The organism is Sorangium sp. So ce204 (assembly GCF_051526795.1).
Taxonomy (GTDB): Bacteria; Myxococcota_A; Polyangia; order Polyangiales; family Polyangiaceae; genus Sorangium; species Sorangium cellulosum_B.
Genome location: NZ_CP150317.1, coordinates 5,621,576 through 5,679,246, shown reverse-complemented (window position 1 = coordinate 5,679,246; position 57,671 = coordinate 5,621,576). Strand labels below are relative to the sequence as shown.

General features: G+C 71.8%; 42 protein-coding genes and 2 tRNA genes (2 of these 44 running past the window's edge). 23 read left to right on the top strand and 21 right to left on the bottom strand.

Features of this window, described 5'->3' with window-relative positions:
- The 3 genes from WMF22_RS21095 to fxsT all read left to right on the top strand — a co-directional run.
- Nucleotides 1-881, top strand: the 3' portion of a protein-coding gene (locus WMF22_RS21095; RefSeq protein WP_437300839.1) for an SIR2 family protein. The gene continues 619 nt to the left of window position 1, outside the view; 881 of the gene's 1,500 nt are visible here — the last part of the coding sequence; the start codon falls outside the window, past its left edge; its stop codon occupies nt 879-881.
- A 26-nt stretch (nt 882-907) separates the two neighbouring features.
- The gene (locus tag WMF22_RS21090; protein WP_437300838.1) at nt 908-1,984 is read left to right on the top strand and encodes an ATP/GTP-binding protein; all 1,077 of its coding nucleotides are present in this window, start codon (nt 908-910) and stop codon (nt 1,982-1,984) included.
- Nucleotides 1,985-2,131: 147 nt separating this feature from the next.
- Nucleotides 2,132-5,002: an FxSxx-COOH system tetratricopeptide repeat protein gene (gene fxsT / locus WMF22_RS21085; RefSeq protein WP_437300837.1), complete on the top strand. Its 2,871-nt coding sequence runs from the start codon at nt 2,132-2,134 to the stop codon at nt 5,000-5,002.
- A 1-nt stretch (nt 5,003) separates the two neighbouring features.
- On the opposite strand, the gene WMF22_RS21080 is transcribed toward fxsT, so the two are convergent.
- From WMF22_RS21080 to WMF22_RS21065, 4 genes are all read right to left on the bottom strand, one after another.
- Complete coding sequence (locus tag WMF22_RS21080) at nt 5,004-6,302, bottom strand: pyruvate dehydrogenase complex dihydrolipoamide acetyltransferase (RefSeq protein WP_437300836.1); 1,299 nt, start codon at nt 6,300-6,302, stop codon at nt 5,004-5,006.
- 39 nt (nt 6,303-6,341) lie between these two features.
- The gene (locus WMF22_RS21075) at nt 6,342-7,325 is read right to left on the bottom strand and encodes a pyruvate dehydrogenase complex E1 component subunit beta (protein WP_438036822.1); all 984 of its coding nucleotides are present in this window, start codon (nt 7,323-7,325) and stop codon (nt 6,342-6,344) included.
- Nucleotides 7,322-8,299: a pyruvate dehydrogenase (acetyl-transferring) E1 component subunit alpha gene (pdhA, locus tag WMF22_RS21070; RefSeq protein ID WP_437300834.1), complete on the bottom strand. Its 978-nt coding sequence runs from the start codon at nt 8,297-8,299 to the stop codon at nt 7,322-7,324. The genes WMF22_RS21075 and pdhA overlap by 4 nt, the downstream gene beginning before the upstream one ends.
- Before the next feature lie 200 nt (nt 8,300-8,499).
- Nucleotides 8,500-9,936 (bottom strand): serine/threonine-protein kinase, encoded by a 1,437-nt coding sequence (locus tag WMF22_RS21065; RefSeq protein WP_438036821.1) that lies wholly within the window; start codon nt 9,934-9,936, stop codon nt 8,500-8,502.
- A gap of 179 nt (nt 9,937-10,115) precedes the next feature.
- Here WMF22_RS21065 and WMF22_RS21060 point away from each other — a divergent pair, with 179 nt between their 5' ends.
- The gene (locus WMF22_RS21060; protein WP_438036820.1) at nt 10,116-11,171 is read left to right on the top strand and encodes a hypothetical protein; all 1,056 of its coding nucleotides are present in this window, start codon (nt 10,116-10,118) and stop codon (nt 11,169-11,171) included.
- 117 nt (nt 11,172-11,288) lie between these two features.
- Here WMF22_RS21060 and WMF22_RS21055 read toward each other — a convergent pair whose 3' ends face one another.
- Nucleotides 11,289-11,858, bottom strand: a complete 570-nt coding sequence (locus tag WMF22_RS21055; protein ID WP_438036819.1) for a hypothetical protein — start codon at nt 11,856-11,858, stop codon at nt 11,289-11,291.
- 354 nt (nt 11,859-12,212) lie between these two features.
- Between WMF22_RS21055 and WMF22_RS21050 the strand changes: the two genes are divergently transcribed.
- Nucleotides 12,213-13,088: a M48 family metalloprotease gene (locus WMF22_RS21050; protein ID WP_438036818.1), complete on the top strand. Its 876-nt coding sequence runs from the start codon at nt 12,213-12,215 to the stop codon at nt 13,086-13,088.
- A 116-nt stretch (nt 13,089-13,204) separates the two neighbouring features.
- Nucleotides 13,205-13,534 (top strand): FKBP-type peptidyl-prolyl cis-trans isomerase, encoded by a 330-nt coding sequence (locus WMF22_RS21045; RefSeq protein ID WP_437300829.1) that lies wholly within the window; start codon nt 13,205-13,207, stop codon nt 13,532-13,534.
- A 115-nt stretch (nt 13,535-13,649) separates the two neighbouring features.
- Here the strand turns inward: WMF22_RS21045 and WMF22_RS21040 are convergent, their stop codons facing one another.
- Together WMF22_RS21040 and WMF22_RS21035 are read right to left on the bottom strand one after the other, a co-directional pair.
- On the bottom strand, nt 13,650-14,837 hold the full coding sequence (locus WMF22_RS21040; RefSeq protein WP_438036817.1) for a Stp1/IreP family PP2C-type Ser/Thr phosphatase: 1,188 nt from the start codon (nt 14,835-14,837) through the stop codon (nt 13,650-13,652).
- A 101-nt stretch (nt 14,838-14,938) separates the two neighbouring features.
- Nucleotides 14,939-15,757: a hypothetical protein gene (locus WMF22_RS21035; RefSeq protein WP_438036816.1), complete on the bottom strand. Its 819-nt coding sequence runs from the start codon at nt 15,755-15,757 to the stop codon at nt 14,939-14,941.
- Nucleotides 15,758-16,032: 275 nt separating this feature from the next.
- On the opposite strand from WMF22_RS21035, the gene WMF22_RS21030 reads away from it, so the two are divergent.
- Nucleotides 16,033-17,373, top strand: a complete 1,341-nt coding sequence (locus WMF22_RS21030) for a sigma 54-interacting transcriptional regulator (protein ID WP_438036815.1) — start codon at nt 16,033-16,035, stop codon at nt 17,371-17,373.
- A gap of 336 nt (nt 17,374-17,709) precedes the next feature.
- Here WMF22_RS21030 and WMF22_RS21025 read toward each other — a convergent pair whose 3' ends face one another.
- On the bottom strand, nt 17,710-21,936 hold the full coding sequence (locus WMF22_RS21025; RefSeq protein WP_438036814.1) for a Kelch repeat-containing protein: 4,227 nt from the start codon (nt 21,934-21,936) through the stop codon (nt 17,710-17,712).
- Between the two features lie 25 nt (nt 21,937-21,961).
- Nucleotides 21,962-23,743, bottom strand: a complete 1,782-nt coding sequence (locus WMF22_RS21020) for a PEGA domain-containing protein (RefSeq protein WP_438036813.1) — start codon at nt 23,741-23,743, stop codon at nt 21,962-21,964.
- Between the two features lie 473 nt (nt 23,744-24,216).
- Between WMF22_RS21020 and WMF22_RS21015 the strand changes: the two genes are divergently transcribed.
- Nucleotides 24,217-24,750, top strand: a complete 534-nt coding sequence (locus tag WMF22_RS21015; protein WP_438036812.1) for a hypothetical protein — start codon at nt 24,217-24,219, stop codon at nt 24,748-24,750.
- A gap of 132 nt (nt 24,751-24,882) precedes the next feature.
- On the opposite strand, the gene WMF22_RS21010 is transcribed toward WMF22_RS21015, so the two are convergent.
- From WMF22_RS21010 to WMF22_RS20995, 4 genes are all read right to left on the bottom strand, one after another.
- The gene (locus WMF22_RS21010; RefSeq protein WP_438036811.1) at nt 24,883-25,536 is read right to left on the bottom strand and encodes a hypothetical protein; all 654 of its coding nucleotides are present in this window, start codon (nt 25,534-25,536) and stop codon (nt 24,883-24,885) included.
- A gap of 31 nt (nt 25,537-25,567) precedes the next feature.
- On the bottom strand, nt 25,568-26,935 hold the full coding sequence (locus WMF22_RS21005) for a tetratricopeptide repeat protein (protein WP_438036810.1): 1,368 nt from the start codon (nt 26,933-26,935) through the stop codon (nt 25,568-25,570).
- A gap of 91 nt (nt 26,936-27,026) precedes the next feature.
- Nucleotides 27,027-28,334, bottom strand: a complete 1,308-nt coding sequence (locus tag WMF22_RS21000) for a hypothetical protein (RefSeq protein WP_438036809.1) — start codon at nt 28,332-28,334, stop codon at nt 27,027-27,029.
- 127 nt (nt 28,335-28,461) lie between these two features.
- Entirely contained in the window at nt 28,462-28,878 is a 417-nt protein-coding gene (locus tag WMF22_RS20995) for a YbjN domain-containing protein (protein ID WP_437300820.1), read from the bottom strand.
- A gap of 165 nt (nt 28,879-29,043) precedes the next feature.
- Here WMF22_RS20995 and WMF22_RS20990 point away from each other — a divergent pair, with 165 nt between their 5' ends.
- Nucleotides 29,044-30,903, top strand: coding sequence for an N-acetylmuramoyl-L-alanine amidase (locus WMF22_RS20990; protein ID WP_438036808.1), 1,860 nt, complete (start codon nt 29,044-29,046; stop codon nt 30,901-30,903).
- Nucleotides 30,904-30,943: 40 nt separating this feature from the next.
- Here WMF22_RS20990 and WMF22_RS20985 read toward each other — a convergent pair whose 3' ends face one another.
- Together WMF22_RS20985 and WMF22_RS20980 are read right to left on the bottom strand one after the other, a co-directional pair.
- Complete coding sequence (locus WMF22_RS20985; protein ID WP_437300818.1) at nt 30,944-31,531, bottom strand: response regulator; 588 nt, start codon at nt 31,529-31,531, stop codon at nt 30,944-30,946.
- Between the two features lie 3 nt (nt 31,532-31,534).
- Nucleotides 31,535-32,452: an NUDIX hydrolase gene (locus WMF22_RS20980; RefSeq protein WP_438036807.1), complete on the bottom strand. Its 918-nt coding sequence runs from the start codon at nt 32,450-32,452 to the stop codon at nt 31,535-31,537.
- A gap of 547 nt (nt 32,453-32,999) precedes the next feature.
- On the opposite strand from WMF22_RS20980, the gene WMF22_RS20975 reads away from it, so the two are divergent.
- Nucleotides 33,000-33,362, top strand: a complete 363-nt coding sequence (locus WMF22_RS20975; RefSeq protein ID WP_012236416.1) for a TraR/DksA family transcriptional regulator — start codon at nt 33,000-33,002, stop codon at nt 33,360-33,362.
- 126 nt (nt 33,363-33,488) lie between these two features.
- Here the strand turns inward: WMF22_RS20975 and uvrA are convergent, their stop codons facing one another.
- Entirely contained in the window at nt 33,489-36,506 is a 3,018-nt protein-coding gene (gene uvrA / locus WMF22_RS20970) for an excinuclease ABC subunit UvrA (protein ID WP_438036806.1), read from the bottom strand.
- 269 nt (nt 36,507-36,775) lie between these two features.
- Between uvrA and WMF22_RS20965 the strand changes: the two genes are divergently transcribed.
- The 10 genes from WMF22_RS20965 to WMF22_RS20920 all read left to right on the top strand — a co-directional run bounded on the left by WMF22_RS20965 (nt 36,776) and on the right by WMF22_RS20920 (nt 46,926).
- Complete coding sequence (locus tag WMF22_RS20965; RefSeq protein WP_437300815.1) at nt 36,776-37,834, top strand: formylglycine-generating enzyme family protein; 1,059 nt, start codon at nt 36,776-36,778, stop codon at nt 37,832-37,834.
- 1 nt (nt 37,835) lies between these two features.
- Nucleotides 37,836-38,825 carry a formylglycine-generating enzyme family protein gene (locus tag WMF22_RS20960; RefSeq protein ID WP_437300814.1) on the top strand — a complete coding sequence of 330 codons (990 nt, stop codon included), beginning with the start codon at nt 37,836-37,838 and terminating at the stop codon, nt 38,823-38,825.
- Between the two features lie 337 nt (nt 38,826-39,162).
- A tRNA-Ile gene (locus WMF22_RS20955) sits at nt 39,163-39,236 on the top strand.
- A 35-nt stretch (nt 39,237-39,271) separates the two neighbouring features.
- Nucleotides 39,272-40,027: a zinc ribbon domain-containing protein gene (locus WMF22_RS20950; protein WP_437300813.1), complete on the top strand. Its 756-nt coding sequence runs from the start codon at nt 39,272-39,274 to the stop codon at nt 40,025-40,027.
- 13 nt (nt 40,028-40,040) lie between these two features.
- Entirely contained in the window at nt 40,041-41,312 is a 1,272-nt protein-coding gene (locus tag WMF22_RS20945) for a serine/threonine-protein kinase (RefSeq protein ID WP_438036805.1), read from the top strand.
- A 162-nt stretch (nt 41,313-41,474) separates the two neighbouring features.
- Nucleotides 41,475-41,996: a hypothetical protein gene (locus WMF22_RS20940; protein WP_437300811.1), complete on the top strand. Its 522-nt coding sequence runs from the start codon at nt 41,475-41,477 to the stop codon at nt 41,994-41,996.
- 24 nt (nt 41,997-42,020) lie between these two features.
- Nucleotides 42,021-44,423 carry a PrkA family serine protein kinase gene (locus WMF22_RS20935; RefSeq protein ID WP_438036804.1) on the top strand — a complete coding sequence of 801 codons (2,403 nt, stop codon included), beginning with the start codon at nt 42,021-42,023 and terminating at the stop codon, nt 44,421-44,423.
- A gap of 8 nt (nt 44,424-44,431) precedes the next feature.
- Nucleotides 44,432-45,226: a TatD family hydrolase gene (locus WMF22_RS20930; protein WP_437300809.1), complete on the top strand. Its 795-nt coding sequence runs from the start codon at nt 44,432-44,434 to the stop codon at nt 45,224-45,226.
- A 67-nt stretch (nt 45,227-45,293) separates the two neighbouring features.
- Nucleotides 45,294-46,682: a TonB family protein gene (locus WMF22_RS20925; protein WP_438036803.1), complete on the top strand. Its 1,389-nt coding sequence runs from the start codon at nt 45,294-45,296 to the stop codon at nt 46,680-46,682.
- A 167-nt stretch (nt 46,683-46,849) separates the two neighbouring features.
- A tRNA-Met gene (locus WMF22_RS20920) sits at nt 46,850-46,926 on the top strand.
- Nucleotides 46,927-46,985: 59 nt separating this feature from the next.
- Here WMF22_RS20920 and WMF22_RS20915 read toward each other — a convergent pair.
- A complete protein-coding gene (locus tag WMF22_RS20915) occupies nt 46,986-48,545 on the bottom strand; it encodes a L,D-transpeptidase (protein ID WP_438036802.1) in 1,560 nt (519 codons plus the stop codon).
- 293 nt (nt 48,546-48,838) lie between these two features.
- Between WMF22_RS20915 and WMF22_RS20910 the strand changes: the two genes are divergently transcribed.
- Entirely contained in the window at nt 48,839-49,453 is a 615-nt protein-coding gene (locus WMF22_RS20910) for a protein-tyrosine phosphatase family protein (RefSeq protein ID WP_438036801.1), read from the top strand.
- Here WMF22_RS20910 and murJ read toward each other — a convergent pair.
- Nucleotides 49,422-51,077, bottom strand: coding sequence for a murein biosynthesis integral membrane protein MurJ (gene murJ / locus WMF22_RS20905; RefSeq protein WP_437300804.1), 1,656 nt, complete (start codon nt 51,075-51,077; stop codon nt 49,422-49,424). The genes WMF22_RS20910 and murJ overlap by 32 nt on opposite strands.
- 60 nt (nt 51,078-51,137) lie before the next feature.
- A complete protein-coding gene (locus WMF22_RS20900) occupies nt 51,138-52,652 on the bottom strand; it encodes an alkaline phosphatase family protein (RefSeq protein WP_438036800.1) in 1,515 nt (504 codons plus the stop codon).
- A 396-nt stretch (nt 52,653-53,048) separates the two neighbouring features.
- Here WMF22_RS20900 and WMF22_RS20895 point away from each other — a divergent pair, with 396 nt between their 5' ends.
- Together WMF22_RS20895 and WMF22_RS20890 are read left to right on the top strand one after the other, a co-directional pair.
- Complete coding sequence (locus WMF22_RS20895; RefSeq protein ID WP_438036799.1) at nt 53,049-54,059, top strand: hypothetical protein; 1,011 nt, start codon at nt 53,049-53,051, stop codon at nt 54,057-54,059.
- Nucleotides 54,060-54,473: 414 nt separating this feature from the next.
- Nucleotides 54,474-56,048, top strand: coding sequence for a sigma 54-interacting transcriptional regulator (locus tag WMF22_RS20890; RefSeq protein ID WP_438036798.1), 1,575 nt, complete (start codon nt 54,474-54,476; stop codon nt 56,046-56,048).
- A gap of 9 nt (nt 56,049-56,057) precedes the next feature.
- On the opposite strand, the gene WMF22_RS20885 is transcribed toward WMF22_RS20890, so the two are convergent.
- Both WMF22_RS20885 and WMF22_RS20880 read right to left on the bottom strand, forming a co-directional pair.
- Nucleotides 56,058-57,572 (bottom strand): phytoene desaturase family protein, encoded by a 1,515-nt coding sequence (locus WMF22_RS20885; protein ID WP_437300800.1) that lies wholly within the window; start codon nt 57,570-57,572, stop codon nt 56,058-56,060.
- Between the two features lie 16 nt (nt 57,573-57,588).
- Nucleotides 57,589-57,671, bottom strand: partial view of an isoaspartyl peptidase/L-asparaginase gene (locus WMF22_RS20880; RefSeq protein WP_437300799.1) — the 3' portion only. 814 nt of this gene lie beyond the right edge of the window; the window shows 83 of its 897 coding nt (coding positions 815-897); its start codon lies off the right edge, out of view — the gene reads right to left on this strand; its stop codon occupies nt 57,589-57,591.

Genomic DNA, 57,671 nt, shown 5'->3' with positions numbered 1-57,671 from the left:
TCTTCATCGGCTTCGGACGCGCCGACGGGAACTTCGACGAGATGCTGGCGGACATCCACGCGCTCTCGGGCGCCTCGCCGCCGCCCCGCTTCGTCATCGCTCCGGGCTCGAGCCTGACGCCGCTCCGCCGCAAGACGCTCGCGGACATGGGGTTCCTGCTCCTGCCTTACGACACCCCCGACGGCAGCCACGACCGGGTGCTCGCGATCCTCGAGCGCACGTGCGCGCCCCGGCCGCGCGCGATCACGTCGCGCGGTCGCTCGATCCTCCCGCCCCCGATCCCCGATCTCGAGCTCCCGCCCTCGTCGTCAGCGCTCGGCGCGCCGTACGACCTCCCGCCGGACTCGGCCGCGTACGACGACACGGTCACGATGACGGGGGCGCTCGAAGCGTCGCGGCGCGAGCGCGTCTCCGAGCCTCCGGCGAGCCCGATAGAGGTCTTCTTCTCGTACTCGGAGAGCAACCGCGAGCTGCGCGACAAGCTCGAGACGCACCTCGCCATCCTCAAGCGCAAGGGCGTCATCCGCGGCTGGCACGACGGCGAGATCGGCGCTGGCGAGGAGCGCGACGCGGCGCTGGCCGAGCACCTCGAGACCGCGAAGGTCGTCCTCCTGCTCATCAGCGCGGACTTCCTCGCGTCGGACTTCTGCTACGACGTCGAGATGCGGAAGGCGATCGAGCGCCACGAACGGGGTGAGGCGCGCGTCATCCCCGTCATCCTCGACGCCTGCGACTGGGAGGGCGCGCCCTTCGGCAGGCTGGCCAGCTTGCCGCGGGGCGGGCGCCCGGTGACGAGCTGGGTCAACCAGAGCGAGGCGTTCACCGACATCGCAAAGGGCATCCGAAAGCAGGTCGAGCAGCTCACCCAAAACCCCTCCTGAGCTCACCGAGCGCCGGCGCCCAGCCGGTGAGCCATTCAGAGGTGCCACCGCCGCCCGGGATCTGGAGCGTCCCCGCGTCGACCAGCCGGAACCTGGCCGCGCGCGACGATCTGCTCGCCGAGATCGGCGCCGCGCTCGCCAGGCGCGGCGTGGCGCCGCTCTGCGGGCTCGGCGGCACCGGCAAGACCAAGCTCGCCATCGAGTACGCGTACCGCAACGCCGGCGCTTACGACACCGTCTTCCTGATCGACGGTCAGAGCCAGGCGACGATGGACGCCTCCTTCGTCACGCTCGCCGCGGAGATGAGGCTGCCCGAGCACGACCAGCAGGATCCCGCGCGCGCGGTCGGCGTGGTGCGCAGCAAGCTCGGGCGCCGCGGTCGCTGGCTCCTCCTCTTCGATGGCGTGCGCGACCCGAGCGAGGTCGAGCCCTACATCCCGAGCGTCTCCCACGGCGGCCACATCCTCACGACGTCGCAGAACCCTATCTGGCGCGGTCTCACGACGGTGAACGTCCGCGGCATCGAGCGCGCCGAGTCGGTGCGCTTCCTGCTCCAGCGCACGGGCGAGACCGACGCGGAGTCGGCCGACGCGCTCGCAGAGGAGCTCGGGGATCTGCCGCTCGCGCTGGCGCAGGCCGGCGCTTACATCGAGGAGACCGGGCGCCCGCTCGCGGAGTACCTCGCCCTGTTCCGGCAGCGGCCGGCCGCGCTCCTGGAGCGCCCCGTCAGCTTCCCGGTGACGGTCGCGACCGCCTGGGAGAGCTCGCTCGCGGCCGTCTTCAGCCACCAGGCTGCGGCGGAGCTCCTCAGCTTGTGCTCGTTCCTGCCGATGGACGCGATCCCTCGGCGGTCGCTCGGCGAATACGATCCGCTCGCGCTCGACGACGCCATCGCGATGCTGCGGCTGCACTCGCTGATCGAGGTGCGGCCGCACGCGCTCAGCGTCCACCGCCTCGTGAAGATCGTCGTCCGCAACCAGCTGCGGCGGGACGATCGGCGGCGATGGATGGAAGCGGCGCGCCGCATCGTTCAGGCTTCCGGCCGGATCGCCCCGAGCACGGAAGAGGACCGCGAAGGTAGGACGGAGCCGGAGTCGGGGTAAGGCAAGCCCCCCACGAGACGATGGAGGTTCGACCCGCATGTATCCGCCGAGAGCGTCAACTACCGTCTCTTCCTGGGTCTTTTCCGACCGCGTATTCTCGTTGCGCGTCAGGTCCGTCGTGAGACTTTAAGGCCCGCGAGAGGAACTATGGTTGCCTTGGCGACGAGCCCCGCCGATGTGTTCTTCTCCTACTCTCCGAGGGACGAGGACCTGCGGCCCAAGATCGAGACCCACCTCGACGCGCTGAAACGGCAGGGGGTCATCCGGAATTACCAGGGCTTCGCGCTCGGCGGAGGGAGGGAGCGGCGAGAGGCGACCGCGGCGAGGCTGCGCGAGGCGCGGGTCGTGCTGCTGCTCGTGAGCGCGGACTATCTCTCCACCGACGCGTGGCTCTCTCCGGAGATGCGAGAGGCGATCGCCCGCCACGAGGCCGGCGAGTGCCGGGTCATCCCCGTGATCCTGCGGCCCTGCGCCTGGGAGAAGACGCTGCTCGGCGAGCTGCAGCCGCTGCCGCGCCGCGCGCGGCCCGTGACGAGCTACCCCAACCAGAGCGAGGCGTTCACGGAGATCGCGAAGGGGATCCGGAGCGCCGTCCGCGAGACGGAGCCGCCGACGCAGCGGCCGGCCGCGCGAAGGCCGTCGAGCTCGCCCGACGTGGAGCCCCACATCAAGAAGCTGCCGCCGCGGAACCCGGGCTTCACCGGGCGCGACCAGCTCCTGAGCGAGCTGCGCAGCACGCTCACCACGGGGGGGCCCGCCGCGCTCACGCAGTCCATCAGCGGCCTCGGCGGCGTCGGCAAGACGCAGCTCGTCGCCGAGTACGCGCACCGGTACGCGAGCCAGTACAACGTCGTCTGGTGGATCCGCGCCGAGGAGCCGGCCACAGCGGCCGAGGATTTTGCGCGCCTCGCCGCGGCCCTCGACCTGCCAGAGCAGAACGAGGCCGACCAGCGGATCGCGATCGAGGCGGCCCGGTCGTGGCTGTCGCGCAACGACAAGTGGCTCCTCATCTTCGACAACGTGAACGACCCGCAGGACGTCGCCCCGTACCTGCCGCACCCGCGCACCGGGCACATCCTCATCACCTCGCGCAACCCGAGCTTCCGCGGCATCGCCACCCCGCTCACCGTGCCGGCGCTCGATCGCGCCGACTCGGTGAAGTTCCTGCTCGATCGGACCGGGCAGAGCGACGCGCGCGCCGCGGAGAAGCTCGCCGAGACGCTCGGGGATCTCCCCCTCGCGCTGGTGCAGGCGGCGGCGACCATCAAGGAGACGGGATCGTCGATCGCGACCTACCACGCCGCCTTCGGCGATCACCAGCGCGGGCTCCTGCTCCGCGGCATGCCGATGGACTACCCGACGCCGATCGCCACGACCTGGGGCCTCGCGTTCCAGGAGGCGCAGCGCTTCTCGCCCGTCGCGGTCGACCTCTTGAGCCTGTGCGCGTACCTGGCGCCCGATGACATCCCGCGCGAGGGCCTCGCCGACGCCGCGCCGCACCTGCCGGCGGCGCTCGCGGAGGCGCTGAGCGATCCGCTGATGCTCGACGAGGCGGTCGCCGCGCTCCGCCGCTACTCGCTCATCGACGTGCACGAGGGCGCGCTCTCCGTGCACCGGCTCGTCCAGGCGGTGGTCCGCGATCGCCTCTCGCCCGAGGACCGGAAGGTGTGGGCCGAGGCGGCGGTCCGGCTCGTCGACCACGCGTTCCCCGAGAGCAGCGACGAGGTCGAGACGTGGCCGTTCTGCGCCCGATGGCTGCCGCACGCGCTCGCCGCGGCGAGCCAGGCCGAAGCGCACGACGTCGCGCGGGAGGTGCGCGGGCGGCTCCTCGCGCGGTTCGCCGTTTACCTGCAGGGGCGCGCCGCGTTCGCGGAGGCGAAGGGGTACCTGGAGCGGGCGCTCGCGCTCCACGAGGCGGTGTTCGGCCACGACGATCCGAAGGTCGCGGCCGTGCTGCGCAGCCTCGGCAGCGTCCTCCACGACCTCGGCGATCTCGGCGGCGCGCGGGCACACCTGGAGCGCGCGCTGGCGATCGACATCGCGAGCTTCGGCCCCGATCACCCGGACGTCGCGCGCGACGTGAACGACCTCGGCAGCGTGCTCATGGACCAGGGCGATCTGCCGGGCGCCCGCAAGCACCTGGAGCGCGCCCTCGCCATCGACGAGGCGACGTACGGCCCCGACGATCCGAGCGTCGCGATACGGCTCAACAACCTGGGCGCCCTCTTCCGCGACCTCGGCGACTTCGCGGGCGCGCGCGTGCACCTCGAGCGGGCGCTCGCCATCGACATCCGCGCCTACGGCCCGGACCACCCGACGGTCGCGATCGGGCGCACGAACCTCGGCCGGCTGCTCCACGATCTCGGCGACCTCAAGGGAGCGCGCGAGCAGTTCGAGGAGGCGCTCAAGATCGATGAGCACAGCTACGGCCTCTACCACCCGCGCTTCGCGCTCGCGCTGAACAACCGCGGGCGCGTGCTGCGCGATCTCGGAGACCTGGCCGGGGCGCGCGCCGACTTCGAGCGGGCGCTCGCGATCGTCGAGGACACCTACGGGCCGGATCACCCGGACGTGGCGCGGGACATCAACAACCTCGGCAGCGTGCTGCGCGACCTCGGCGATCTCGAGGGCGCGCGCGCGAACTTCGCGCGCGTGCTGAAGATCGCCGAGGCGACCTACGGCCCGGACCACCCGGCGGTGGCGATCGGCTGCAACAACCTCGGCAGCGTGCTGCAAGCGCTCGGCGAGCTGCCCGGGGCGCGCGAGCAGCTGGAGCGCGCGCTCGGCATCGCGCAAGCCACGTACGGTCCGGATCACCCGGTCGTGGCGAGCATCGTGAACAACCTCGGGCGCGTCTTGCAGGCGCTCGGCGATCTGTCGGGCGCGTGGCAGCAGATCGAGCGCGCCGTGGCGATCGCCACGAAGGCGCTCGGGCCGTCGCACCCGTCCGTGCAGATCTTCTCGCGGAACCTGGCGCGCCTCGGCGACGCCCTGGGGAGCAGCGCCGAGGCGACCTGAGCTAGCCGATCAGGATCTGCGTCGGGTGCTCCAGGAGCTGGCGCAGGACCTTGAGGAAGGTCGCGCCGACCGCGCCGTCAACGACGCGGTGATCGCAGGAGAGCGTCATGCTCAGGCGGCGGCCCGGCACGATCTGCTCGCCGCGCACGACGGGCTCGCGACGCACCTGGCCCACGGCGAGGATCGCTCCCTCGGGCGGGTTGATGACGGCGCCGAAGTTGTCGATCCCGTACATGCCGAGGTTCGAGATCGAGAACGTGCCGTTCGCCATCTCCTCGGGCCGCAGCTTCTTCGCCTTGGCTCGCCCGGCGAGCTCGCGCACCTCGGCCGCGATGTCGAGCACCTGCTTGCGATCGACGTCGCGCACCACCGGCGTGACGAGGCCCTCGGGGACGGCGACCGCGACCGAGATGTCGACGCGCTGGTGAACGAGGATCGCGTCCGGGGTGAACTGCGCGTTGCACTCCGGGACGCGCACGAGCGCGATGGCGCACGCCTTGACGAGGAGATCGTTGAAGCTGACCTTGGCCGGCTTCTCCCCCTCGGCGGCGGTCGCCGCGAGATCCGCGTTGATCTGCTCGCGGAGCGCGTTCAGCGGATCGGCGTCGACGTCGATCGAGAGGTAGAAGTGCGGGACCGTCTGCTTGGACTCGGTGAGGCGCCGGGCGATCGCCTTGCGCATCATGCTGAGCGGCCGCACCTCCGGCGCAGCGAGCTCGCCGGGGGCGGTCGCCCTGGCCGCGGCGGCCGGCGCCGGCTTCAGCCCCTCGAGGTCGCGCGCGACGATGCGCCCGCGCGGACCGCTGCCGGCGACGCTGCTGAGGTCGAGCCCGCGCTCTCGGCCGAGCTTCCGCACGTAGGGCGACGCCTTGACGCGCCCGTTCGACGACGGCTGCGGCGCGGCCGGCTGCGTGGGCGGCGAGACCGCCTCGCCGCGCGCCGCGGGCGGCGGGCTCGTCACGGGCGCGTCGCCGCCGGCCGGCTTGGGCTGAGCCTCCGCCGCGCTCGGCTTCGCCGCGGCAGCGCCGCCGCTCCCACCGGCGAGGGCGCTTACGTCCTCGCCCGGGGTGCCGATGATCGCGACAGGCTGGCCGAGCTGAACCACGCTGCCCGCAGGCACGAGGATCTTGAGCAACGTCCCTCGATCGAAGGACTTGTACTCCATGGTCGCCTTGTCGGTCTCGACCTCTGCGAGCAGATCGTCGATGTCGATCGCGTCGCCTTCCTTCTTGTGCCAGGCACTGATCTGCCCCTCCTCCATGGTCGGGGACAGCTTCGGAAGTTCCAGAACCTTCGCCATGGGTCTATCAACCTTGATCGGGGATGTGGGTCCGCTCAGTCAGCTTTTGTAGAGAACGCGGTGAACATTTTCGATGATCCGCGACGCCTGCGGGATCACGTACTGCTCCAGCCGCGCGTTGTAGGGCATCGGGACGTCGAGCGTCGTCGCGCGCAGCACGGGCGCGTCCAGCTCGTCGAACGCGAGCCGCTGGATGCGATCGGCGATCTCCGCGCCGACGCCGCCGTACGGCCAGCCTTCGTGCGCCACGACCGCGCGGTGCGTCTTCGTGACGCTCTGCACGATCGTCTCCTCGTCGAGCGGGCGCAGCGATCGCAGGTCCACGATCTCCGCGCTGATGCCCTCCTTCTCCAGCTCCGCCGCCGCCTCGAGCGCGACGTGCACCATCCGGCTCCACGCGATGATCGACACGTCGGTCCCCTCGCGCACGATCGAGGCGACCCCGAGCGGCACGATGAAATCCGGGTCGTCGGGCACCTCGCCCTTCACGCCGTAGAGCGTCTCGCTCTCCATGAAGAGCACCGGGTTGTCGTCCCGGATCGCCGACTTGAGGAGGCCCTTCGCGTCCGCCGGCATCGCGGGCGCGAGGACCTTGAGGCCGGGGACGTGCGCGTAGAAGTGCTCCATCGAGTGTGAGTGCTGCGAGCCGACCTGCTTCGCCGAGCCGTTCGGCGCCCGCAGCACGAGCGGGATGGTGAGCTGCCCGCCGGACATCTGCCGGAGCTTCGCCGCGTTGTTGAGGATCTGGTCGAACGCCACGGCGGAGAAGTTCCACGTCATGTACTCGACGATCGGCCGGAGCCCGACCATCGCCGCGCCGATCGAGATGCCCGTGAACCCGCTCTCGGTGATGGGCGCGTCGATCACGCGCCTGCTCCCGAACTTGTCGAGCATCCCCTCGGTCACCTTGTAGGCGCCCTGGTAGTGCCCGACCTCCTCGCCGACGAGGTACACCCGCTCGTCGCGCTCCATTTCCTCGATCATGGCGGCGCGAACCGCCTCACGGAATCTTAGGACGGTCATCGCGCAAAAGGTCCTGCATAGGTTGTGGGCTCGAGCACCTCGGGCCCGGGTTCGGGGCTCTCCTCGGCGAAGCGGATCGCGTCGGTGATCTCGTCTTCGACCTCTCTCTCGATCGCCTCGAGGGCGGCCTTGTGGCCCTTCTCCTCGAGCTCGACGCGAGAGCGAAGGAGCACATCCTTCTTCTTGCGCTCCTCGAGCTCCTCCTTCGTCCGGTACTTGCCGGGATCGCTCATCGAGTGGCCCCGGAAGCGGTACGTCCTGATCTCGACCAGCGTCGGCTCCGACTGCGTGCGCGCCCGCGCGACGGCCTCGGCGAGGCGATCGCGCACCTGGAGGACGTGCTCGGAGTTGAAGCGATCCCGCTCCATCCCGTAGGCGAGCGCCTTCAGCGAGACGTCCTCGACCGAGAGCGTCCGGGAGAGCGGCGTCCCCATCGCGTACTCGTTGTTCTCGCAGACGAACACGATCGGCAGCTTCCACAGCGCCGCGAGCGACATCCCTTCGTGGAAGTCGCCGATGCTCACCGCGCCCTCGCCGAAGAACACCATCGAGACCCGGTCCTCGCCGCGGTACTTCGACGCGAACGCGGTCCCGACGGCGATGGGGATGTGCCCGCCGACGATGCCGTAGCCGCCGAGCATGTTGTGCTCCTTGTCGAAGAAGTGCATCGAGCCGCCGAGCCCCTTCGAGCACCCGGTGACCTTGCCGTAGAGCTCGGCCATCGCGGCGCGCGAGCTCATCCCGCGGGCGAGCGCGAGCCCGTGATCGCGGTAGGTGGTCATCACGTAGTCGTCGGGGCGGAGCGCCGCGGAAGCACCGACGGCGATGGGCTCCTGACCGATGTACAGGTGAAGGAACCCGCCGATCTTGCTCTGCGCGTACGCGCGGGCCGCTTCTTCCTCGAAGCGGCGTATCTGAAACATCTTTCGGTAGAGCGACAGATGGAGATCGTCGCCGTTTGTCAGGGTAGTCATCGCGGAGATCTCAAGGGGCAGAACAGCAATTCAGACAGTCGCTAGCGCAGCGATCGGCGTGTTTCCAGGGCGCCTCTCCGGGGCCTGCGACGGACCCGGCGAGGCGCTTGACGTCGGCCGTGCAGGACAGCGACGGTGCTTACTCGGGCTCCTTTACGGGAGTTTTTTCCGCGTGACAACGCATCCGCGATGTCACGCGTTCAACGCGCAGCAGCATCGGCGCCACCGGCGTCCTGCGCGCCGGGCTCTGTGGTCTCTGGCACGCCGAGGTCGTCGGTCTCCGGTGTTCCGGCGTCCGCGCCTTGCTCGTCCTCGGGGAGCGCGGTCGGCGCGGGCGATGTCGTGGCGCTGCCCGGCGCGCTCGCGCTGGGCTCCGCGGCGCTGGGCTCCGCGGCGCTGGGCTCCGCGCTGACCGTCGTGCGCGCTGTGGTGTCGGTGGGGTCGTGCTTCGGGCGCGCAGGCCGCGTCGACGGCGCAGGGCGCGGTCGCGGCGGCGCGGCGGCCGACGAGGCGATCGGCGCTGCTCCGACGGCGGGCTCCTCGGCGGGCGCGTCTGCAGATCGCAGCGCGGTGTGGAGGAGCAGCGCGGCCGTGGCCACGACCACGGCCGCGCCCACGGCGATCTGCCCCGCCTTCCGCTCGCGGGGAGGGAAGTCGGCGTCGAGCGGATCCGCGCGCACCGCGGCTGGCTCGGCGGGCGGCGCCGGCGTCGCCGTGACGGCGCTGTCCAGCATCCGCCTCGGCATCTGGCTGGAGGCGGCCCACTCGAGGCTGCTCGCGAACGCGGCGCCGAACTCGTCGCAGCTCGCGTACCTGTCCTCGGGTCGCTTCGACAGCGCGCGCGCGAGCACCAGATCGAGCGACGGAGGGAGGCCGAGCGCCTTCGCGATCGGCGGCGGCTCGTCGGTCGCGATCTTCGAGGCGACCGTGACCGCGTCGTCGCCCGGGAACGCGCGGCTCCCGGAGATCGCCTCGTACATGACGGCGGCGAGCGAGAACTGATCGCTCTCGGGCGAGAACTTCCCGACGCGGAACGTCTCCGGCGCGCTGTACGCGGGCGTCCCCATGAGCCCTCCCTGGTGCGTCAGCGTCGAGTCCGGGATCCGCGCGATGCCGAAGTCGGCGATCTTGCCGCCGTTCGCGGAGAGGATGATGTTCTCCGGCTTGATGTCGCGGTGGACGATGCCTGCCCGGTGCGCGATCGTGAGGGCCTCGCCGAGCTCGAACGCGAGGCGCGCCGCCTGCGGCGCCGAGAGCGGCCGCTCGAGGAGGTGCTGCTTGAGCGTCGGCCCCTCGACGTACTCGAAGACGAGGTAGAGCCCGAAGTCCGGGTCCTCGCCGACGTCGTGGAGCGTGACGAGGTTCGGGTGGGTCACCCGGGCGGCGGCGCGCGCTTCGTGGCGCATCCTCACGATGAGCTGCTCGCGGACGTCGCGCGGGATGCGCAGGTCGTCGCGCAGGTGCTTCAGCGCGACGTCGCGATCGAGCAGCGGGTCGTGCGCGAGCAGCACGCGCCCCATCGCCCCCTCGCCGAGGAGGCGCTGCACGTGGTAGCGGCCGAGGGCGGCGGGCAGCACGGCGCTATCGCTCGGCTGTGCGAGCGCGCCGCCGCCGTCGGAGGACGAGGATCGAGGCACGTCGCGTCGGTTCTATCCGTCCGGAGGCCCCGGCGGAAGGCCTGGCCGGCGTCTCGCTTCCGGTTATGCTCTGCCGCAGCGCGCCCCGGGTCCACGAGCGGCGCTCGCGGTTCTGCGGAGGCGGTTCCCGCAGAGCCCTTCCGGCGTGCGGCATCCCAGAGAGGGCGCAGCGAGCACAGATGAGCACCGAGAGCGCGTCGAAGCCGGTCCAGGTCGCCGGAGCTACGAAGAAGCGAGGCAAGGTCAAGTACATCGTGCTCGTCGGCCTCGTGCTCATCATCGTCCTCGCCCAGCAGACGGGGCTCCTCGGCTTCGGCGTGGCGCACCTCCGCGCCGCGACCTTCCCGAGAGACGAGTCGCTGCTCGAATATGTCCAAGGCAACGTCCCCGGCGTTGTGATCGTCGACCCTCACCAGATCGACCTGCAGGCGCTCGGCGCGGAGGGGGGCGCGGTGCGGCTGCACATCGAGCGCACCCGTGACGACATCAAGAAGGCGACGGGCATCGATCTCGGGTTCGACGTCGACAAGCTGCTCGTCGCCCCGTCGCTCGTGGTCGCGCGCGGGCGTTTCAACGAGCAGAAGCTCGCGGAGCGCCTGGCGACGCACAGCTACGTCCAGGCAGAGTACAAAGGCGTGAAGTACCTGCTCCGCGCCGGCGAGGACGCGATCGCCGTGCGCGACGGGTCGATCCTGCTGTATGGCGCCGAGCCGGAGATCCGCGCGAGCATCGACGCCGAGGAGGCCGGGACGTCGCTGGCGAGCCGGGACGAGGCGACGTCGCGCCTCGCGCACATCGGGTGGGATCGTCCCCTCCTGGGCGTCGCCCTTCTTTCCGAGAGCAAGCCGAGCCTCCGCGCGATCCTCACCGGCTCCACGGGCCCGCGCGCCGTCACCGTCGGCGTCTCGACGAAGGGCGGGCTCTCGGCGACCGTCGCGATCGACGCCGCGTCGGCCGACGCGGCCGAAGAGCTCCGGAAGCTCCTCGAGGAGAAGCGCGCGAACGTCGATGCGCTGAAGGCGCTCGTCGGCCCGGAGCCCGGGGCGGCGCTCGCCGAGATCGCGAAGCGCGCGACCCTCGCCGTGGAGCCGGGCGCCGGCCGGCTGACGGTGCAGGTGGAGGTGCGCCCCGAGGAGCTCGAGCTGCTCGCGAAGGCCGGCCATGCGGCGGCAGGCTCGCTCGGGGATATGTACAAAAATGTGCGGCTGCTTCAGCTCCTCGCGCCGGGCCCGTGAGGCCGTCGTCCGAGCGGAAGGCGCGCTCGGCCCGTACCGAGGTGGGCACAGCTGTGCGCGACGGCAGCACCGCTCCTGTCGAGCTGGAGCGGCCGGAGGTGCGTCCCTGGTCGAGGCTCAGAGCTCGGCGCAGCGCGGGCACCGCGCCTCGACCCGGTCCGTCGCGCTCTTGACCCGGGCGCGCGCGGAATCGCACCGCTGGTCCGCGTCACCGGCGAGCCCGCAGAGGTGCTGCGCGGCGCGGCTCATGGATGCGAGCGCGCGGCACGCGGTCTCGCACGGCGGCGCGGACGTCGGCTCGGCCTCGAGCTTCTTGGCCGGGGGCTCGCCGCCGGCGGCCGTCGCCCGCGGCGACGGCGCGGCGCGGCTGTCGGGTACGCTCGGACGCGGCGGTGAAGCCGCCGGCGGCGGCGCTCCCGGCTGCGCCGCTTCCGCCACGGCCCGGTCCTCGTCGCGCTGCGCGGGCGCGCCGATCGCCTGATCGAGCTCGTCCTCCGCGCGCTCGAGCTCCGCGAGCGCATCCTCGGCCGTCTCGACGGCGCTCCCCTTGTGCGGCGCCATCGAGGTCGCACCGGCGGGCTCCGGCGCCACCGGGGCTTGCGCGACGGAGGCGCCGCCGCAGCCAGAGAGCGCGGCGGCGCTGATCGACAGGGCGGCGGCGGCAGACCAGGCACGGTGTCTGTTCATCGGTCCTCCTGCGCCTGACGCCCGGCGCCCGGCTTTCGGCTCATCGCGGCGCCGCGGACCGCGACCGCGCGCCGAGATCTTGTGTGCGGCGCGGCGAGGTTGACCCCCTCGCCGTGCGCTATGCTCGCGGCGATGAATCTGCTTCGACCGATCGGCGCCCTCGTTCTGGCTCTCGGACTGGTCGCAGGCTGTCAGCGAGGCAGCTCGCGCCGGCCTGCGTCTCAGCCGTCGTACGGCCAGGCCTATCCTCCGTACGGCGCGCCCCAGCAGGGTGCTCCTCCACAGCAGCCCGGGTACCCGCAGCAACCCGGGTACCCGCAGCAGCCCGGGTACCCGCCGGCGCAAACCGGGCCTGTGCCGGCGCCTACCTTCAACGTGCCCACGATGCCGGGGCTGCCGGTGCTCGGCGATCCCATCAACGACATCAACGTCAGCTGGCTCCAGTCCGAGGCCGGCGTCGTCATGGGCGCGTTGATCGGCGCGCTTCCGGCGGCCGCGCAGCAGAAGGTGAGGGGCATCCCGTTCATCGCCGATCCGACGGTGGGCGAGGTGAACGCGTTCGCTGGCTGCGACGACCAGCGGATGCCGTTCATGGCGATCACCGACGGGCTGCTCGAGGTCGAGGCGCAGATCGCGCAGTTCAAGGCGACCGACGAGGTCTTCGGGACGAGGAAGCTCGACGAGTTCCTGCGGATGCTCGCGCAGCGGCAGCGGCCTGGGCAGCCGATCGTCCGGCCGCCGGCGGGCTTCATCGATCCGGTGCAGCACACGGACGCGCGCAAGGTCGAGCGGCAGCGCCAGCTCTACCACGAGCAGCTCGCGTTCGTCCTCGGCCACGAGCTCGGCCACCATCACCTCGGGCACACGGGCTGCGCGAACGGGCAGGGGGGGAGCCGGGGCGTCACGCCCGCGGATCTCGGGCGGATGCTGTCGCGCACGCTCCCCATCTTCAACCAGCCGAACGAGATCGCGGCGGACGTGGCGGGCGTGAACAACCTGCTCGCCGCTGGCGCGCGGCAGCAGGGGTACCGCTGGACCGAGGGCGGCGCGATGCTCACGCTCGGCTTCTTCGCGTCGCTCGATCAGCTCACGCCCGCCACGATCCTGTTTGCCTTCGAGCAGACGCACCCGCACCCGCTGCTGCGGCAGCCCGTCGTCCAGCAGACCGCCAACACCTGGCGGATGACCGGCGGCGCGCCCGTGTTCACGTTCCCTGGTTTCGGCGGCTGAGCCACGATTCCCCGAGCGTCTTTGCGCTCGCGGGCGCTCGCCCGGAGGGCTCATCTGCTGCTTCGGCTTGACGCGACCGTGCAGCGCTCCTCCCATCGCGCCGAAAGGAGTCGACCATGCAAGCAGAGCTCGGGATCGAGGACCTCAAGGAAGGCACAGGCGCGGAGGCGAAGCACGGCCAGCTCGTGACGGTGCACTACGTCGGCACGCTGACCAGCGGCGACAAGTTCGACAGCTCGCGCGACCGCGGCCAGGGATTCTCGTTCAAGCTGGGGGCCGGCCAGGTGATCAAGGGATGGGATCAGGGGGTCGCCGGCATGAAGATCGGCGGCCTCCGCAAGCTGACGATCCCGCCGGAGCTCGGCTACGGCGCTCGCGGCTTCCCGCCCGTGATCCCGCCGAACTCGACCCTCGTTTTCGAGGTCGAGCTGCTCGCAGTCAAGTGATCTGCCGCGTCGGCCCCGCGGCGCCGGTCGCTGCTCGCGACCGGCGCGCAGGCCGACGCCGCCGGCGCGCACGTCGATGCCGACGCGGCCGACCCGAGCGCGCCAGCGGCGCGGCTCACGGCTTGATGGGGGCGCCACACTCGACGCAGAACCGGTTGCCGATGAAGAGCTCGTGCTTGCAGTGCGCGCACCGCGCGACCCGCACCTCGGTCGCGCGCTTCGCGGGCTTCGATGGCGGGGCTTCCTTCACCGGAGGCCTCGCCGCCGCCGTCACCGCGGCGTAGCGACCGGAGCCAGCGGCGGCCCGCGAGCGCCGATCCGTGAACGGCGCGGCGGCCATGCGCGCCACCGCGCCCGGCGCGCCGTGGGCCTGGCTCCGCAGGCCGCTGTCCGCGATGGAGTGGACCTGCTGCGCCGCGATCTCGAGATCGACCTCGTCGACCGGGAGCTGTCCCTCGTGGACCGCCGCGGGCGGAACCGTCTCGCCGAACTCATCGACGTGGAGGGGCCGGGTGTCATCGAGCTCGGCGCTGTTCGGTTGCCGCTCGTCCTGCGCGTCGAGCTGGATGCGGACGATCAGCGCCGAGATGTTGTCGGTCCCGCCCGCCTCGTTGGCCATCTCGATGAGGAGCTCGCACGCCTCGTGCGGATCCTGGGTGACGTCGAACACATCGAGCATCTGCTGCTCCGAGATCATCCCGCTCAACCCGTCCGAGCAGAGCAGGAAGACGTCGCCGGGCTGGGTGGGCTCCGAGCGGATGTCGACCTTCACGGCGTCCTTCATGCCGAGCGCGCGCGTGATGATGTTCTTCGGGAGCCTCGCCAGCTCGTCCTGGCTCAGGTCGGGCTTGAGCGCGAGGGCGTCGTTGATGAGCGAGTGGTCCTTCGTGAGCTGCTCGATCTCGCCGTGTCGGATCCGGTAGCAGCGGCTGTCGCCGACGTGCCCGACGTGGATCTGCTCCGTTTCGCACGACACGTAGGCGGCGACCACCGTCGAGCCCATGCCCTGGTGCTGGGTGTACGTGTTCGAGATGACGAACACATCGTGGTTCGCCTTACGGATCGCCGCGACGACGCGCCGTGCTTCCGGATCGAGCTCCTGTTCGTCGGCCGGGACGGGGCCTGGCAAGCTGCCGGCGCGGGTCGCCTCGAAGAAGTTGTCGAGCGATTTGGTCGCGAGCGCGCTGGCGACGTTGCCCGCGTTGTGCCCGCCCATGCCGTCCGCCACGACGAAGAGGCCGAGATCGGACTTCACGAGGACGTTGTCCTCGTTGTGCTTTCGCTGGCGACCTACGTCGGTCACGGCAGCCGCGACGGGTCGGGTGCGGCTGCTCGTCCTGAACTCGCCCATTCGCGGCAGATTATACCTGCCCCTCGCTGTGGACCGCCCACATTCCGGCTGCTTTAGCGGCGGGCTGCTCCCTGGGAGCCGGTCGCTTGAGCGGCGATCCTCGGTGACGTACCGGCCGAGGCCGCCGGTGGTCGCGTGCCCCGGGGTAGGGGATCCAGCGCGAGGCGCACACCGAACTGGAAGAATCCGTACGCCGCGGGGTCGGAACCCTCGTCAGGGCGGGAGAGGTAGGTGCCGGCGTCGAGCTCCGCGAACACGCCGACGCCAAGGATCGGGGCCGGGTAGAAGTCGGCGCCCAGCGCGACGCGGGCGACATCGAGACCGTGGAACACACGATCGGTCGCTGTCGAGCCGGCCGCCGAGGCCTCCGGCGATGTGAAGACCGTTCGCCGGTACCCCACGCCGTAGCTGATCCAGGGGTCGACCGCGATCCCCTGGGCGACGTGGTAGACGAACCCCAGACCCAGATCGAGGCTTCGGCCGGAGCAGTCGCTGCAGCCTGCCGCTGCCGAGAGCAGGGTGTAGGAGCCGCTTGCTTCCAGGACGGTCACGCGGCTCAAGCCGATGCCGAGGTTGGCGCCGAAGGTGAACCCGCCCGAGACCGTGTCGGTGACCGGTTGGCCGGCGGCCATGCCGCCGAAGGGCAGGCTGTACCCGGCCCGTCCCTGGAGCAGGAGGTGTCCGCTTCGCTCGTCGGGCCCGGCGGGGCGCTTCACCCCGGCTTCCGGCCCGGCCTCTTCTTCCTCAGCTACCTCGGCTGCGGCCGTCGTTGGATCTGCGGGCTGGGCGAGGGCCTGGTTGGCCGAGAGCACCCAGCCCGCTGCCGCCACGCCGAGCGCCGGCGCGGTCCACCTTGTCGAGCGCGATCTCACGAACGGCCTCTAGAACAGCGCGGTCCAGAGCGCAAAGGGGGCGCGCGCCGACGAGCAGGAATGTCGCCCGGGCGGCGCGGGCGACGCGACTCGACGCATCTCGACGCATCTCGACGCATCTCGACGCAACTGCGCCCCGCGTGCCGACGACAGACCTCCTGGACATGGACAACGCACCGACCTGCAGCGACCACGACAGCCCTTCCAGACCCCTCGCTTCTGCTTGCCGCGAGTTGGCGGCGTCCGCGCCGCCACCGGCGCCGGCCGCGCCCCTCGTGGCGCTGCCGGGAACGCTCGCCGGAGCGCCCGGCGATCGAGCGGACCCTGGCGTGCGCGGCGGCGAGCCCTTCTCGACCCGGGACGTCACGCTCGATCTCGTGGACGACAGCGACGTGCTCACCACGGTGTGGCTCCGCTGCGAGCACCCCGGCGGAGGCGCTCCGGTGCGCATCGCCGTCGCGCCGGGGGCCGAGCTCATCCTGGGCAGCGCTCCGGCTGCGGACGTGAGGCTCGACGACGCGGCGGTGAGCGCCCGGCACTGCCGCGTCGCGCACCGCGGCGCCTCGATCGAGGTGACGGACCTCGGCTCTCGCAACGGCGTTCGCGTCGGCGGCGTCCGCGTGCGGCAGGCGATGCTCGTCCCCGGCGGCTGCTTCGAGATCGGTCGCACGGCGATGTGCGTCGAGTCGGCTCGAAGGGTGCCGGTGATCGAGGAGGATGGGCCGCCGCTCCCCGGTCTCATCGGCCGCTCGCGGCCCATGCGGCAGCTCGCCGCGGCGGTCCGGCGGGTCGCGCCGCTCCAGCTCCCCGTGCTGCTGCGCGGCGAGTCCGGCACGGGAAAGGACGTCGTGGCCCGGGCGATCCACGCGGAGAGCACGCGGGCCGACCGGCCGTTCGTGGTCCTCAACGCCGCCACGATCCTGCGCGAGCTCGCGGAGTCCGAGCTGTTCGGCCATCGTCGGGGCGCGTTCACCGGCGCGGTTCGGGAGCGTCAGGGGGCGTTCGTCGAGGCCAACCACGGGACGCTCTTCCTCGACGAGATCGCGGCGCTCTCGCTGGAGGTCCAGGCGAAGCTGCTGCGCGTGGTGGAGGAGGGGATGGTCCGCCCGCTGGGGGCAGAGAGGGCGATGCAGATCAACGTGCGGCTCATCGTCGCGACCTGCGAGCCGCTGGAGACGCTCGTCGCCGAGCGTTGCTTCCGCGCGGATCTCTACGAGCGCCTGGCGGTGTGCCGTATCCAGCTCCCCGCGCTGCGCGATCGGGCCGACGACATCCCGCTCCTGGCCGAGCACCTCCTGGCGAGCTCCGAGATTGGCCGGCGCCAGCTGTCCCCTGGCGCGCTCGCTGCGCTGAGGGCGCACCGCTGGCAAGGCAACGTCCGGGAGCTGCGGAACGTGCTGATTCAAGCCGCGCTGCGCGCGCACGGCCGTGTGCTGCCCGAGCACATCACGGCGGTCATCGCCGATCGCGAGCCCCCGGTCCGCCGGAAGATCACGCCCGCCGATGCGCTCCGCGCCTTCGAGGAGGTGGGCGGCAACGTCAGCGCCGCGGCGCGGCTTGCGGATATCCCGCGGTCGACGATGCGGGATCTGCTTCGCGTCGCGAAGGAGAGGTGAGGGCGGCGCTCGGCGCTGGGGCGCTTTCCCGGGAGCACGCGCCGAGGGGAGGGTCTGCGCGGCGGCCGCGGGTGGGCGCTCGCCATCCGCCGAGGCGGGGACGGGGGAGCTCGCGCATGAAACACCACCCGGCATGTCTCCCTTCGGGCCATGCCACCTGGGACGTTTCGTCGCGCGCCACACAAGGCGCGCCTGAGACGTGGAGCCTGCAGGGACCTTATGGCACCTCGGTCGGTGCTCGATCGCGCCCACCCGCGGCCGCCGCGCAGACCCTCCCCTCGGCGCTACGGGCGTGGGGGCGGCGGGTCCCCATGCCGCGATCGATCGCGGGCGCCTTCACGCCACAGCGCGCGGGCGCCGGGCACCCAGGGCGGCGAGGGCGAGCACGATGAGCGCTGCCAGCGTCCGGGGCGAGGGGGGAAGGGCGCCGGGAGCAGCGAGGGCGCAGCCGCTGGTGTCGTGGTGGTACTTGTCGGGCGGCGCATCGACGCATCGATGCGTCGGGTCGCACACCTTACCGTCCACGCAATCGCGGACCGAGTCGCAGCGGGTCAGGCACTGTCCTGTGGCCTTGTCGCACGCATACGAGGCGCAGGTCTTCGGCTCGCCGGCCACGCACACGCCGTCCTCGCAGTGGTCGTCTGGCGTGCACGGGTCGCGATCGCTGTCGCAGCTCGCGCCGTCGTCCTTCGCTGGGTTGTCGCACGCCCCCGTCGACGGATCGCAGCTGCCCTGCTTGTGGCACGCATCGGGCGGCGGGCACATGACCGGGCTGCCCACGCAGACCTCGCTCTGGCACTCGTCGTCCAGGGTGCAGAGGTTGCCGTCATCGCAGCTGGCGCCGTCGTCCTTCGCTGGGTTGTCGCACGCCCCCGTCGACGGATCGCAGCTGCCCTGCTTGTGGCACGCATCGGGCGGCGGGCAAATGACCGGGCTGCCCACGCAGACCGCGCTCTGGCACTCGTCGTCCAGGGTGCAGCGGTTGCCGTCATCGCAGCTCGCGCCGTCGTCCTTCGCTGGGTTGTCGCACGCCCCCGTCGACGGATCGCAGCTGCCCTGCCTGTGGCACGCATCGGGCGGCGGGCAGAGGACCTCGTCGAGTCCCGTGCAGAGCCCGACCTGGCACGCGTCGCGCCGGGTACAGAGGTTGTCGTCATCGCAGGTGGCGCCCTCATCTTTGGGCGTTTCCGGCGAGCAGCTCCCCGTCCTCGTGTTGCACACGCCCGGCTCGTGGCAGCCATCGGATACCGTGCAGACCACGGGGTTCGCGCCCTGGCAGGCGCCGTCGTGGCAAACGTCGTGCTGGGTGCAGGCGTTGCCGTCGTCGCAGGCGACGTCGTCGACCGGCTCGCAGGTGTCCGGGATCCGAGCGCCGGTGGGGATGAGGGTGATGTCGGTGACCGCGCAGACGTCGCAGGGGCCGCCGTCGCAGGCCGCGTCGCAGCAGACGCCGTCGACGCAGAAGCCGCTCCGGCAGTCGGCCGCCTGGCGGCACAGCGTGCCATTGGAGAGGAACTCGTACAGCTCGGCGGTGGCCAGCGGGATCCCGCCCGCACCGACGCCGCCGACCACGAGGACCGTCCCATCGTCGAGCACGAGCCCCGCGGGCTCGCTCCGGGGCGCCTTCAGCGGGCGGACCTCGTGCCAGACATTGGCGATCGGGTCGTAGAGCTCCACGCTCGTCAGCGGGCCGCCGATGTCGGCGCCGCCTGCGACCAGCACCCGTCCGTCCGGCAGCTCCGTGGCCACATGGCCCGTGCGCGCATGGTGCATGGGCGCCGCGCGCGAAAAGGACTGGGGCTCCGGATCGAAGAGCTCTGCCGAGGCAAGAACGCCATCGCTGCTCGCGCCTCCGGCGATCAGGACCTGACCCGCCCGCAGAAGCGTGGCGCTATGGCCGGCGCGGGCGTTGCGCATCGCTGCGGGAACCGGTTCCCATTGGTCGGCGATCGGATCGTACAGCTCTGCGTCGCTGCGAGCGCCAACGTCGCCCCAGCCTCCGACGACCAGCACTTGCCCGTTCTGCAGCAGCGTCGTGGTGTGAAGATAGCGGGCCGCCTGCATGGCCCTGCGGGGCGTCCATCGATCGGCATCCGGGTCGTACCGCTCGACATCGCTGAGCGCGCCGCCGCTGCCCCAACCCCCGGCGACCAGCACCTGCTCGTTGTTGAGCCGGACCGCAGCATGGTAGGCGCGGGCGCGGTTCATCGCACCGGCGGGCAGCCACGTTCCCGTCGCCGGGTCGTACAGCTCCGCGCTCGCGAGAGGGCCGTCGGAGCTGTTGCCGCCGGCGACGAGCACCTGGTCGTTGGGCAGCAGCGTTGCGGTGTGAGCATGACGGGCGCTGTTCATCCTGGCGGCCGGGAGCCAGGTTCGGCTCGCTGGATCGTACTGCTCGACGCTCGCCTCGTAGCCGGCGTGGCTGAACCCTCCGGCGATCAGCACGCGATCGTCGGGCAGCGGCGTCACGGTGGCGTGGATACGGCCTGTGCGCATCGACGCCCCGGTTGCCCAGCGCCCGGCCGGGTCGTACAGCTCTGCGCTCGCGAGAGAACCACGGGAGGTGTAGGCGAAGCCCCCCGCGACCAGCACCTGCCCGCTCGGCAGCAGCGTCGCGGTGTGAGCACCGCGGGCGGTGCGCATCGAGCCGGCGGGCTGCCACGTTCCCGTCGCCGGGTCGTACAGCTCCGTGCTCGCGAGATCGGAGGCGACGCCGCCCGCGACCAGCACCTGCCCGCTCGGCAGCAGCGTCGCGGTGTGACCAGCGCGGGCGATGCCCATCCATCTGATAGGCGGCCACGGTCCCGTCTCCGGCTCGTACAGGTCCGCGCTCGCGAGAGGATTGGAGCTGAAGTAATCGGTGCCCGTGACCAGCACCTGCCCGCTCGGCAGCAGTGTCGCGGTGGCAGCATGACGGGCGTTGAACAACGAGTGGGCGAGCTGCCAGGTGTTCGTCGCCGGGTCGTACAGCTCCGCGCTTGCGAGAGGACCGGAGGCGTGGTCATCGCCGCCCGCGACTAGCACCTGCCCGCTCGGCAGCAGCGTCGCGGTGTGACCAGCGCGGGCGTCGTTCATCGGGCGGGTCGGCTTCCACGTTCCCGTCGCCGGGTCGTACAGCTCCGCGCTTGCGAGAGGACCGGAGGCGTGGTCCTCGCCGCCCGCGACTAGCACCTGCCCGCTCGGGAGCAGCGTCGCGGTGTGATGATAGCGGGCGTCGTTCATCGAGCCGATCGGCTTCCACGTTCCCGTCGCCGGGTCGTAGAGCTCCGTGCTCGCGAGCGACACATGGAAGGCCTCGTTAAAGCCGCCCGCGACCAGCACCTGCCCGCTTGGCAGCAGCGTCGCGGTGTGCTGAGCGCGGGCGGTGCCCATCGAGCTGGCGGGCAGCCACGGTCCTGTTGTTTCCGCCGCTGCGTCGTACAGCTCTGCGAACGCGAGAGAACCGGAGCCCTCGTTAAAGCCGCCCGCGACCAGCACCTGCCCGCTCGGCAGCAGCGTCGCGGTGTGCTCAGCGCGGGCGGTGCTTATCGAGCCGGCGGGCAGCCACGTTCCCGTTGTTCCCGTCGCCGGGTCGTACAGCTCCGCGCTCGCGAGAGAAACCTGGAAAGGATCCTGGGAGGCCTCGTTAAAGCCGCCCGCGACCAGCACCTGCCCGCTCGGCAGCAGCGTCGCGGTGTGCTCAGCGCGGACGGTGCCCATCGAGCCGGCGGGCTGCCAGGTGTTCGTCGCCGGGTCGTACAGCTCCGCGCTCGCGAGATAACCGGAGGCGTGGTCATCGCCGCCCGCGACCAGCACCTGCTCGCTCGGCAGCAGCGTCGCGGTGTGACCAGCGCGGCCGGTGCGCATCCCCTCCGTCGCCTGCCACACCGGATCCACCAGCACCGCCTCTCCGTTGGCCTGCACCCACAGCTCGATCCGCTGCCCCCGCGCCTCAAGTCGCGCCGCGATCGCTCTGCCCCCTCCGGCGTGCGCCTCGGGCGCCGTGACCCGCATCCGCGCTATGCCGCCCTCGTCCAGCACCGCCACCGCCTCGCCCTCTTGCCGCAGCGCCGCGCCGTCCACCTCCCACACGGCGACGGGCGCATCGCTCGTCACGTGCTCGGCCTCGAGCAGCAGCCACTCCTCCGCGCCCCCGCCGGCGATCGCCGTCCAGTACGACCGACCTCCCGGTCGCACATACGTCACAGCGCTCCCTTCGAGCGCCGCGTCGCCCGCCGCGCCGATCTCGCGCACCTCGAATGCAAACCCGCTCTGCCCGCGGAAGCGCAGCCCCTGCTCGCCCTTCACAGGCAACACCGCCTCGATCATCTCTGCCGCGGGCCGGAACCGTCCCGGCATCTCCCCCCGCGACCTCGCCACAAACCCCTGACCGGTCGCCACGAAGCCCGCGCCCGCCGCGAGCACCTGCGTCACCTGCTGCGGAAAGCGCGCGCGCAGCACATCGCTCGGACCCTGCGAAGGCTCGCCCGCGTCGCTGCATCCGACCAGCGCGCCAAGCGCCAGCACCACCAGCACCACCCAGAAGCCAAGCAACCCGCACCTCGGCAAGAACGCGAAACGCATGACCCCTCCCGCAAGCATGCAAGCGTCAAAGCTCGAACCGCGCCCCCACGGTCGGCGCCACGCCGACGACGACACCGCCCACCAGCGGCTCGGCGCTGAACCACCCATAGCCGTCGGGACCGGCGTGGATCCCGTCCGCCTCGCGCCACGCCGGCCGCGACACCGCGAACAGCACCGGCACCTCCAGCCCCGCGTTCACCTCGACGTGTTCGCTGAGCGACCACCCGACGCGCACCTCCGGCGCGACGAACACGAAGCGCGCCGCCTGCGTCGCGACGACCGTTCCCACCCGGTAAGCCGCCGCGCCCTCCGTGCGCGCGGCGAACGATCCGCTCCGCGCGTCGGACATCGACCCGAAGACGCCGCCCGCGCCGAGCCGGAAGTGGATCGGCAAGCCCGCGTCGAGCGCGTAGCCGACCCACGCGCCGAGGAGCAAGCCGCGCAGCCGGAGCACGTCGTCGACCTGGCCAGCGGCGGTCGTATCGCCCGCGGCGTCCATCGCGCTCGTCGCCAGCGCAGGGTCCCCGACGAGGTTGAGCGACGTGCGCCGCCCGCGCGTCGCCTGTTTCACCGAGAGCGCGCCGAACGACGCCCCGAACCCGATGCCCGAGCTCAGCTGGTACCCGCCGCGGAGCACGCCGTAGCTCCCGGCGCCCACCCCCGCGCTGCACCCCGTCCCGCACGTGCCCGCCACGTCGCCCCCGAAGCTCGGCGCGATGAGCACCGCCGTCCCCAGCTCCACGAGGAAGCGCGGCGGCGGCGGCGGCTTGCGCCAGAAGGGCGACCCGGGATCGCGCTCGAGCTCCACCGAGAGCTCCTCCCGCCCGCCGCGCGCGAGCGCGATCGCGCGCGTCGCGGGCAGGAACCCCTCGGCCGTGGCCTCGACGGTGTGCTTCCCCGCGCGGACCTGCCCTTCCCACGGACCCCGGCCGAGCGACACGCCGTCGAGCGACACGAGCGCGTCCACGGGCACCGGCGCGATGCGCAGCGCGACGTCCAGCTCCTCCGCCTCGAGCCGCAACTGCTCGACCTCATCCACCCGGAGGCTCACGCGGACCGGCGCGGTGCCGAGGCGGCCCGCGCCGCGCAGGAGCACCACGTGCGCGCCGGGCGCGAGCGGCACCGAGAGCGGCGCCGCCGAGGTCTTGCCGACCTCGACGCCGTCGACGACCACCGAGAGCTCCCGCCCGCGCGCCTCGACGACCCGGAGCGTCCCCACTTGCTTCAGCCGGACCAGGCGCGCCGCGACGCGCGCGGTCTGCCCGCCCGCGACCTCGACGCGCGTCTCGAACGGCTCGAAGCCCTCCTTGTACACGCGCACGCCGTGGCTGCCCGCCGCGACCCGGAGCGGCGCGACCAGCGGAAAATCCCCCCGGCGCTGCCCGTCGACGGTGATCGTCGCGCCAGGCTCGGCCTGCGCGATCTCGACGGTGCCGACGAGCCCGCGCAGCGCGATCACCTCGCGCTGGATCGCGTCTCGCCTCGGCGCCTCCAGGGCCTCGGAGAAGTCGCGCAGCACGACCTCGAAGAGATCGAGCGCCTCGTCGAAGCGCTGGAGGCGCTTCAGGCTCTCGGCGGCGCCGACCGTCGCGCTCTCGTTCGGGTAGAGCTCCCTCGACGCCTGGAACTCCGCGAGCGCGGCGCTCCAGGCCCCCTCCTGGTAGAGCTTCCTGCCCTTGAAAAAGCGCGCCCTCGCTTCGTCCTTCGCGTCCTCGGGCGGCGCGCTCTCGCCGGCCGGCGGCTCAGGCTGAGCGAGCGCCAGCGCCTCCCAGCGGCTCCCCAGCAACCCCGGGATGCCTGCCGGCACCCGCTGGTACGGCTCCTCCGAGCTGCTGGTGCAGCTCCGAGGAGCTGCTGGTACGGCCCCTCGGAGCCGCTGGCACGGCTCCCTGGAGCTGCTGGTGCAGCTCCTCGGAGCTGCTGGTACGGCTCCCTGGAGCTGCTGGTGTAGCTCCTCGGCGCTGCTGGTGTAGCTCCTCGGAGCTGCTGGTACGGCTCCTCGGCGCTGCTGGTACGGCTCCCCGGCGCTGCGGACACGATCCCCGGCCGTCTCGGCGGCGCTGGCCGCGTTCCCGGGCTGCTGGGTTCACGACCACCCTCACGGAGCTCCGGGACCTCTATCTGGCCGTCGTCCAGTACGAGGCGCAGCTCACGAGCAAGGCCTACGGCCCCGAGCGCCGCGCGCTGCTCCGCGGCGCCATCCAGCTGCTCGACACCGCGAACCTCTGGTTCGGCGAGGGCAAGCGCACCGGCGCCTACCAGGTCCGGCCCGTCGACCAGGTGATCAAGGCGAGCCGGCCGTGGCGCGCGCGGCTCAAGGCGTTCGCCGATCAGGCGTTCGCGTTCGAGCCGGATGTCGCCGAGCAGTTCGCCGACGTCAACACGAGCGGCACGCTCACCGAGGAGACCAGCGATCTCGCCATGCTGCTCCGGCTCGCCAAGCAGCACCAGGCCCGCCTTTCGCCCGTCGGCCTCACCGAAGACTTCCTGCGCGAAGGCAGCGCGCTGCTCGACGAGGTGAGCGGCCGTGACCTGCTCGGCATCCTCGGTCTGCGGAACCGGGAAGAGGCGATGGTGCTGCGCAACTCCATCGTGACGTATGCCACGCTGCTCGGGAACGAGGCGCGCGCCGCCGGCGTCAACGCCTGCTGGGACATCCCCGAGGCGAAGCGCCGCTTCAGCGCCATCTCGTTCCGCGACGCGCTGCGGAGGCTCCGCCCGAAGCGCCGCGGCAGCGCCGCCGCGCCGGACGAGCCGGCGCCCGTCGAGACCAAGCCCACCGACGCCAAGCCCGTCGAGCCCTCGCCGGTCTGAAGCCACTCCCGATCGAAAACGCGGCGTGTCAGCGCTGCGGACGCACCGCAACCCCGCTGTCACGCTGGCAGGAGCGCCTGCCTCAACCGGTCGCGCTCCGCCAGGGCTGGCCTTGCTCTCGCGCTCCGCGCGTCAATGGGCGATGCCCCGGAGGCGCTTCTTGATCGTCTCCCGAACGTCGGCGGGGAGCGAATGGAGATGCTCCTCGGAGAGCATGCGCAGCACCTCCACCGGGAGCGCGAGGATCACCTGCTCGGGGGCGAGCCCGGCGAGCCGCTGCTCGGGGGCGAGCCCGGCGAGCCGCTGCTCGGGGGCGAGTCCGGCGAGCCGTTTTTCCACAGGCATCGCCTCGACCAGCTTCTGGAACATCTCCTCGTACCCCGGGAGTTCCTCGATGTCCGGCTGCTTCATCCTCGTGTCCCTCATCCACTGCTTCAGCCACCGTGCTGCCTCGCCCGGCAGGGCGGACCGATGGCTGAAGAGCCGCAGGTAGTCGTCGCGTTCCGCCTCGGTCACCTCGTCCGTGATGGCGAGGTACGTATCGTACATCGGCCCGTCGATGCGCGCATACCCTCCGCCGAGCGGGCTCAGAGTCCAGCCCTTGCGCGCCAGATCCTCGCGCAGCGTCGGTGTTACCGACGCGACCACCAGCACCAGCGTCAGGTCCCCTGGCGCCGGTAGGTCGTCGAGGTGGGCCGTCTCGTACAGTCCGCCATAGGTCACGAGCCGCACCAGATCCCCGGGCCGGACGCCGAGCACGTCGGCCAGCTTTACAAGGACGCCCACTCCGATGTTGCTCTTGGCGCGCTCGATCTCTTCAGAAGGCGCCCGCGACGCTGAGGGTGGCCTGACCTGGCGCCACGAACGGCGCGATCGCGGTGATGCGCGGCCCGTCGGCTGCGGTCTGCTGCTTCTGCGGGTACCAATCGATCATGGCGTAGGTCGCGGTGCCGACGACCCCGACGCCGAAGAGGACCCACCCGGTGATCGCCCAGGGGACCGCGCCGTCAAAGCGGTCGAGCTTCTCGCGGAGCTTTCCGCACGCGTTCCTGAAGTCGGGGAGGTCGCCCGACGGATCTTCGCGCGCGCCACAGGGCTGAGACCTGCGGTTCGCGGGGATCGCGCTCTGGTGACCCGCGACGTACGCCTCGATCTGCCCCCCGATGTCGTCGGCGCTGCTGCGCGCGTCGACCGTGATGGCCGAGCCGACGATCCCCATGACCAGGCCGACGCCGGCGACGCCGGTGCCCGCCCAGGCGAGCGGCTTGCGCGCGTACCAGTGGAAGAACGGCTCGCGTCCGCCGGAGGCCTGCGCTGGGCTCATCGAGCCCATCGTGCTGCTCGTCGAGACGCTGAAGCCGCCGGCGCCCGTCGGCGCTGCTGGTGACGGTGAGGGGCTCGGCGCGGCTGCGCCCGGAGCCATCGCGCCGGGAGCGGTCGCGCCCGGCGCGGGCGGCGTGGTGCCCGTCGCCGGAGGCTGTGCCGGCGGTGGCGGCGCGGCGCCCGGGGCGGCCGAGGTGGGCGCAGGGGTCGGCGTCGCCGGGGTGGGCGCGCCGACAGGCGGCGTCGCGGGCGTCGCGCCGCTCGTGCCCAGGGTGAGCGTCGCGGGCGTGGCTGTGCCGATCTTCGCGTCCACCTGCGTGGTCGCCGATCGGTCCAGGTAGGTCGCGAACAAGGTGTGCTTGCCGGGCGTCACAAACACCGGATCGAGCAGCGGCGCCTTGCCGATGAGGACGCCGTCGACGCTGATGTCCGCGCCATTCGCGTCGGCGATCACGACGAGGAAGCCGCTCCTCCGTTTCACATCGGCGATCGCCTTCTCCGCTGCGGCGCGCTGCTCCGGCGTCGCCGCGGCGTGCTCGCGCAGGAACTGCTGCAGGTGCTTGCCGGCGTCCTGGAGGTGATTGGAGCGAAGCTCGCTCTGTCCGAGGTTGAGCAGCACGGCCGGGTGTCGCTTGAGCGCGTAGACCTGAAGGAACGCGGTGCGTGCCTCCTCGAACCGACCGGCGTCGTACGCCTTGACCCCTTCCTCGTAGCGCTGGCGCGCGACCTCGGTCACGGGATCGGACGGTTGCGCGAAGCTCAGCCGCTCGCTGAAGAGAGAAGGGGGGAGCCCGGCCTCCGTGAGCACGGCGGGAGCGATCAGCGAGAGCAGGAGGACTGGGGCGCAGGCGCGTGTTTTCATGGCTCCTCAGATCGGGCTTCGCCTCGTCGGCGTCCGCGAAAGGATACGATTGCAGCAGGCCTCGCTGCCGAGGCGAGTAAACAGGTGCGCTTCAGAACGGCGCATCGCGGATGATGCCGCCGCCCTTGCTGCCTCCGGTCGAGCTCGTGCCACGCTGCGCCGGTGCTTGAGGCGCGGGCCTCTGTGCAGGGGGGGCCGCCTTCGGCGTGGGCGCTGGCACCGCGGGCGCCGCTGCGCTCCCGGCGGAGGCGTGCGCCGTGGCAGAAGCAGGCGCCGTGGCTGCAGGAGGCGTCGCGGCAGAGGCAGGCGCCGCCGCGACGGAGGATGTCGTCGCCGCGGGAGCCGGAGGCGACGCTGAGGCGCTCGGCGCAGGTGAGGCGCCGTCGTCCGTAGCGGTGGCGGCGGTCGAGGCGGCGGGGGGCGCCTGCGAGGCGGCGGGGGGCGTGGTCGCTGCGGCGGGCGTCTCCGCCGTCGACGATGCCGCCGGGGGCCTGGGATCCTCTCCGGCGTCGTCTCGAAGCAAGGTGCGACCAACGACGAGCAGCAAGGCCACGCCCGCGAGGGCGAGCACGACCCGCAGCGCCGTCTTGTTCGGCGTGGACACGGGGATCTCGATCGGATCGTGGTCTTCCGTGCGGACGCCTGACGCGGCCACGGAATCAGCGCTCTCCCTCGCCGGAGGCGCCGCGCGGGGGCCCCTGCGCTTCGGCCGTGCCGAAGGCGGTTCGTCCTCCGGGGGCGGGGAGGGGGACCGGTCCACCCGCGGCTGCGGCTCAGCGGCGTGCGCGCCGGCCGCGGCGCCTGGCGCGGCGGCCGCTGCCTCCGGCTCACCCATTCCTACCTGTGTTTTCCCTGCCGGCGCGGGGGGCGGTTCCCGCGTCACCGCGCCCGCGCTCGGGGCGCTCGCGTCCGAGGCGCCGCCGGCCGTCCGGGCGTCGATGAGCGGCTGAGGCGAGGGGCTGGCCTGCTCACCGGCCCCCGCCGCTCCCGCGTCGCGGGACGTGGCCCCCGCCGCGGGCGGCCCCGGCGGGTCCTCGCCGACGGCAATGGTCGGGACCCCCTCGATCACGGTGTCGGACACGCCGGACGCGCCGGCTGGCGGGGCCTCGATGACGCCCGTCGTGGGCGCCGCTGGTGCAGCAGGAGAAGGCGCCTCCGCGGGCCCAGGCTTCACCGCCGGCGCTCCGGCGGGGGAGGCCGCCTGGGCTTCCGACGATTTCGCTGCGGATGCGCCGGGCTCCTCCGCAACGGCGCCGCCGCGCGCGTCGCCTCGGGCGCCCGACAGCTCGTCGAACGCCTCCCAGGACGGCCGGATCGACGACGCGATCCGCTCCGCCTCCTCCGCAGAGAGGGAGCGCTCACCAGGTTCCGCGGTCGTCGGTTGCTCCCCCGCAGTCATCGCGGTGAGGAACTTACCACCCGCGTCTGCTGCACCGCAATCTCGCGACGGATCGGCGCATCACGGGCTGCCGCGCACGGCGGGAGCGCGCGCCCCCCCCGGCGCCCCCGGAACGACCGGGAACGGCTCACCCGCCGCGCACCTCGCGCAGCAGCGCGTCATCCCAGGTGTCGGCGACCTGGCTCACCGTCGTGACGATATCCTCGAACTCTTCGTACTCGAGCGCGCTGAGGCGCCGCAGGCAGCGCACCACCACCTCGTTGCGCGCCTTGTCGATCGCGAAGGCCGCGTCGGAGGTGATGACGAAGCTGAGCTCCAGGAGCCGCCGGTAGAAGGCCTCGCGCCCGCTCAGGGGGACGGCCATGATGGGAGAGAAGACCATCAGGACGCCTTGAGCCTCCAGCACGTTGACGCCGATCGTCGCGCTCCCGTGCTGAAGCTGCGCGTACCCCGTCTCGTCGAGCGTGCTGGCGCCGGCGCCGCTCGGCGATCCGGCCCCGCCCCGAGAGCTCGCGTCGTACCGGGCGAGATACGCGTTGACCATGCTCGTCGCGTCGGCAAACCTCTCCCCCGACGCGCGGTCCGCGTAGAGGGGTCCTGTGGATGAAGTGGGCGTGAGGTCGGGCACGTGAAACCTCCTGGACGCATCGCCAGTCGCTCGGCGCGCGGGGCTGAACTGGCGAGCCGACAGCACACCAGCCCGGCGTGGTTGCATCGTAACGCTCCGGCGTTCGCGGCGATCGCGCTTTTTGCCGTGGTGGCGCACGCCACCCTCGGGTGCAGCGCGGAGGGCGGCGCGCCGGCTGCGCCCGCCGGCATCTCCGACGAGGAGCGTGCCGCCGCGCTGCTCGATCCGGCTGCGCTCCTCCCACCCCGCGCCGAGACGGTCGCCCTCGCCGATGCCGTCGCCATCGCGTCATCGCGCGCCGGGGCGCCGGCGCAGGCGGCCTCGCTCGCGGAGCTGGCCGGCGACCTTCGCGTGCGGCTCTTCCGCCTCGATCAGGCGGTCACCGACGCGCGCGAGGCGATGGAGCTCTACAGCGCGGCGGCGACGGCCTTCCGCGCCTCTTCCGATCCGGCCCACGTCGAGCGCGCGTGCCAGGCCGAGCGCCGCCGCGCGCTGCTCGCCGGCGAGCTCGCTCACGACGCGGCCGTCGCGTACCGCGAGCTCTACCTGGTCTCGCGGCGCTACGCGGCCCTCGCCCCGCCCGCGCCGTCCGGCGGCGCGCCGCGCTCGCAGTGCCTGGGCGCGCTCGCGCTCGCGCTGGCGCAAGCCGCTGCCTACCGGCCGAGCGGGGACGCGCTGCGCGCGCTGGAGCAGGAGGGACACCGGGTCGAGGGCGTCGCGCTCGCGCTCGCATCGAGCCCGGCGCCGGGCTCCTCCGCCGCGCCCGCGAGCGCCGCGGGCGCGGCGCCGGTGCGGGTGACGACCGCCGAAGCCACCGGCGATGTCGTCGTGGCCCCCCGCGCGCCGGCGGCGCCCACCGGCCCGGTGAAGATCACCTCGATCGAGCGGCACGGCTCGGACAAAGGGGCGCGCGTCGTTGTCGAGCTCTCCGCGCCGACGACGTTCGACGTAGGCACGCTCGCGGCGGACGAGAGCGCCGGCAAGGACGCGCGCGTGTTCGTCGACATCGCGAGGGCGACGTCGCGCGGCATCGCGCGGGAGATCGAGGTCGGCGGCGTCCTGCGGCGGGTGCGCGTCGGCGTCCAGCCGGATGGAACGCGCGTCGTCCTCGATCTCGCCGCCAACCTGCACCGCCGGATCTTCTACCTCCCCGATCCGTTCCGGATCGTCGTCGACGTGAGCACCCGCCCTCCGTTGCGCGACGACAAGGACAACCCCGGCGGCGCGCGGGAGGTCCGGCGCGTCGCGATCGATCCGGGGCACGGCGGCAACGACACCGGCGCCGTCGGCCCCACCGGGTTGAAGGAGAAGGACGTGACGCTCGACGTCGCCCACCGCGTCGCCCCGCTCCTCGCGCGCGAGCTCAAGATCGAGACGCTCCTCACGCGGGACAGCGACACCTACGTCCCGCTGGAGCTCCGCACCGCGCGCGCGAACGCGTTCCACGCCGACCTGTTCGTCTCGATCCACTGCAACGCGAGCGAGAACGGCCGCGCTCGTGGGGTCCAGACGTTCTCGCTCGCGGCCCCTCACGACGGCGAGGCGACGTCGGCGCAGCTCGCGGCGCGCGAGAACGCCGCCCGCGCCGGGCGGGCAGGGCAGGGCGTGGACCCAGGTGATCCCGGCGCCCGCCTCGAGGTGGCGGCGATCCTGTCGAACCTCAACGTCGGTGACATGGCGGCCCGCTCGCGCCACTTCGCCGAGCTCCTCCAGCGATCGTCGCTCGCGTCGCTCTCGCCCCGCTACCCCGACACGAAGGATCAGGGCGTCAGGGGCGCGGGCTTCTTCGTCCTCGCGGGCGCCGACATGCCGGCCGCGCTGTTCGAGACCGCGTTCATCTCGAACCCCGAGGACGAGGCTCGCCTCGCGACCGCCGACTTCCGGCAGAAGATGGCGGACGCCATCGTGAACGCGATCCGCGCCTACCGCGAGGGCAAGTGAGGGGCGCCGCTGGCCTGGGCGGGCGTCGCCCGCGCAGGCGTCACCCTCGCTCGAGGCCCATGAGCCGCTCGAGTGAGTCGCGCAGCTCGCTGGCCTCGCCCTTCTTGATGAAGTCGTAGGCGCCGGCCTCGGTCGCGTTCTTCTTCATGTCCTCGTGGTTCGAGTACACGATGCAGCGGATGTGCGAGGTCGCGTCGATGGAGCGGAGCCGCTCCAGACAGCGCACGCCGTCGAGGCCCGGCATCATGATGTCCAGGATGAGCGCGTCGGGCTGGAGGTTGCCCACCGCGACGAGCGCGTCGAACGGATCCTGGAACGTCGTCAGGTCGAACCTCCGCGACAGCGTCTTGCGGAGCGCGGCGAGGACGGAGGGGTCGTCGTCGACAACGACGACCTTCGGCTTGCCCATCCGGAGGATCTCCGGGATCGGGTAGCCGTACTTTCGGAGGAAATCGAGCACGTCCAGCCGCCGGAAACGGAGGTGCCGTCCTGGCGTGCGGAAGTGGCGGATCTCCCCCTTGTCCGCCCAATTGTGGATGGTCTTGAGGTCCACCTGACAGAAGCGCGCGACGTCGCTCGCGGTGAACAGCTCGGGCTGCGTCGTGTTCTCTTTCGGGTTCGTTTCCATGGCTCACTCCTCGAGATCAGGCGTCGCCGGCACGGAGGGGGCATTCGTCTGGGGGGCGTCGAAGCTGGTCGGCACGGGTGGATCTGGCTCTCGTTCCTGTTTGATGTGGATCAGGGATCCATGTGCGCAGCATTCTTCGGCGACGAAGCGCCCGTTGCGCAGGACGTAACGGGTCGGACCCTCGGCGCGCCGATCGCGGGCCTCGTGCGAAGGGTCGCCTGGCAGCGCCAGGTAGGGCGGCTCGGCCCCATCGCCCGGGACGAAGCGCGGACAGATCGGCAAGAGCGACTGGCGTTCCGCGAGCGCCACGGCGCTGCGCACGTCTGCGACAGCGGCGAGGAGCTCGAGCGTGCGTGAAGTCGGCGGAGCGAGAAGGATCTCCCCACGCGCGGCGCGCTCCAGGACCTCGGACGGCGCTGCCCAGAAGCTCATCGTCGTCTCGTGCCCGTCGTGTCGCCCGATCTGGCCTGGCGGCAGCGGTAGCAGGAAGAAGCGCGCGTCGAAGCGCCGCGCCTCGGCGAGGGGCGTGATCCACCGCGCCCACGGGACGAGCGCCGCGAGCGCGAGCTTCAGGCCGCGCCGCGCGAGGACCGCATCGAGCGGCGCCCCGGCGGCGAGCTCCCGCCCCACCACGTCGACCTCGTCGCCGGACAGCGGGAGATCGGTCGGCAGGATGCCCCCTTCCTCCAGCGTCTCGCGGCACGCGGCCACACACAGCGCTCGCGCCGGCGTCTCGCCCGTCGCGAACGCAGCGGCGCGCGCCGGTGGCTCGGTCGCCCGATCCCTCCAGACTTCCGCGCCGTCCTGCGCGTCCACTTTCCCACCAGGGAACACCACGGCGCCCCCCATGAAGCTCGAGCTCGCGTGGCGGCGAACGCAGAACACCTCGATTCCAGCGCGACCGTCACGGAGGACGATCACCGTCGAGGCATCGCGGGGACGGACCGGGGTTCGGTTCTGATCGAAATCCAGCAATATGGGATAAATTTGTTCCACGTGAGCTGCCTTTCGTCAAACCGTCCGCTGCGTCTCATTTCCGGCGTGCTCTGGGGTGAGCATGCGGGTTTGAGGCCAAGTCCGCCGCCTTTTCCGGCGGCTCGGGGACTTCCCGCAGATGCTTTCCACGCTGTCCCGACAACCGATGGCGACCGATGCCGCAGCGCCCGGTCGGTCGCGCGGGTGACGGCGCGTGACGGCGACCGATGGCGCGTGACGGCGACCGATCGCGAATCGAGAGGCGTTGGCCGCAGTGAGTCCGGGCGATCTCTGCCTGCGACGGAGGCGTCGTTGACGGGCTCGGCTCCCACGCCTAGAATCCCGCGCCTCGCAATTTCGGGGGGCTGTCTGGCCTCTCCGGACATGTCGCGGAGCCGTAAGTCCCGGCAGCCGGGGTCAGCGCCCCGCGGCTTGCATGCGCCAGGGAGCTCAGACGGCAGCGCCGAACGGCGCATTCGACGCGAGAGGACCTATGAACAAGGCCCAGCTGAAAAAGTTCAAGACCCTGCTTGAGACGAAGCGCGACGAGATCGTCAAGAAGGCCAAGCAAACGCTGACCGAAGACATGATGCTCGACGCGAACGATCTCCCTGACGAGATGGACCTCGCGTCGAGCGAGTACCTGCAGTCGTTCACCTTCCGGCTCCGTGGCCGCGAGAAGTCGTTCCTCGACAAGATCCAGAAGGCGCTCGTGAAGATCGAGGACGGCTCGTTCGGCAAGTGCGAGGAGTGTGAGGAGGAGATCTCGGCGAAGCGCCTCGAGGCGCGCCCCGAGACGACCCTGTGCATCCGCTGCAAAGAGGATCAGGAGAGGGTCGAGAAGGACTACGGCTGACGCTGCGTCGCGCGAGGAGGCCGGCCGCCGGTCGCCTCCTTGCGCGAGGGTGCCTCGGCGCCGTCGGGCGTGCGCTCCCGCTCCCGGTCCACGTCGCGCGGACCGGGCGGGGCCACGCCCGTTCTGCTATTTGCGGGCGGCCGCGCGGCCGCGCGGCGGCTGCGGGGTGCGGCGCTTCGACGCCGTGAGCACCTCGCGCAGGTACGCGCCGGTGTAGGACGCCTCCTCCTGCGCGATGTCCTCCGGGGTGCCGGCGGCGACGATCGTCCCGCCGCGCTCGCCGCCCTCGGGGCCCAGGTCGATCACCCAGTCGCTGCAGGCGATCACGTCGAGGTTGTGCTCGATCACGAGGACGGTGTTCCCGGCGTCGCGCAGGCTCATCAGGCTCGCGGTGAGCACCTCGATGTCGGAGAAGTGCAGGCCCGTCGTCGGCTCGTCGAGCACGTAGAGCGTGCGGCCGGTGGCCTTGCGCGCGAGCTCGCGCGCGAGCTTCACGCGCTGCGCCTCGCCGCCCGAGAGCGTCGTCGCGGGCTGCCCCAGCGTGATGTAGCCGAGGCCGACCCGCGCGAGCGCGGCGAGCCGCTCCCGGACGCGGGGGAGCGCCTCGAACTGGTCGATCGCCTGCTCGACCGTCAGGTCGAGCGCGTCGGCGATCGACATCCCGCGGTAGAGCACCTCGAGCGTCTCGCGGTTGTACCGGCGGCCGCCGCACGTCTCGCACGTCACGAAGATGTCGGGCAGGAAGTGCATCTCGATCCGGAGCACGCCGTCGCCCTGGCAGGCCTCGCACCGGCCGCCCTTCACGTTGAACGAGAAGCGGCCCGCCTTGTAGCCGCGCGTCCTCGCCTCCGGGAGGCCCGCGTAGAGCTCGCGCAGGAGCCCGAAGACCCCCGTGTACGTCGCCGGGTTCGAGCGCGGCGTGCGGCCGATCGGGGCTTGATCGATCGAGATGACCTTGTCGATGTGCGAGAGGCCCTCGATGCCGTCGCACGCGCCGATCGGGGCGGAGCTCCTGTACAGCTCGTTCTTCGCGGCCGGCAGCAGCGTGTCGACGATGAGGCTCGACTTGCCCGAGCCGGACACGCCGGTGACCGTGCAGAAGAGGCCGACGGGGATCTCGGCCGTGACGTTGAGGAGGTTGTGGGCCCGCGCGCCGCTCACGCGGATGAAGCGCCCGTCGGGGCGCTGGCGCTTCGTGGGGATCGCCAGCTGCTTCTTGCCGCTGAGGTACGGGCCGGTGATCGACGCCGGATCGGCGCTCAGCTCCTCCGGCGTGCCCTGCGCCACCACGTTGCCGCCGTGCACGCCCGCGCCCGGGCCCATGTCCACGATGTGGTCGGCCGCGAGGATGGCGTCGCGGTCGTGCTCGACGACGACCACGGTGTTGCCGAGGTCCACGAGCCGCCTGAGCGCCTCGAGCAGGCGCGTGTTGTCGCGCGCGTGCAGGCCCACCGAGGGCTCGTCGAGCACGTAGAGCACGCCGACGAGCGCGGCCCCGATCTGCGTCGCGAGGCGGATGCGCTGGCCCTCGCCGCCGGAGAGGGTCTGCGCGGAGCGGTCGAGCGTGAGGTAGTCGAGCCCGACGTCGATGAGGAACCCGAGGCGGGCGATCACCGCCCGGAGCAGCGGCTCGGCGATCGCGCGCTCGCGCGGCGCGAGCGCGCCGTCGACGTGGGCCTCGCCCGCGGCCTGCCCGTCGGCGGAGGCCCGCGGCGCGCTCCCCTTTGCGGCCTGCGGCGCGCTCCCCTTTGCGGCCTGCGGCGCGCCTTCCTTCGGCGGCATGAGGCCCTCGAGGAAGACGCGCAGCGTGCGCAGCGGCAGGGTGCCGACGTCCGCGATGTTGCGATCCTCGAGGCGCACGGCGAGCGCCTCCGGGCGCAGGCGCCTGCCGTCGCAGGCGTCGCACACGCGCGTGATGACGAAGCGGCCGATCTCGTCGGAGAGCACGGCGCTGTCCTCGTCGGGATCGGCCTCCTCCTCGTCGGCGAGGGCGGGCTCGCCGCTGCTCAGCAGGCGCTCGAGCCGCGGGATGATCCCCTCGTAGGCGGCCTTCTTCTTCCCCCGGCCGCCGGCGCCCTGGGCGTCGCTCCCCTCGAGGATCGCCTGCCGCACCGCCGCCGGCAGCTTCGCCCACGGGACGTCCGGATCACAGCCGAGCGCGCTGACGGCCCGCTCCGTCTCCGTGGCGAGCGAGAGCGAGCCGCGGCGCCCCCAGGCCACCACCGCGCCCTCGCGGAGCGTGCGGCGAGGATCGGGGACCACGCGGTCCGGATCGATGCGGGTCCTCGCGCCGATGCCGTCGCAGGCGGGGCACGCGCCGTGCGGGCCGTTGAAGGAGAACATCCGCGGCTCGATGGGCGGCAGCGAGATGCCGCAGTCGATGCACGCGAAGCGCTCGCTCATCCAGAGCGGCTCGATCTTCATGCCGTCGCTGGAGATGTCGACGAGCAGCCTGCCCTCGCCCAGCTTGAGCGCGAGCTCGACGGAGTCGGTGAGCCGGCCCTTGATGCCGTCCTTGACCACGATCCGGTCCACGACCACGTCGAGGTCGTGCGCGCGCGTCCGGTCGAGGACGATCTCGTCGCCGAGATCGACGATCTCGCCGTCGATGCGCGCTCGCACGAAGCCCTCCCGGCGCAGCCGCTCGATGTCGAGCTTCAGCTCTCCGCGGCGGCCTCGCGCGATGGGCGCCATGATCGTGACCCGCGTCTTGTCGCCGAAATCGAGGATGCGGTCGACGATCTGCTGCACCGTCTGGGCCTCGATCCGCTTGCCGCACGCGGGGCAATGCGGGGTGCCGACGCGCGCGAAGAGCAGGCGGAGGTAGTCCGAGATCTCGGTCACCGTGCCGACGGTCGATCGCGGGCTCTTCGCCAGCGCGCGCTGCTCGATCGCGATGGCGGGCGAGAGGCCCTCGATCGACTCGACGTCCGGCTTGGACAGCTGCTCGAGGAACTGCCGCGCGTAGGCGGAGAGCGACTCGACGTAGCGCCGCTGCCCTTCCGCGTAGATGGTGTCGAACGCCAGGGACGACTTGCCCGAGCCGCTCGGGCCGGTGATCACCACCAGGCGGTCGCGCGGAAGCGACACGCTGACGTTCTTGAGGTTGTGCTGCCGGGCGCCTCGAACGACCAGTCGATCCATAGGGGGAACCGGAGAGCTATCACACACGGAAGCGGGCGTGGCGCCGCTCCTGCTCGCCGCTCGCTGCTCTGTCGGCTCTGTTGCTCCTGTTGCCCCTGTTGCCCCTGTTGCCCCTGTTGCCCTGGTAGCCCCGCCCCGTCGCACGCCGCGACGCGCCGCGCACGGCGCGCCAGGTCTTCCGGTTGTCTTACAATTCTTCTCACGTCGCTGCGCTGCGAGCTGGACTATGAGAGGGCGCGCAGGTGGAAGCGCGTGCAAGGAGTGTCCTGATGGCGGTCGGCGCCGGCGCTGCGCTCGGCGTGGTCGCGCTCCTTGCGCGGTACACCCCTGAGCTCGACGCGCTGCTGCTCGAGCCGCCCTCGCCGTCCGGGCGCTCCGAGCCCGGTCCCGCTGCGGCGCGTTCTGCCGGGCCCGCGGCACCGGCATCGTCCACGCCTGCACCCGCCACGGCCGCTGGTCAGGAGGAGGCAGCAGCGCCCGCTCCGGGCTCACCTCCCGGTGCTGCTCCGGTTCCGCAAAGCGCGAGCCGGCAGGCCGCCGCGGCGGCCCCGCTGGTCGATCCCTTCGCGGAGGATCCGGTGGCGCGCGCTGCGTGTCCCGCCGACATGACCCTCGTGGAGGGCGATTTCTGTCCATCCCTCCCGTATGTCTGCACCCGCAGCGGCGATGGAGCCGGCCATGGCTGCCCCGAGTACGGGCGCGGCGCCCGCTGTCGGGCTCCTTTGGATCACCGGCGCTTCTGCATCGACCGCCACGAGTGGCCGAACCGGGTGGGCGAGCTCCCGCGCGTCTACGTCGACTGGAACGAAGCGAAGTCGCTCTGCGCCTCGATCGGCAGGCGGCTGTGCCGGCGCTCCGAGTGGATGCTCGCTTGCGAAGGACCGAAGCGCCTGCCGTATCCTTGGGGCTTCGTGCGCACGCCCAGCCCTTGCAACATCGACCGCGCCGCGATCGAGTTCGACATCGACGCCATGGTGGACGAGGCGACCCGCGAGGGCGAGATCGCCCGGCTGTGGCAGGCCGATCCCATCGGATCGCACCCGAACTGCATCAGCGCCTACGGGGCGTACGACCTCTCCGGCAACGTCGACGAGTGGACCGACAACCTCGCCGACGATCCGGGCACGTCGCGCCCGGCCACGCTCAACGGCGGCTACTGGGGTCCTGTTCGGAACACCTGCCGCCTCACGACCGGAGGGCACGGGCCGACGTTCAAGTTCTACCAGGTCGGCTTCCGCTGCTGCGCGGACACCGTCGACGGCGTCGTCACCCCGCCGCCGCGGCCCTTCATCGAGCGCGACCGCGAGAAGGACGGCGTGTACGACTGACATGCGCGAGCGCATCGCCTTCATCGCCGCCCTCGTCGTCGCCGCCCTGGTGAGCGCGCTCCTCTTCGCCCCCCGCTTCCAGAGGCCGCCTGGGCCGCTCGACGCGGCGGGCGCGGCCCCGGCTGAGAGCACCGCCCCGCCGGAGCCGGCCCCGCCCGCGCCCGCGCTTTCGCCTCCTGCGCCACCGCCGCTGCCCGCGTACGTGCGCGTCGACCCGGAGAGCCGCGCGGCGTGCCTCGGCGGGATGGTGCTCGTCGACGGCATCTATTGCCCGTACGTCGGGCACCGCTGCGCCGCTTACATCGACGAGGAGAAGGACATCTGCGCCCGGTTCGAGCCGGAGGTCCTCTGCGAGGGGCGCCTCCAGCACCGGCGCTTCTGCATCGACGTCTTCGAGTACCCGAACATCGAGGGCGTCCGCCCGGTGGTGATGGTCAACTGGCTGGAGGCGAAGCGCGCCTGCGAGATCGAGGGCAAGCGGCTCTGCTCCGGCGAGGAGTGGGAGTTCGCGTGCGAGGGGCCGCAGATGTGGCCCTATCCTTACGGGATCGCTCGCGATCCCGACGCCTGCAACATCGACAGGAAGATCTCGATGCCGGTGCTAGAGACGTTCGCTGACCCATGGAAGATCTCGGCGGAGGTCGAGCGGCTCGATCGCCGGGTTGCGTCCGGGGAGATGCACCGGTGCGTCAGCCCCTTCGGCGTGCGCGACATGACCGGCAACGTCGACGAGTGGGTGAACAATGAGCTCGGCACGCTGGACGAGAAGCCGTTCCGATCGACGCTGAAAGGGGGCTACTGGGGGCCGATCCGCTCGCGATGCCGCCCGGTCACGTCGACGCACAACCGGTGGTTCCGCTTCTATCAGGTCGGGTTCCGGTGCTGCTCCGACGCGCTCGACGGGGGCAAGGCCGTGACCCCGGCGGCAAAAACAGCGCGCATCCCGCGCCGCAGCCCGATGGTCGATCCGGGCGGGCGGCAGGGGCCGTGAGGGGCCGCAGCCCGAGCGGGCCTCTGGCGTGGCCCATGGCGCGGCCTCTGGCGTGGCCTCTGGCGTGGCCTCTGGCGTGGCCTCTGGCGTGGCCTCTGGCGTGGACTGACCGCGCACGCCGGCGCAATGTCCCTGCGCCATGCCCGGCGAGGCCCCCCTCGCGCTGCGCCCCGTCCGCGGACGGGCTTCCTCACGGCCGAGCCACCCCCGACCGCCGTGGCGCCGTCGTGGAACCCGGTCCGGCCGAACCGCTCCCCTTCCAACTGCGCGCCGCTTGGACTACGTTGTCCGCCGGTGCGAAAGTGGGCGGCCCCGATCGGGGTTCGCCCTTGTACCAGGGCCTATAGCTCAATCGGTCAGAGCCCCCGGCTCATAACCGGGCTGTTCCTGGTTCGAGTCCAGGTGGGCCCACGAAAGCCACGAAACAGAAGGAGACAAGGAAGCACGTGAGCATCCGCGAGCAGATCGCATTCCTCGAAGAGCTGTCGGCCATCGACAGCGAGATCCGCCGCATCGATGAGCAGCTCGACAAGCAGCGCGGCAGCCTGGAAGGGATGCGGTCCGACCTGAAGCGGCTAGAGGAGCGGCTGAAGGGCGATCGGGAGACCCTGGCGGCGATGGAGAAGACGCGCTCCGAGCTCGTCGTCGAGCTCCGCCAGATGTCGAGCCAGATCGAGCGCTCGCGGGAGAAGCTGCAGCGCTCCCGGAACGAGCGCGAGTCCAACGCGGCGCAGCGCGAGATCGAGGAGCTGCGCAAGCTGCACCGCGATCGCGAGGAAGAGATCGAGCGGCTGAACTCGGCCTCCGAGGGGGCGCGCTCGGCGATCGACGTGGCGGAGGCGAAGCGCGTCGAGCTGGCAGGGGCGATCGACGGCAGCGCGCCGGGGACGCAGGCGTCGCTGGCCGCGCTCGAGGCCGAGCGCACCCAGCGCGCCGACGCGCGCCAGCAGGTGGTCGGCAAGCTGCCGGTCGTCCTGTACCGCCGCTACGAGTCGATCCGGACGCGCAGGCCCGTCGCGATCGCCCGCACCTACGACGGCACATGCCTCGGCTGCCACCTGTCCGTGCCGCCGATGATGTTCCAGAAGATGCGCCGCCAGGAGGAGTTCGAGCGGTGCCCGAACTGCAACCGGATCCTCTACTACATGCCGCCGGAGCCCGCGACGGGCAGCACGCCGGCCGCGGACCCCTCCCGCGCCTGATCCCGGGTGCGGCTTGAAGACGTGCTCCGCCTGTTTCAGGCTCTTCTCGCACGACAGCGGCTTCTGTCCGGTCGACGGGCAGCGCCTCATCCCGGTCGCTGAGGTAGCGCCGCCGGTCCACCCGGAGGACAGGCGCGTCGGCGCGACCCTCTGCGGCGGGCGCTACCAGATCTGGCGGATCGTCGCCGACGGGGGCATGGGGCGCGTCTACCAGGCGCTCGATCTTCGGACCGGTCGCAGCGTCGCCCTGAAGATCCTCCACCCCGAGGTCGCGCTCGACGAGGTGAGCGTCGAGCGCTTTCACCGCGAGTTCGAGGTCAGCGCGTCGCTACCCCACGAACAGATCGTCGAGGTGCTCGCCTTCGAGAAGACCGAGGACCACAGCTTCGCGCTGGTCATGGAGTACCTCGAGGGCGAGGAGCTGCGGACGGTCCTCAAGCGCGACAAGGTGCTGCCCCCCGAGCGCCTGGTTCGGATGCTGTCGCAGATCGCGCTCGGCCTCGAGGAGGCGCACAAGCGCAAGGTCGTGCACCGCGATCTCAAGCCGGACAACATCTTCCTGGTCGGCACGCACGACGGCGACAGGGTGAAGATCCTCGATTTCGGCAGCGTGCGCGACAACAGCGAGGGCGCGAAGAAGCTGACCGTCGTCGGCACGACGATCGGGTCGCCCTTCTACATGTCCCCCGAGCAGGCGCAGGGGCTGCTCGCGCTCGACCATCGCGCCGACGTCTGGTCGGTCGCGGCGATCGTGTTCGAGTGCGTCACGGGGCAGGTCCCGTTCCACGCGCCGACCGGTCCGATGATCCTCGTGGCCATCATGGGCAGCAATCCGCTGCCTCCGAGCGTGGCGGGCAAGGCGTACGGAGCGCCGGCCTCGCTCGATCCGGTGATGGAGGAGGCCTTCATGAAAAGCCCGGAGGCGCGCCTGCCCTCCGTCGGCCTGCTCGCCGATCGCGTGGGCCAGGCGTACGGCCTCGCGGGCTCGCACCGCGACTGGGCGCACCTGCCGCAGAAGGAGCTCGCGGCCCGGATCCGCGCCGCGCTGCCGTCGGTCCTGGCCCGCCAGCCGCATGCCTCGGCGAGGGTGGGCGCGGTCGCCGCCGGCGCGAGCGGCGGGTCGAGCGCCGCCGCGGTCATCGCGCCCTCGCCGGACGCTTCCGAGGCGTTCGCCGAGGACATCGTGATGGGCGTGCCACAGCGCTTGCCGCGGTGGGTCATCCCCACGGTGGCCGGCGCGGCAGCGCTGCTCTGTGCGCTCGTCGCGCTGCTGATCTCGCGCTGACGGCGGCGCCGTGCCGTGCGCTCGTGCGACGTTGCGCCTTACGCGCCGCGGCGGCGGCGCATGGCGCATGGCGCACGCGCGCTGCGGTTCAGTGCGCCATCGTCCCGGGCGCCGGGGCCCCGCGTTCGCGCTGGCGACGCCGCTGTGTTATTTGTGTTGACCATGAGCACTCATCCTTCAACTCGGACCGGCAAGCCCCTCTCCACCGCGATGTGCCTGATCGCGCTCTCCGGGCTCCCCGTCCTGGGCTGTAGCCAGAGCGAAGCGGCGACCTCTCGCGGCGCCACCGAGGCGGCACCTGCAGCCCCACCCCAGGGCGGAAAATCGAAGGTCGAGGATGCGGTCTACACCCTCGAAATGAAGCCGACAGGGACGTACAAGGCCGGCCAGGAGGGGCTCGTGGAGGTGTCGCTCCTGTCGAAGGGCGACTACCACATCAACGACAAGTACCCCATCAAGTTCAAGGTCACCGAGGCGGCCGCCGAGGGCGTTTCGTACCCGAAGCCCTTGCTCAAGCGCGAGGACGGCGCGTTCGAGGAGAACAAGGGCGTCCTCAAGGTCCCGTTCGTGGCGGCCAAGAAGGGCAAGACCAAGGTGGCGGGCGTGCTCTCCTTCAGCATCTGCAGCGCCGCGAATTGCCTGATGCAGAAGCAGGAGCTCGAGGCGGTCGTCGACGTGCAGTAGGCGGAACGGTAAACTCAGCCTCACGTGAACAACGACACCTCCGGTTACCGGGGGGGCCAGCCCAGCGAGGTCGGCCCCAGCCAGACGGTCCAAGGCAGTGCGGCTGAGCGGGCTCGAAAGGCCCTCTCCGAGCTGGATGCCATCGCCTCCTCGATGGCCAGGCGGTTCAACGAAGAGCAGCGGGTCCTCTCCTTCCAGCAGTACCTGGAGCTCTTCGCTTCCAATCCGGTCCGCTTCGGACGCGACGCGGCTCGCTACGTCCGCGACATGTTCGACCATTTCGGCACGCGGACGATCAAGAAGCCCTGGGGGGAGCTGACCCGGTTCCAGCTCTTCGATCTGCCGTGGGAGCTGCCCGCGACGGAGCCCGCGCAGCAGGGCGCGCCGGCCGCGGCTTCGTACCATGGGCGGGACTTCGCGCTGATCGGCCACGAAGAGCTGCAGGCCGAGGTCTACCGGGTGCTCTGCAACTTCGTGCGCGAGGGCAGGGCCAACAGGCTCGTCCTGATGCACGGGCCGAACGGCTCAGCGAAGAGCACGCTCGCCGCCTGCATCCTGCGCGCCCTGGAGCACTACTCGACCCTCGATGAGGGGGCAGTGTACCGCTTCCACTGGGTGTTCCCGAGCCGCAAGACGATGCGCGGCTCGATCGGCTTCGGCGGCGACGTGAAGGCGAGCGCCGCGGACGGCACGAGCTACGCCCACCTCGAGGACGACCAGATCGACGCCCGGCTCGTGATCGAGCTCAGGGATCACCCGCTGTTCCTGCTCCCGGTGCGAGAGCGGCGGGCGCTCATCCTGAAGCTCTACGAGGACGCCGGCGCGACGGAGCCGCCGCCCGAGTGGCTGATGAGCGGCAAGCTGTCGCACAAGAACCAGCAGGTCTTCGAGGCGCTTCTCGTGGCGAGCGGCGGCTCGCTCGTCGAGACGTTGCGGCACGTCCAGGTCGAGCGGTACTTCATCTCCCGCCGCTACCGCGTCGGCGCCGTCACGATCGGCCCGGAGCTCTCGGTCGACGCCGGCGAGCGGCAGATCACGGCAGATCGCTCGCTCGCCTCGCTCCCGACCTCGCTCCAGGCGACGACGCTCTTCGAGGCGCACGGTGAGCTCATCGAGGCCGCCGGGGGCGTGCTCGAGTTCAGCGATCTCCTCAAGCGGCCGCTCGACGCTTTCCGGTACCTCCAGCTCACGCTGGAGACGGGGGAGGTCAGCCTGCCGCAGCAGACGGTGCAGACGAACGTCGTGATGATCGGCAGCGCCAACGACGTGCACCTCAACGCCTTCCGGGAGCACCCGGAGTTCCCGAGCTTCCGCGGGCGCTTCGAGCTCCTGCGCGCGCCCTACCTCCGGAGCTACCCTGACGAGCAGGCGATCTACGACACGCAGATCGTCCCGTTCGTGACCCGCCACGTCGCCCCGCACGCGACGCGCGTCGCCGCGCAGTTCGCCGTGCTCACCCGCATGCGGCAGCCGGAGGCGAAGCGGTACCCCGACGCGCTCGCGCCGCTCGTCTCGAGCCTCACGGCCGTCGAGAAGATGGAGCTGTTCGCGACCGGCACGGCGCCGGAGCGGTTCGACGCCGAGGCGCAGAAGGTCCTGCGCGCGGGCATCGAGGCGATCTACCACGAGAGCGACGCGTCCGTGGATTTCGAGGGGCGCCTCGGCGTCTCGCCGCGCGAGGTGCGGACGCTCCTGCTCGACGCGGCGCAGAGCGAGGACCACGCGTGCCTCTCCCCGTTCGCGGTGCTCTCGGAGCTCGACGCGCTCTGCAAGCGGCAGGCGGAGTACGACTGGCTCAAGGAGAAGCAGCTCGCGGGCGGCTACCACGATCACCGGCTCTTCCGTGAGGTCGTGCGCACGCGCCTGCTCGACACGACCGAGGAGGAGATGCGGACGGCCAGCGGCCTCGTCGACGAGACGCGCTACGCCGAGCTGTTCGATCGGTACGTCTCCCACGTCGGCGTCTGGGTGAAGGGGGAGAAGATCAGGAACCCGCACACCGGCGACTTCGAGAACCCGGACGAGCGCATGATGCGCGAGGTGGAGGGGCTCCTCGGGGTCCGCACGAAGCACGACGATCACCGGCGCGGCCTGATCTCGGCCATCGCGGCGTGGGCCATCGACCACCCTGGGCAGAAGATCGTCAACGCGGTCGTGTTCCCGCAGCAGATCCGCAAGCTGCGGGAGGCGGTGTTCACGGAGCGGCGCAAGGGCGTGGCGCTCCTGGTCCGCGATCTCGTCGCGCTCCTGCGCGACGCGCAGAGCGACGGCAAGTCCGAGAAGGGCTGGGGCGAGCTGCGCGAGGAGGAGCGCAGGAACGCGACGCGCGCGCTCGAGCGGCTGCGCGGGATGGGCTACTGCGACAGCTGCGCGCTCGACGCCGCGAGCGCGCTGCTCCGCGCGCGCTTCGCCGAGCTCGTCACCTGAATCGAAGCATGATCATCGATTCCCACTGCCACGTCGATCCGCGTCACTTCCGCGAGGGAGCCGACGCCGTCCTGGACCGCGCGCGGGCCGCCGGCGTGGACGCGTTCGTGGTCGTCGGCGTCGACGCGGATCTCTCCGCGGCGCGCTTCGCCGCGGATCTCGCGGCGCGGCGCGCCGACGTGCACGCCGCGGTCGGCGTCCATCCGCACGACGCCTCTGCCTTGGACGACCGGATGCTCGCGGAGCTCGAGGTCCTCGCGCGCCTGCCCGAGGTCGTGGCCGTCGGCGAGATCGGCCTCGACTACCACTACATGCACTCGCCGAAGGACACACAGCAGCGCGTCTTCGCCGACCTCGTCGCCCTCGCTCGGAGGGTGGAGAAGCCCATCGTCATCCACACGCGCGAGGCGCCGGAAGACACGCTCGCGATCCTGGAGCGCGCCCAGGCGAGCGACGTCGGCGGCATCATCCATTGCTTCTCCGAGGATCGCGCGTTCGCCGAGCGGGCGCTCGCGCTCGATTTCGACCTCTCGTTCTCGGGCATCGTGACCTTCAAGACCGCGCGCGCGATCCAGGAGGTCGCCGCCTGGGCTCCGGGGGATCGGATCCTGGTCGAGACGGACAGCCCTTACCTCGCGCCGGTGCCGTTCCGGGGGAAACGGTGCGAGCCAGGGCACGTGCTGCACACGGCGCGCTTCGTCGCGGAGCTCCGGGGCGAGCCCTTCGAGGCGCTGGCCGCGCGCACGGCGGAGAACACCCGCAGGCGGCTGCGGCTCCCGCAGGACGGCGCGCTCACCGGCTGAGGCGAGCGCGCGCGGTCCGCGCCTGCGGGCTCGCCCCACGCACGTCTCGAGGCATAGTGACAGCACGATGGCGCAGGGGTCTCGCGACGGTCGCCGGATCGCATCCGCGTGGGCGCTCTCCGTCGCGGCCCACGCAGGGCTGGTGGGCGCAGGCGCGCTGGTCGTCGCAGGCTCGTTCTCGGGGCGGGAGGTAGCGCGCGCGCGGACGGTCGGGTCGTCCGCCGCGATGAGCGCGCCGATCGAGATCGAGCTGCCCGTCGTCACGGACGGCACGCTCGACCGCGCGGCGGCGACCGCGTCCGAGCTGGCCGTCCGCCTTTCGCGCGGCGGAGGGGAAGCCGCACCGCGGCCGGACACGGGGACGAGCGGGCGTGGCGGTACCGACGCGGCGGAGCTGCCTGCGTTGAACCTCGCCGACAGGGACGACGCGATCTTTCTGTCTCCAGAGATCCGTTCGCGCCTCGACAGGAGCCAGATCCAGCGCATCCGCTCGTCGTCCCAGCGCGCGTCGCGCGAGGACTGGCGCGCCAGCCGGGAGCCCATGGAGCTCACGTTCCTCGCGGGGGGGCGGGTCGGCCGTCGGGCCGAGCGACGCACGTCGGCCGAGCGCGATCCGTCGCTCGGGGCGCGTGATGGGGGCGCGCCCCAGCGTCGCGGCGGTGAGCTCGGCGCTGCGGCCCAGCCTGCAGGCACCGACGGCGCGACCGACGTGTCCGCCGCGCGCGACGCGCCGCTTTCCCTGGGGGCGAGCCCGCGCGCCACCGGCGGCGCCGTCGAGGGCGGCGAGCGCGCGTCCGCGGGGCTGGGCGTTCGCGACGGGCGGCCCGGCGAGGATCACCGCGAGAGCGCGGCGGTTCCGCTGGCGCGGCCGATGGTCGCTGTGGGCACGCCCTCCGTCCCCGCCGACGCCGTGGGGCACCCGAACGACACGGTGGACAGCGAGCAGGAGGTGGCGACGGCGATCCAGTCGCTCGTTCACGCCAGCTCGGCCGGAGGGGCGCGTGGGTTCGGGCCAGGCGGACAGGCAGGACCGGGCGCGACCGGCGCGGGTGGCGTGGCGGGCCGCGGTGCGCGTTCCAGCGCGCTCGGTTCCGGGCGCGGCCGGCTGCTCGACAACGATCCGCTCGATCGCAGGCGCAGCCACTACATGAGGCAGGTCATGGCCAAGCTGCACCCGCTGTGGGCCGACGCGTTTCCCAAGTGGGCCGCAGGCGAGGGGCTTCAGGGGACGGTGATCGTGACCTTCGTGATCCGCGCGGATGGGACGGTGGGGAGCGCGTCGGTGACGCGGCCGAGCGGCATCCCCGAGTTCGATGAGAACTGCCGGCGCGCGGTGCTGCGCGGTTCGCCGTACCCCCCGGTGCCGCCCGAGCTCGGCGAGAGCTTCCGGTGGTCGATGCCGTTCGAGGCGAGGAACCCCGCGGTCCTGCCGAAGCACCGAGAGCGCGAACGGTGATGCCGAGCGATCTTCGGGGATGACCGGGAAGGCAGAGAAGGCAGAGAAGGCAGAGAAGGCAGAGAAGGCGGAGAAGGCAGAGATGACCGCGACGATCACGCGCCGTAACGCGCACGACCTCGCTTGACAGAGTGGAGACGGGGCGGTACTAGTCCGCCCTCACTTTTGCCGAAGTAGCTCAGCTGGCTAGAGCAGGCGTTTCATACGCGCCGGGTCGGGGGTTCGATTCCCTCCTTCGGCACCAGCAATGGTGACAGTCGGCCGCTGGCCTCCCTCGGAGGGCCAGCGGTGGCTGCGTGAACATCAAGGCCGCACGTGAACGAGGGTTCCTCCCTCGTCGTTGCTATATACAGCGTGCCAGCCTTCGGGGAGCTCCGGCTCGGCCCACAGGAAGATGCGCCGCGCATCGATGGGCGTCAGCGCGATGTCGTGGAAGCCTTGCGCTTCGCCGACCCCGGCGCTCCAGTACATGCCGGTGATCGCCTGGCCCGGCGCGAGGTCCATCACCCACGGGGCGTCGGTGACGTCGAAGCTGTCGGCGACTTCGCGCGGATCGATGTTGCGCGTGACGTGCTTGCTCCGTACGCGGAAGGTGCCGCGCGCGGTGGAAGCGGTCGATTCAGGGTCGCGCAGCTGGTCGCGTCCGGACGAGATCAGCGTGGCGTAGATGGGCTTCTGCCCCTCGTAGGCCGTCAGGGTCTGGTTCACCAGGCTGACGTCGAGCCAGCGCTGCGCGCCTTTGGCGAAGTCGGGGAGCTTGGTGCGACGGACGACGACGACAAGGTCCTGCGCGCGCAGCCAGAAGCCGTCGCGCGCCTCCTCGAAGCGGACGCCGTCCACCGTCCTGAACCTGCCCGTGAGCGGCACGCCCGTGTGGCGCTCGAGCTCCTCGTCGTTCGCGTTCGCCTTGCCGCGTCCGAGCGACCACATGTGAACGTCGTGGCGATGGACGAACGCCACAGGCAGCCCGAGCTTCTCGACATCGAGGCCGTGCCACGGTGATCCGAGCGCGGCCTGGAGCCGGTCGGTCGGGACGAGCCGTCCTTCCGGCGTCACGCCGAACCTGCGTCCGTCGTCCGCTCCCGCCGTGAACGTGCGGGTGATCGCGACCCCGCTGCCTTTGCGCAGCGCCACCGTCTTCAGCGCGGCGCGCAGATCGACGCGGGCGCCGTCCTTTCCGCCGATGTCGATGCCGAGCGCGGCGACGGGCGGGAGCGGCGCGATCGCGTCGGCGATGGGGAAGAGGAAGTATCCGGCCTCGGTCCTGCGCCCGTCCTCGCCGATGCCGTCGCCTCCCGGCAGCAGCACCGGGGGCCCGGAGGAGACGCCGCGCGCGTCCAGCGGGACGTCGTTGGCCGACGCGCCGAGCTGCGCGTCGCTGCGCCGCACACGCTCGAGGTGGCGATCGAGATCCGGCTCGGCGTGCTGCAGCTCCTCGCGGCTGGGCACCCCGAAATACGCCGGGGCGCCCTGGGTTCGCGCGCGGCCATAGCGGTAGGGGAGGGGCCGCGACGTGTCGGGCAGAGCCGGCAGGAGCGCGAGCACGTCGGTGTTCAGCGTCGCGCCGTCGCCCGCGCAGACGAACCCCCGAGGGCGGATCGCATACCAGCCGCCGCTGCACCCCGCGCGTCCGTACGGCTCCGAGGACCTCACGACGGCGGCGCCAGGATAGAGCTCGCCGAGCTTGCGTGCGCCCGCCTGCGGACGCGCGAGCACGGGCGTCCCTGCGCGAAGCGCGACCAGCTTGGGGCCGTCCGCTGGCAGCGCGGCGACCTCGATCGCCTCGTCGCTCGCCCCCTCCTTCGACAGCTCCACCGCCGCGCCTGCCGGCTTGCATCCGCACACGGCCAGCGCGACGAGCACGCTTGCGAGCCTCCCATCGACGCGTCGCGAGCGGGGGCCGCCGTCAGGGCGCCGCGGCGCGCAGGGCAGCGGCGTCCGGAGGCGCGGAGGTGAGACCGAGCGGGAGAGATCCCTCGGCAAGGAAGCGGGCGGCATCTGTCGATGCATGCCCGGTTCGCGCGCGCTGGGCCAAGTTCCGTGGCGTCGCCCGCGCATCGTCGGTGCGCTCGGGGCGCGTGTCGTGGGCGCGCGTCATCGGCCCGCGTGCCGCCCGGCCGCTGGCGCGACGCGGGCGTCGACGCCATGAGGTGCGCGTGCGCCTTCGCCCTGCGCTGGTGTTCCTCCTGCTCGCGCCGTATGCCCTCGTTTTCTATGCATTCCTGGCGTTGCGCCGCGCCTCCGCGTCGCTCCGGCCCCGGCAGCCGTGGCGCACGTGGGTGAGCCCGAACCTCCTGATCGGGGGGTTCCTTCTTCCAGGCGACGTGGTCGAGCTCCGTCGCCTCGGCGTCCGCGCCGTGCTCAACGTGTCGCGCGAGCTGTACGATCCGGTGCTCGCGCTGCGCGCGGCGGGGGTCGAGTACCTGCGCATCCCCTGCTGGGACATGTGCGCTCCCACGCTCGAGGAGGCCGCGCGCGGCGTGGCGTTCCTCGAGCGGCATATCGTCGCTGGCCACCGTGTCCACGTCCATTGCGCGAGCGGCGTGGGCAGGAGCGTCACGCTCGCGCTCTGCTACCTCGCCACCCGCGGCGGCATCGAGGTGGGCGAGGCGCTCGCCCTGATCGAGCGACGGCGCCCGCGCGTCGCGCTGCGCCCCGTGCAGCGCGCGTTCGTCGAGCGCTACGTCGCGTGGCACCGTGCGCATGCGGAGGGCCGTGCGCGCGCGGCGCCGCCCATGATCACCTCCGGCGGAGGAGGGACTTCAGGCTGAAGAGCCCGAGCGCCGGCGCCGCGACGGCGAAGGCGCCGCCGCACGCAGCGAGGATGAGCGCGGCACCCCACGGCGCCGCGGCCACCGCCTCGGGCAGCGCCGCCTTCAACGCGGCGCCGCAGCCGACCGATATCGCCGCGAGCAAGGCCACGCGGCCGATCCGGATCTGATCCAGCCCGAGCCCGCCGATCTCGCGCCGCAGGCGGCGCCCGAGGGCGATCGCCTCGACCCATCCCGCGATGACGGCGCCGAGCACCACGCCGAGCACGTCGAGCCACTGCATCAGGAGGAGCGCGACGGCGGTGCTGACGACCACGCGATAGAGCGCGTAGCGGGCCGGGGTCCTCGTGTCCCCCAGGGCGAACGACGTGGTGATCAGCACGCGCCCGGCGGCGTTCCCGAGCAGCGCGAGCCCGTAGGCGCACACGAGCGGCTCGACCCGCGCCGTCGAGGCCTGGTCGAACGTCCCGGTCTGCAGCAGCAGCGTGATGAGCTCCCGCCCGAGCACCATGAACACGGCCGCGGCCGGCACGGTCAGCACCGTGATCCGCGCGAGCGACGCCCCGAGTCGGCGCGACAGCGCCTCGTTGCGCCGCGCGACGTCGGCTCCGGCCGTGTCGCGCGCCATCTCGGGCAGCGCGACCGCGGCCTCGCCGACGCCGAGGACGCTCATCGGCAGGAGGTAGACCGTCTGCGCGTAGCTGAAGGCCGCGTTCGCGCCGGCGCCGAGGAAGCTCACGAGGAGCGTGTCGACGAGCCCGGACACCTGGATGATCCCGCGGCCGAGCAGCGCGGCGGGCAGCTTGCTGCCGGCCTCTCGGACGCTCGGGTCGCGCGCGTCGAGGCGCGGCCTGAGCCCGCCGAGCAGCGAGCGCGCCGTGGGGAGCAACAGCGAGAGCTGCAGCGCCGCACCCGCGAGCGCGCTCCATGCGAGCGCCTCGGCGAGCGGCTCCCCGCGCATGCCGAGCCACGCGCCGCAGGCGAGCAGCCCCGCGATCTGGGCGGCGCTCCACGCGACGGGCGCGGCGTACGGGAGGAAGAACCGCCGGTGCGCGTTGAGCACGCCGAGCCCCCACGCGGACAGCACGAGCAGGCCGGTCATCGGGAAGATGATCCGGACGATCCGGGTCGTGCTGGCGAGCTTGTCGTCGTCGAAGCCCGCCGCGACCAGGAAGGACAGCCACGGCGCCGCGAGCACGCCGGTGAGCGACGCGGCCGCGGCGGCGACGAGCAGGATCCCGAGGGCGGCGAGCGCGAAGTGCGCCGCGCGCCGCGCGTCGCCTGCCGCGCGGAGGCGCGCGTAGACGGGGATGAAGGTCGCGGAGAGCGTCCCTTCGCCAAGCAGGTTCTGGGTGATGTTGCCCGCGCGGAACGCCGCGGCGAGCACGTCGGCGAGCTCGGATGTCCCGAAGAAGTGCGCCGTCACCCGCTGGCGGAGCAGCCCGACGAGCCGCGAGAGGATGATCCCGGCGGTGACCATCGCCGACGAGCGCGCCGCGCTGGTCGCCTTCTCCTGCCCGGCCGCCGGCGAGCCTGCGCTGGTCGCCGGGGGCGCGCCCGGGGCTGCGCTCGCCGGCGTGGTCCCTGCCTGGATGGCGGCGGGCGGATGGAGATCGGGCGGCACGGCGGCGCTTCTATCAGACCTCCCGCCCCCGGGCGACCTCGGCGCCGGCTGGCCGGCGCCTCAGTCCCTGAGCCTCGCCGTGCCGAGCCGCTCCGCGTGCGCCAGCACCCGCCGGGCGATGGCTGGACCGTCGTCCCGGCGATCGAGGTGCCGCGGGATGAGCCCGCGCTCCGCGGCCTCCCACAGCTCCGGCTGCGAGATCCCGGGCTCGGTGCGCGAGCGCAGCCGCGACAGGGAGATGTCCATCTCGGGCAGCAGGATCGGCTCCTGAGGATCGCGGAGGAGCGCCGGATCGATGCAGCACGAGAGATCGTTCGCGCCGGCGGAGCGCGCGTTCAGCGAGGGGAGATCGAAGCGCGCTTCCAGCGTGCGGATCACCGACGCGTGGTCGAGCACGGTGCTCACCGCGCAGCCCCTCCGGACGAACGGGCCCGCGACGATCGACGGCACCCGGAACCCGAGCTGGGTGAACAGGGGATCGTCGTCCGTCGTCGTCGGCGGCGCGACGTGGTCGAAGAAGCCCCCGTGCTCGTCGTAGGTGATCACGAGGAGGCACTGGCCCCACTGGGGGCTCTTCGCCAGCGCGTTGTAGATGCTGGCGATGAGCACCTGCCCGAGCTGCACGTCGTGGTCCGGGTGGTCGTCGTTCGCGGTGGCGCCGAAGAACTGGGGATCGATGACGGTGAACGAGGGCAGGATCCCCGCGGCCGCGTCCTCGAAGAAGCGCTCGATCCCGGAGACGCCCTTGAATTTGAAGTACGCACCCGAGCACCACGGGACGTCGTGGAAGTAGTTCCTGCTCGAGATCCCTGCGTCGCTCAGCAGCTCGAACACGCTCGTGAAGCCGGTGACCGGCACGTTCCTCGAGACGCCCCTCGACGTGGCGCCGTGCAGGAAGAGCCGGTTCGGCCAGGTCGGGCCGAGCACCGAGGAGAACCAGCGCTCGCAGATCGCCGACGCGTCGGCGAGCGCGTAGAGGACCGGCAGATGCTCCCGCACGTGATAGCCCATGACGTCGCGCTGGTGCGGCCCTGCGTGCGCGATGACGAACCCGTCGTTCATCCCTTGATTCCACTGCGTGTGGGCGGCGTCCCAGCTGTGCGGCGGGTCGGCGGGCGTGAAGTCGTCGAGCTGGAAGGGCGAGATCCGCGTCCCATCGAGCGCTCGGTTCGACTCTGTGCCTGTCAGACCGTCGATCTGCCGGCCCTCTTTCAGCAGCAGCGAGCCGAGATAGTGGTCGAAGGAGCGGTTCTCCATGCAGAGAACGACGATGGTGTTGATGGGCGCCAGCAGCTCCGCCGGGCTCAGACCTCCCGTCTCCGCGCAGCGATCCGGAGCGCCGCCGGCCTCGCCACCTTCCGGCTGTCCTGAGCCGAGTGCTCCTCCTGAGCCGCCCGCACCGCCGGCTCCGTCGCTCTCGTCCGCGCTGCCCGTGCTCGGCGGGGCGTTGCCGAGCACCATCGCTCCCTCCGGGGTGCTGCATCCGAAGGCCGAGGCGCCGAGCGCAGCGCCGAGCCCGGTCAGCACATGGCGGCGGGTCAGAGGATCACGGGTCGAACCATTCCGTTTGTTCATCACGCACAGGATTCCCATGAACGCGGGGCAGAGGAAGGAGTTTTGGTCTCCTCCAGGAGGTGACGAATCGGCCGCTGCGTCATCGATGCAGTGGACGTAGCGGACGTAACTGAAGTGGATGTAAGCGCTGTAATGGACATAACTGGTGTGATGGACATGACAGGCGCAACGGATGCGACAGACATGACGGATGTGACGGATGCGGTCGACGTGAACGTAAAGGGATCAGCCGACGAAGTCGAAGTAGCCGGAACAGTCGGCGTAACGGGTGTAACCGGCGTAGCGGGCGTAACGGGCGTAACGGGCGTGCCAGAGAAAACCATTCTTTTCGCGAGGTCAGCGGGGTGGTATGGGTAAAAAACGCGGGGGTTTACGTCTAAGAACTGTCACCTTCCGATGAGCTCGAATCCACATCCACCTACTCCCGGCCGGCAAGCTACCGTCGTGAACGGCCGGCCGCTGCGGTTGTGCATCGTGGACATGAACAATGGCCACGTGAACCAGGCGATGCGCTGTCTGCGCGGGCTCGCCGCGGGGTTCTTCGAACGCGTTCAGGCGCGCAATCCGGGCCTATCCTGCGAGGTCGTCGAGGTGTCTCCCAGAGACACCAACGCACCCATCCCTACGGACTGCGATCTGTACCTCGCGTCGGGGGGGCCCGGCTCTCCCTTGGATGGGGAGGGCGAGCCCTGGACGCGGGATTTTGCGCGCTTCGTGGACGGCGTCGTCGAGTCGGCGATCCAGGGGGGCGCGCACCGGCGTGCGCTCTTCGCGATCTGCTACTCGTTCGAGCTCGTCGTCCATCACTACAAGCTGGCCGACGTCGTGCCGCGCGCCGATCGCAAGTTCGGCGTCATGCCGATCTACACGACCCCCGTCGGCCAGCAACACCCGCTGCTGGCGCCGTTTGGGGACCGGCTCTTCGCGTTCGAGCACCGCAACTGGGAGGCGGTGAACCTCGACGAGCGCCAGCTGAGCTCCCTCGGCGGCCAGCTCCTCGCGCGTGAGAGCCGTGACGGCATCTCCAAGGGGCGGGCGATCCTCGGGTTGCAGGTCGCGCCCGGCGTCGAGGCGGTCCAGTTCCACCCAGAGGCGGATCGCGCCGGCGTCATGAGCTGGTTGGCGCGCCCTGAGCAGGCGGCTGCCTTCAAGGCGACCTATGGAGAAGTCACCTACCTTGCGATGCTGCGCACACTGGACGATCCTCGACGGCTTGCGCGCACCTATGCGCTCGTCATTCCGGGCTGGCTCGGGCGCTGCTTCAACGAGATCGCCGGTCCTCGCGGCTATGCGGAGCTCCCATCGCTCGAGGACCTCCCGTGCTCTCGCTTCAGCGCCCACTGCAGCGCCGAGGAGCCATCCGCGCGATCACTCGCCTCTGGCGAGCGCGTTGTGCGCCAGATCTGAGCGGAGCGCTGAGGCAACCTGCGGAGGATGCGTCCGAGGGCTACACTGCAGAAACGAAAGAGAAAGAACTGGGATGTAGAGGAAGTGGAGGAAGTAGAGGGAGCAGAGGAAGCAAAGGAAGCAGAGAGAACAAAGCTTGCCGCCGCAGCGCCGACGAAGTGCTGCTCGCGCCTTGCGCGCCGGGCAGCCTCTGGCTTATGGTCATAGGATAACGGGACGAGCGCGAGCAGGGCTCGCGGGCCAACATTTGGAGCCGGAGGCTCCTCGGGCACGCATGAGAGAGAACGCATGAATCACTCGCGTCCGGCCGCTCCGACGAGTCTGTCTTCGCCGGACGTCCGCGAGCCGGGCGCGTCCGAGGAAGGCCTCGCTGGCGTCGACTTGCCTGTGGAGCCCAAGGTCGCACGGCCATCCATGCTGCACGACGACCTCGGAGCACAGGAGGTCCAGGTCGAGTCGCAGCTGGGCGTGACGGACCCGATCGCCATGTCGCAGGTCCGTGATGCGTTGACGCAGCTGAGCCGCGATCGCGGGACGCAGCCGCACGTGCTGCTCATCATCTACCACCGGCAAGGCGCCGAGACGGTGCGGCTGATCGAGGGGGTCGGCGTCGTCATCGGCCGCGATCCGAGCGCCGACGTCGCGATCCCCGAGCGCAGCCTGTCGCGACGCCACGCGCGCTTCACGTTCCAGCGCGGCGACGTGCTCATCCAGGATCTCGGCTCCACGAACGGCACCTTCCTGAGCGGGCAGCGCGTCGAGCACGGCGTCTTGAAGCCCGGCGACGAGGTGATGCTCGGGGAGATCACGGCGTCGCTGCGCGTGATCGCGAGCGCCGAGCTGCCGGTGCTGAACCTTGACGCGCTCGACGGGCGTCGTGGCGCCTCGGAGCGGAGAAAGATGCCGAGCATCGAGAACCTGGTGGGCGGACCCACGCCGGTGGGCGGGCTGCGCACGGTCGGAGACGAGGGGCTCGTGATGCGCAGCCCCGCGATGCGCCCGGTGCTCGAGACCGCGATGCGCCTCGCGCGCTCGTCCGCGCCCGTGCTGCTCCAGGGCGAGACGGGGACCGGCAAGGACGTGCTCGCGCGGCTGATCCACGAGGCTGGCCCCCGCCACAAGATGCAGATGATCCGCGTCGGATGCAGCGGCGTGCCCGCCCAGCTCCTCGAGAGCACGCTCTTCGGCCACGAGGCCGACGCCTTCCCCGGCGCGGTCCACGCGCAAGAGGGCGTCTTTGAGACGTGCGCGGGCGGCACCGTGGTGCTCGATGAGGTCGGCGACCTCCCGCCCTCCTGCCAGGCCGCGCTGCTGCACGTCCTCGACACCGGTCGCATGGTCCGCGTCGGCTCGACCAAGGAGATCGAGGTGGACGTGCGGATCGTCGCGACCACGTACCGCGATCTCGAGGCGATGTGCGAGGCGGGCACGTTCCGTTCGGATCTGCTCTACCGGCTCAACGCGGCGCCGCTGCGCATCCCGCCGCTCTGCGAGCGGCGGGAGGACATCGGACCGCTGGCGCAGCGCTTCCTCCGGCAGGCGAGCGAGGTGCACCGCAGGAACGTGCGCTCGCTCGATCCGGAGACGCTCGCGCTCCTGGAGCAGTACCCCTGGCCGGGCAACGTACGCGAGCTGCGCAGCGCCATCGAGCGCGCCGTGGTCATCGCGCGGGGGCATGTCATCACCCCGCTCGACCTGCCGGAGAGCATCCACTCGCTCTCGACGCCCAAGCGCTCGACGCCGCCGCCCGATCGGACCCCCGTCGAGCTCGCAGGGCCGCCCAGCTCCGCGCCGACGATCGGGCTCAAGGCGCAGATGGACCGTCTGGAGACGGAGATCATCCTCGATGCCCTCCGCGGCACCAACGGCAACCTGGCGATGGCCGCTCGGCGCCTCAGGATGCCGCTGCGCACGCTCCAGGAGAAGATCGCGAGCCACGGCCTGAAGCGCTCCGACTACCGGGACGGCCCGCCGTCGCGGTCGAAGTAGCGAGGCGCGCTAGCCTTCGTCCTCCAGCACCGCCAGCGCCGCGTTGTGCCCGCACGCGCCGTGGACCCCGGCGCCTGGGTGCGCATAGGACGAGCCCAGATACAGGCCGCGGACGGGCGTGCGGTAGCGGAAATAGGGGAACACCGGCCGGAAGATGAGCTGGTGCCGGATGTCGGCCGAGCCTCCGCCGAGATCGCCGCCGATGAGGTTTGCATCCATCGCCTCGAGATCGTCCGGCGCCCAGATCGTCCGGGCGATGATCCTCTGCCGGAAGCCAGGGGCGAGCTCCTCGATCCGCGCCTCGATGCGATCGGCGAAGCGCTCGCGCGAGCCCGCCCAGCCGCCCTCGATGGAGGAGGGGACGCGGGAGTAGGCCCACAGGGTGTGGCGGCCGGCCGGCGCGCGCGTCGGATCGACCAGCGACTGCTGCCCGATCACGAGATAGGGGTGCTCGGGGAGCGCCCCGGCGCGCACCTGCCGCGTGAAGGCCGAGAGGTCGTCGAGGCTGTCGCCCGCGTGCACGACCGCCGCGCGCGCGGGATCCTCGTGGGACCACGGCGTCGGACCGTCGAGCGCCCAGTCCATCTTGAAGGTGCCGAACCCCTGGCGGAACCGGCGCATGGCGCGCTGCACCCGCTCGGGAACCAGCTCTGACGCGAGCAGGCGGAGGTAGAGCGTCGGCGCGGCGAGGTCGGCGACGATCGCGCGGCGGGCGCGGAGCTCCTGTCCGTCCTCGAGCCGGACCGCGACCGCCCGTCCCTCCCTGGCGATGATCTGGTCGACGCGGGCGCCGCAGCGGAGGGCGCCCCCGCGCTCCTCGACGCGCCTGAGCAAGGCGCTCGTGATCGAGCCGGCGCCGCCCTCGGGCACCGCGAAGCCGCCGCTCGAGGCGAGCACGGTGAGCATGAAGCCGACGATCGCTCCGCAGGGATCGTCCGGACCCACGTCGGTGTGGAGCGCGAGCCCGGGGACGACGCGCCGGGCCGCCTCTGTCCGGAAGGTGCGCGTCGCGAAGCCACGTCCGCTCGAGAGGGCCACCTGCGCGAGGCGGAGCAGGTTGAGGGGCCCGAGCCGGAGCAGCGGCCCGAGGGCGGGCGGCGTGGACAGGAGCGCGTTCAGCAGCCGCTCGCGGGTGGCCGCGTGCCACCCCGCGATCCGGCGCCACGCGGGGCCATCTTCGCCGAGCGACCGCGCCGTCGCCTCGACGTCCCGCGCGATCGAGGCGCACGTCCCGTCGGGCGCCGGGTGAGCGCTGTCGATCGGCGCGTGCCGCCACACGAGGCCGGCCCCGGGCAGATCGAGCGGCACCAGCGCGGGGCTCGTCTGCCCGAAGGGGAAGAACGCCGCGCCGAGATCGTGGCGGAACCCGGGGAGCGTCACCTCGCGCGTGCGGACCGCGCCGCCCGGCTCTCGCTCGGCCTCCAGCACGAGCACCGAGAAGCCCGCGCGGGCGAGGTACGCCGCCGCCGTGAGGCCGTTCGGTCCCGCGCCCACCACGATCGCATCAGGGTCTCCACTCTGCATCGTCGTCTGCTGCTCCTCAGCCCACGAGCTGCGCGCTTGCCATGGCGCGGTTCGAGGCGATTGCCTGGCCGCTCCGCCCCGCCACGAGCACGCCGACGG

Excerpts from the sequence above, each read along its gene's own strand:
- fxsT (WP_437300837.1), top strand. The coding sequence starts at position 2,132 with ATGGTTGCCTTGGCGACGAGCCCCGCCGATGTGTTCTTCTCCTACTCT.
- WMF22_RS21080 (WP_437300836.1), bottom strand. The coding sequence starts at position 6,302 with ATGGCGAAGGTTCTGGAACTTCCGAAGCTGTCCCCGACCATGGAGGAG.
- WMF22_RS21075 (WP_438036822.1), bottom strand. The coding sequence starts at position 7,325 with ATGACCGTCCTAAGATTCCGTGAGGCGGTTCGCGCCGCCATGATCGAG.
- pdhA (WP_437300834.1), bottom strand. The coding sequence starts at position 8,299 with ATGACTACCCTGACAAACGGCGACGATCTCCATCTGTCGCTCTACCGA.
- WMF22_RS21060 (WP_438036820.1), top strand. The coding sequence starts at position 10,116 with ATGAGCACCGAGAGCGCGTCGAAGCCGGTCCAGGTCGCCGGAGCTACG.
- WMF22_RS21055 (WP_438036819.1), bottom strand. The coding sequence starts at position 11,858 with ATGAACAGACACCGTGCCTGGTCTGCCGCCGCCGCCCTGTCGATCAGC.
- WMF22_RS21045 (WP_437300829.1), top strand. The coding sequence starts at position 13,205 with ATGCAAGCAGAGCTCGGGATCGAGGACCTCAAGGAAGGCACAGGCGCG.
- WMF22_RS21025 (WP_438036814.1), bottom strand. The coding sequence starts at position 21,936 with ATGCGTTTCGCGTTCTTGCCGAGGTGCGGGTTGCTTGGCTTCTGGGTG.
- WMF22_RS21005 (WP_438036810.1), bottom strand. The coding sequence starts at position 26,935 with ATGAAAACACGCGCCTGCGCCCCAGTCCTCCTGCTCTCGCTGATCGCT.
- WMF22_RS21000 (WP_438036809.1), bottom strand. The coding sequence starts at position 28,334 with ATGACTGCGGGGGAGCAACCGACGACCGCGGAACCTGGTGAGCGCTCC.
- WMF22_RS20995 (WP_437300820.1), bottom strand. The coding sequence starts at position 28,878 with ATGGTCAACGCGTATCTCGCCCGGTACGACGCGAGCTCTCGGGGCGGG.
- WMF22_RS20985 (WP_437300818.1), bottom strand. The coding sequence starts at position 31,531 with ATGGAAACGAACCCGAAAGAGAACACGACGCAGCCCGAGCTGTTCACC.
- WMF22_RS20975 (WP_012236416.1), top strand. The coding sequence starts at position 33,000 with ATGAACAAGGCCCAGCTGAAAAAGTTCAAGACCCTGCTTGAGACGAAG.
- uvrA (WP_438036806.1), bottom strand. The coding sequence starts at position 36,506 with ATGGATCGACTGGTCGTTCGAGGCGCCCGGCAGCACAACCTCAAGAAC.
- WMF22_RS20965 (WP_437300815.1), top strand. The coding sequence starts at position 36,776 with ATGGCGGTCGGCGCCGGCGCTGCGCTCGGCGTGGTCGCGCTCCTTGCG.
- WMF22_RS20960 (WP_437300814.1), top strand. The coding sequence starts at position 37,836 with ATGCGCGAGCGCATCGCCTTCATCGCCGCCCTCGTCGTCGCCGCCCTG.
- WMF22_RS20940 (WP_437300811.1), top strand. The coding sequence starts at position 41,475 with ATGAGCACTCATCCTTCAACTCGGACCGGCAAGCCCCTCTCCACCGCG.
- WMF22_RS20930 (WP_437300809.1), top strand. The coding sequence starts at position 44,432 with ATGATCATCGATTCCCACTGCCACGTCGATCCGCGTCACTTCCGCGAG.
- WMF22_RS20925 (WP_438036803.1), top strand. The coding sequence starts at position 45,294 with ATGGCGCAGGGGTCTCGCGACGGTCGCCGGATCGCATCCGCGTGGGCG.
- WMF22_RS20900 (WP_438036800.1), bottom strand. The coding sequence starts at position 52,652 with ATGAACAAACGGAATGGTTCGACCCGTGATCCTCTGACCCGCCGCCAT.
- WMF22_RS20895 (WP_438036799.1), top strand. The coding sequence starts at position 53,049 with ATGAGCTCGAATCCACATCCACCTACTCCCGGCCGGCAAGCTACCGTC.
- WMF22_RS20890 (WP_438036798.1), top strand. The coding sequence starts at position 54,474 with ATGCTGCACGACGACCTCGGAGCACAGGAGGTCCAGGTCGAGTCGCAG.
- WMF22_RS20885 (WP_437300800.1), bottom strand. The coding sequence starts at position 57,572 with ATGCAGAGTGGAGACCCTGATGCGATCGTGGTGGGCGCGGGACCGAAC.